The organism is Kribbella koreensis, from assembly GCF_039525325.1.
Classification (GTDB): Bacteria; Actinomycetota; Actinomycetes; order Propionibacteriales; family Kribbellaceae; genus Kribbella; species Kribbella koreensis.
The window spans coordinates 171,612-227,846 of sequence record NZ_BAAAHK010000020.1; the positions used below are offsets into that span (position 1 = coordinate 171,612).

Here is a 56,235-nt window from a genome sequence, read left to right on the forward strand (position 1 = left end):
CAGTGAAGAGCTCGTCGATCTCCTGCTGGCCGTGGGCGTTGCGCCAGGCCCCCAGGACGCTGACGGGCTCGTTGCGAGACCAGAGGGCCCGCCTGGGAGCGGGATCGCCGTTGTGCAGCGCCAGCTCGGCTTCGTACAGCGCGGTCCTGACCCAGGTCAGGAACTCTTCGCGATCAGACATGCCCTCAGAATGCGCCCGGCCACGGCCATTGCGCACTGGTGCCGGTCAGGCGAGACCGTTTTTCTTCATCCGGGCGTTGTACTCCCGCATGCGGGGCGGGTAGCCGACCACGGCGGCGTCGTAGGAGGGGATGCCCAGCTTGTTGGCGAACTGGTGGGCCCATTGGACCGAGGGGACGCGACGGCGGGTCCACTCGCCGTCGATGGCGACCAGGAGCAGCGTGTAGTCCGTCACCGCCGTCCGCGGCTCGACGAACCCCTCGACACCCTGCCGTGTCTGGGCGAACTCCCGCAGGTGCGCTTGGTCGGGGTTGTCCGACTTGCGCATCGTGCCCGGCTTCTGCCGGCGACCGAACCACTTCATGGGAGCTAGTGTCCACCATTCCTGCAAATCCGGCCCGGGAGCGACGCGGACCGCCGACGGTGACAAGATGACGCCCGGGCCGGAACTCCGCGATCCGGGGCCGCCCGCCGACCTTGACGCCCCACGGAGGAACCTCGTGACGAACACGGCAGACAGCAGCACGACGTACGACCTGTTGATCCTCGGCGGAGGTAGTGGTGGCTATGCCGCCGCGCTGCGCGCCGCAGTACTGGGGATGTCGGTCGCACTGGTGGAGAAGGACAAGCTCGGCGGCACCTGCCTGCACCGCGGCTGTATCCCGACCAAGGCCCTGCTGCACGCCGCCGAGGTGGCCGACTCGGCCCGCGAGGGTGAGCAGTTCGGTGTCCGGACGACGCTCGAGGGCGTCGACATGGGCGGCGTGAACAAGTACAAGGACGGCGTCGTCGACCGGCTGTTCAAGGGTCTGCAGGGGCAGATCAAGTCCCGCGGCATCACCGTGATCGAGGGCGAGGGACGACTGACCTCGCCGCGGACGGTCGCCGTCAACGGCACGACGTACACCGGCAAGAACGTCATCATCGCGTCCGGCTCGTACTCCCGCTCGCTGCCCGGGCTGGAGCTCGACGGCAACCGGGTGATCGCGAGTGAGCACGCGCTGACGCTGGACCGGGTGCCCGAGTCCGCGGTGATCCTCGGCGGCGGCGTGATCGGTGTCGAGTTCGCCAGCGCGTGGACCTCGTTCGGCACCAAGGTGACGATCGTCGAGGCGCTGCCCCGGCTGGTACCGGCCGAGGACGCCGACTGCAGCAAGGCACTCGAGCGGGCCTTCCGCAAGCGCAAGATCGCCTTCAAGACGGGTACGCCGTTCGAGTCCGTCGACACCCACGACAACGGGGTCCGGGTCACCGTCGCCGGCGGCGAGGTGATCGAGGCCGAGGTGCTGCTGGTCGCGGTCGGCCGCGGTCCGAACACGGCCGGGATCGGGTACGAGGAGGTCGGCATCGCGCTCGACCGCGGCTTCGTCACCGTCGACGAGAACCTGCAGACCAGCGTGCCGGGCGTCTACGCGGTCGGCGACATCGCGCCCGGCCTGCAGCTCGCGCACCGCGGCTTCCAGCAGGGCATCTTCGTCGTCGAGCACCTGGCCGGGCTGAACCCGGCCCGGATCGACGAGCTCGGCATCCCCCGCGTCACCTACTCCGAGCCCGAGGTCGCCTCCGTCGGGCTGACCGAGGAGCAGGCCAAGGCGAAGTACGGCGAGGTCGAGATCCTCAACTACAACCTCGGCGGCAACGGCAAGAGCCAGATCCTGAAGACCCAGGGCTTCGTCAAGCTGGTCCGGGCCAAGGACGGCGCGGTGGTCGGCCTGCACATGGTCGGCTCCCGGGTCGGCGAGCTGATCGGCGAGGCGCAGCTGATCTACAACTGGGAGGCCTTCCCCGCCGACGTCGCGCCGCTGGTGCACGCCCACCCGACCCAGAACGAGGCCCTCGGCGAGGCGCACATGGCGCTCGCCGGTAAGCCCTTGCACTTCCACGAATAGATTTCGGCTGCTCCTACCGGCGGGTCCGGCTGACCCAGATCCCGCCGGTTCGAGCGGCACCGTAGGCTGAACTCGAACCGAATAGACGAAGGAGCAACGACCGTCATGCCGACCTCTGTATCCCTGCCGGCCCTCGGGGAGAGCGTCACCGAAGGAACCGTCACCCGCTGGCTCAAGCAGGTCGGTGACACGGTTGCCGTCGACGAGCCCCTGCTGGAGGTCTCGACCGACAAGGTCGACACCGAGATCCCCTCCCCCGTGGCCGGCACTCTCCTGGAGATCAAGGCCGCCGAGGACGAAACCGTAGAGGTAGGCGCCGAACTAGCAGTAATCGGCGACGCCGGCGAATCCCCCGCCCCCGACTCCAACGGCCAGGCACCCGCCGCCGAGGCCGCTCCCGCTGAGGCCGCCCCGGCCCAGGAAGCCCCAGCAGCACAGGCCGCCCCGGCCCAGGAGGCCGCGCCTGCCGCCGCTGCGCCGCAGGCCCAAGCTGCTCCGGCCGAGGCCGCGCCGCAGGCGGAGGCCGCTCCGGCTCAGGCCGCCGCTGACAACTCGTCTTCTGCTGCCGCGCCCGCGGCTGGCACATCGGTCACGCTGCCCGCCCTTGGCGAGAGCGTCACCGAGGGCACCGTCACGCGCTGGCTGAAGCAGGTTGGTGATGACGTAGCGGTGGACGAGCCGCTGCTCGAGGTCTCCACCGACAAGGTCGACACCGAGATCCCCTCGCCGGTCGCCGGCAAGCTGCTGGAGATCAAGGTCGCCGAGGACGAAACCGTCGAGGTAGGCGCCGAACTGGCCATCGTCGGCTCCGGCGACGCAGCCCCAGCCGCCTCCGCCCCGGCAACACCCGCCCCCGCCGAGTCCGCCCCGGCCCCCGCAGCCCAGGCCCCGGCCGCTCCGGCCGCCGCACCCGCTGCAGCCCCGGCCCCGCAGGCGGCACCGGCAGCCCAGGCACCCGCTGCTCAGGCGCCGACCACGCAGGCTCCCGCGCCGCAGGCACCTGCCCAGGCTCCGGCAGCACAGGCTGCTCCGCCGGCTCAGCCCGCAGCCCAGGCTCCGGCCCCGCAGGCAGCACCGGCTGCCGCGCCGTCGGCTCCGGCTGCGTCGTCCAACGGGTCTTCGTCAGAGGGTCCGAACTACGTCACCCCCCTCGTCCGCAAGCTGGCGACTGAGCACTCGGTCGACCTGGGCGCGGTCCAGGGCACCGGCGTCGGTGGCCGGATCCGTAAGCAGGACGTGCTCGCCGCCGCCGAGGCCCAGAAGGCCGCGGCCGCCGCAGCTCCGGCAGCAGCCGCCACTCCCGCCTCCGCCGCCGCGGCGAAGACGGCAGCGCCGATCAGCCCGCTGCGCGGTACGACCGAGAAGATGAGCCGGATCCGCAAGGCCATCGCCAGCCACATGGTCAACTCGCTGCACGTCTCGGCGCAGCTGACCACCGTGGTCGAGGTCGACGTCACCGAGATCTCCAAGCTCCGGAACGCGAAGAAGGCCGAGTTCGAGGCCCGCGAGGGCGTCAAGCTGTCCTTCCTGCCGTTCTTCGCGCTCGCCGCGGTGGACGCGCTGAAGCAGTACCCGAAGCTGAACGCCTCGATCAACGACGAGGCCGGTGAGGTCACCTACCACGCCGCCGAGCACCTGGGCATCGCCGTGGACGCCGAGAAGGGCCTGATGGTCCCGGTCGTGCACAACGCCGGTGACCTGAACATCGCCGGCCTGGCCAAGAAGATCGCCGACCTGGCCGCGCGGGTCCGCACCAACAAGGTGCTGCCGGACGAGATGGCGGGCGGCACCTTCACGATCACCAACACCGGTAGCCGGGGCGCGCTGTTCGACACCCCGATCCTGAACCAGCCGCAGGTCGGCATGCTCGGGACCGGCTCGGTCGTCAAGCGCCCGGTGGTCATCACCCACCCGGAGCTCGGCGAGACGATCGCGATCCGGCAGATGGTCTACCTGGCGCTGACCTACGACCACCGCCTGGTCGACGGCGCCGACGCGGCCCGCTACCTGACCGCGGTCAAGCAGCGCCTCGAGGAAGCCCAGTTCGACGTCTGATCCGGCCGGACGCAGGTAGCGTCCGCGATCTGATCCGACGAGATGGAAGTTGCCTGGCCGCCGCTCCGGCCTGACCCGATCGACGAAGGTCAGGCCGGCCGCGGCCTCACCGAGAAGCCGGAGCTGTGACTCGTGAAATATGTGCTCGCCGGTTCGTCCGGCTTCCTCGGTAAGGCGTTGGCGCGGGACCTGCTGGCCGACGGCCACCAGGTCACCCGGCTGGTACGGCGTGAGCCGTCGCAGCCGAGCGAGGTCCGCTGGGATCCCGCGCGAGGACAGCTCGATCCCTCCGCGCTGGACAACGCCGACGTCCTGATCAACCTGGCCGGCGCGAACATCGGCCGGCCGTGGACCCCGAAGTACCGGAACGCGATCCGGGAGAGCCGGGTCACTACGACGGCCACGCTGGCCGAGGCCGCCGCGCAACTGGAGCGGCCGCCGGTGTTCATCACCCAGAGCGGTATCGGCGGCTACGGCAAGGACTGTGGCGACGAGATCCTGACCGAAGAGTCCGAACTCGGCGATGGGTTCCTCGCCGACGTGGTGCGGGTCTGGGAAGGTGCGGCCGACCCGGCGCGCGAAGCTGGTTGCCGGGTGGTTGCGTTGCGTACGGGCGTCGTGCTCGAACGCACGGCTCCGGCGTTTCAGCTGCTCTCGTTGCCGTTCCGGATGGGCGTCGGTGGACGCCTCGGCTCTGGCAAGCAGTACTTCCCGGTCGTCTCGCTGACCGACTGGCTCGGCGCGGTTCGGCACTGCGCCGAGAACGACCAGGTGTCCGGGCCGGTGAACGTCACACTGCCGGAGCCCACCACCAACCAGGAGTTCACGAAGGCCCTCGGTGCCGCGCTGCATCGCCCCACGCTGGTGCCGGTCCCCTCGTTCGTCCTCACCACAGTCCTCGGCGAGTTCGCCTGGGAACTGATCGGCAGCAAGCGCGCACTCCCCAACGCACTGCTCTCCTCCTCCTACACCTTCAAACACCCCACGGCGGAGACCGCCCTCGCGTCCGCCCTCGCCTGACGCAGCTTCGTGCCGGGCGCCCTCGACCGGCGCCCTCCGCGTCACGTCCTCAGCCCTGCGGCTCCGGGGCGTCATGCTTCGGCTATCTCGGAGATGCGCCAGGTGTTGGCGGCTGCCGTCAGGGTGACGCGGCGGGTTGTCGGTTTGCCTGGTGGGAAGGTTGTTCGCCGGCCGGCTGGGGTGACTGCCACGCCTGCGACGAAGCGGTCGACCACGCGTAGCACGACGGTTGTCTTGCCTTGGGTTTCCACGGTCACGGAATGGATCTGGAGGCGGAGTCCTTCGATGTGGAGTTGCTGCTTTCGGTAGGAGGACAGGAGATCGCGGTCGGCGGACCAGGGTGAGCTGCCGGGGACGTAGACGGAGTTCAGCTCGGTGGGGTCGAGCGTGGCGAACGCGTGCGAGCGGCGTACATCCAAAGCCTGCAAGGTCTGCAGCCACTGACCTTCGGTGGCCCGTGTCGGTTGAGCTGGCGGCGTGCTGGGTTTGTCGACGGCGGTGGGGTTGGGGGCTGGTTGGCCGAGGACGCCGGCGGCTGCCAAGCCGATGGCAAGGGTTGTCAGCGCACCCGCTCCGCAGGCCGCGAGGATCCCGTAGGCGGCGCGTTTGGTGCGCAGGAACTTCAGTGCGGATTGCCGGAAGCCTCCGCGTCTTTGGCCTGGAGGCTGAGGTCGCCGCAAGCTGATGGCGGGCGAAGGTGGGGCTGGGGTGGGCTCGGCCTCCTGGGTGAAGTTGAGGGAGATGGGGAGTGGGGTGGCTCGGTGGAGGGTTTGCTGGGCCAGGACGTCTGCGGTGGTGGTGAAGAGGGCTGCGGGGAAGGTTTTGGGGGTGCCGCCGGCCTGGTGGGCGATGGCGCCCAGGGCTGTGAGGTCGGCGGCAGGAGTGCTGGGTGGAGCCAGGGCACGGAGGCCCACGTCGGTGATGACCGGTCGGCCGTCGGCGTCGAACATGATGTCGTTGAGGTCCAGGTGCCCGTGGGTGAGACCGCTTCGGTGCAAGGCGGACAGACCTTGGGCCAGTGGGCTGATCAGGGTGACCAGTTCGCCTGGCGAGAGGGCGCCACGGCGCTCGAGCAGCGACGTGAGCGTGCCGGCTGCGACGTACTGACTGAAGAGGAGCCACTCTCGATCGGACTCTCTGACCTCGAGCAGGCGGGCGAGGTGTGGGTGGTCAATGGTGCGGGCGAGGTCGAGGTCGCCGATGAACTCCTTCGGCGCCATGACAGCGGATTTCGGGATGCGTTTGAGCACAGCGTGCCGCCCGGTGGCCAGGTCCCGGAGCAGCCAGACGGTACCGGCCGAGCCGGACCCGAGCCCACGGCGCAAGCCGTAGCCGGAGATGTCCTCGGATTCCATACCCAAGAGAGTGCCCGGATCGGCGCCGGCGGCCCGGAAGTTATCCACAGCCACCAGCCCGGCCGGGGTCCTGTGGATGGCGGCGAACGGCCGCGGAACGGGCGGCCTACACTCGAAGGCGTGAGGGCTATCAAGTATGTGGAGGCCGGATTCGGCGCCGACGCGGTGGACTACGAGACGGCCTGGGCCGAGCAACGGCGGCTCCACGCGCAGGTTGCCGACGGCACCGGCTCCGACACGGTCATCCTGCTCGAGCACCCGCCGGTCTACACAGCCGGCAAGCGCACCGAGCCACACGAGCGACCAGTCGACGGTACGCCGGTGGTCGACGTCGACCGTGGCGGCAAGATCACCTGGCACGGGCCCGGCCAGCTGGTTGGGTATCCGATCGTGAAGCTCGCCTCACACGTGTACGTCGTGGACTATGTGCGCCGGCTGGAAGAGGCGCTGATCGCGGTCTGCGGTGAGCTCGGCGTACGGACCGGGCGGGTCAAAGGCCGTAGCGGTGTCTGGGTGCCGGCCGATGAGCGCGGGCGGGAGCGGAAGATCGCGGCGATCGGGATCCGGGTGGCGCAGAGCGTCACGATGCACGGATTCGCGCTGAACTGCGACAACGACCTGACCTGGTTCGACCGGATCGTGCCGTGCGGGATCGCCGACGCCGACGTCACCACACTGTCGAAGGAGCTCGGCCGGGACGTGTCCATCGCCGAGGTGCTCGAGCCCGTCCGGCGGCACCTGGACGTGCTGCTGTCCTGGCAGGAGTACGAGCGCACGCCGGACCTCGACCACTCCGACGACCCGGCCCCGTCCGGCATCACGTACGGCCTGACCGTCTGATCCGGACTGCCTCACCGTCTGATCCGGACTGCCTCACCGTCCGAGCCGGACTGCCTCACCGTCTGCCCGCGGCGCCTCGCCATCGGTCGTGCGGCGCCATCGGCGTACGGCCCGTCGGGGCGGAGCGTAAAGATTGAGCGAAGTGTCTGCGCTGTGCGGAGCGTAAACGTCGCTACGGTGGGGATGTGTCCAAATTTCTCGGCTTCCTCCTTGGCATCGCGGTAGCGCTCGTCGGGCCGGCCATGTTCGGCGTCCTCGCGGCGGACGGCGGTATCAAGCTGAACGCGAAGGAGATGGCGCTTGCCTACGGCATCGGTGCGCTGATCTTCTGGGCCGTGGTGTCGTACTTCTCGGGCGCCGCGGCACTCGGGGCGGCGCTGACCTTCGGCGCGATGATCTACACCGTGCACTGGATCCCCAACCGGATGACGAACTTCCTCAACGACGTGCCGGGTGTGACGTCGGGGATGATCGACGGGATCAAGCAGTACACCGGAAACGGCGTGGTGCCGATCCTCGCGGTGATCTCGCTGGTGTTCGGGATCCAGTCGATCGTGCGGTCGGTGCAGCGGCGCCGCCGCGAGCGGGTGGAGGCGGAGCGCCGGCAGCGTGAGCAGGAGGCCGCGGTGCAGGCGCAGCAGATGCCGCAGCCGCCGCAGCCGGTGGGCGCGTATCCGGTTGCCGGGGGCGACTACCAGCCGGACGACCGGTTCGGGAACAACTTCGGGAACAGCAACTACGACGACCTGTTCGAGGAGGAGCCGACGCCGTTCAGGCCGCGCAACCAGGCGGACGAGCAGACGGCGCAGTTCGCCCGCTCCGAGGTGCCGACGGAGTACGACGACGATCGCGACGAGACACGTCTCGTCCCCACGGACGCCGACGAGACCGTGATGGTCCCCACCGGCAACCAAACCGTTGCCGACAGCTACGACGAAGACCCCACCCCGGAGCCCGAAGAAGCGCCGGACGAGGTAGAGACCCAACAGGTAGCGGCTGAGGAACCTGCAACGCAGCAGGTACCCGCGGCAGAGGCTGCAACGCAGCAGGTGCCGGTAGAAGAGCCCGCCGAGGCCGCAACACAGCAGGTGGCTGTGGAAGAACCGGCGAACGCTCCTACGCAGCAGGTGCCGGTGGTAGAGCCCGCGGCGGAGGCTGCCACGCAGCAGGTGCCGGTGGAAGAGTCTGCGCCGGCGGAGGCTGCCACGCAGCAGGTGCCGGTGGAGGAGCCGGTGGCTGAGGAGACTGTTGCTCAGCCGGTTCCGGTGCCGGTGCCTGAGCCGGAGGCTGTCAAGCCTGTTGCGCCGCGAGTCGCGGGTGGCGCTCCTGCCGCCGCGCCTCAGGTCGGCAGTCCACAAAGCAGCGGTTCGCAGGACGATGACGGCGGCGAGGCCACCCAGCCGATGCCTGTTGCACGGCCGGAAGCGCCGAAGGCTCCGCAAGCCCAGCCGCCCCAGGCCGAGGCACCCAAGGCCGAGGCGCCCAAGGCCGCGTTGCGCAAGGAAGAGATGGGCCAGCAGTACCGCGAGCGGATGGACCCGCCGGACGTCGACGACACCGGCGAGTTCTTCGTCGGAGCGTTCGAGAACCCGGCCGAGCAGGCCACCCAGCGGATGGAGCTCCCGGGCCAGTTCCGCAGCTGACAACAAAGCCAAAGAGAAGAGCCTCCACGAAAGTGGAGGCTCTTCGACGTTTCAGGCGACGTGCATCCGCTGATGCTGCCCCCACCGAGCATGCTCGGCGAACGCTTCGTCATAAGCATGGATCGCCATCTGGCACACATCCCCCGCCATCTGCGCCCGCGGAGATTCGGTGCTCCAGGCAAGCATCAACCGCCGGTGGATCGGATCCCCCACCAACGGCCGGGTGGTGACATCGGACGACAACATCCGGTACGACGTAGGCGAAATCAACGCCACGCCCTGCCCACTCGTCACAAACCCCATCAGCACCGAGGTGTCCACCGAGTGATGCTCGATCCGCGGCTGGAACCCCGCCTGCTCACAAGCTCCCCGGAACAACACATGGAACCCGCTGTCATCCGGCGGCTCCCCGATCCACTCCTCATCGGCCAGACTCGCCAGCTCGATCTCCCCACGATGCCGCGTCGCCACGGCCAACGGGTGATCAGCAGCCAGTACTACGTAAGCCGACTCCGACTCAACGATCGTGCAAGCCTCGACCCCGCTGGGCAACCGCAGTTCGAATCCGGGGAACTCCCGCAGCAACGCGAAATCCAGCCGCCCACTCTCCAGCTGCTGCAACAAGACGCTGGTGGCCCACTCGACCTCGATGCTCACCTGCTCGATCTCGCCGTGATCGCGCAGCCGGCTCGCGATCCCCGACATCGGCGCCGTCGGGAACCCACCGAGCCGGACCGCGCTCGACTCCACCGCCGTCATCGCCGACACCGTCGCGGACAGATGATCCACGTCGACGAGGATCGCCCGGGCCCGATCCACGGCGTACCGGCCGAGAGCGGTCGGGGTGACGCCGGTGCGGGAGCGCTCGAACAGCTCGCCGCCGAAGGCCGACTCGATCCGCTTGAGCTGCGCCGTCAGGCTCGGCTGGCTCACCTTCAGCCAGCGGGCGGCCCGGCCGACGGACCCCGCTTCTGCCACCAGGACCACCACCCGCAGGTGGCGCAGCTCGACGTTCATGCGTTGTGACCGTAGTCCACCCAGCGCGCCGGTACACAGTCGCCGCGTGTTGCGGTTTCGTCACAGCCCACTAAATTTCTGTAACGCCGGCCGGACTATCACGATAAGTCAGGACGCCTTCAGCGAGATCGCCTCTCGGTAACCGAGTTTCCGCCCGGTCTGCAGCAGCGTCCGCTCGTACAGGCGGGCCCCGAGCCGGATGATCAGCACGGTCGTCACGAGCAGGATCGCGATCGCGGCCAGCGGCTGCCACACCGGCACGTGCTCGGTCAGCATCCGTCCCGGCATCGACATCGACGAGGCGATCGGGATGAACGAGGCAACGGTCTTGGCCTCGGCGCCGGCGAAAGCGGAGAAGAAGAACGGAATCATCAGGATCATCTGCCCCGGCAACGTCGTCGAGCCGAGATCCTCCTGCCGGGTGGCCAGCGACCCGGCGACCGCCCAGAGCCCCGCCAGCGCGACGAACCCGAGGACGAAGAAGACCACGAACCAGCCCGCGACCGGCGCGATCACCTTGAGGATGTCGGCCTGGCCGGTCACCATCAGCCCGATCAGCGACGCGACCGCGATCACCACGATCTGCCCCAGCGCGAGCACGGTGTTGCCGATCACCTTGCCCCACAGCAGCGCCCGGATCGGGATCGCGGCGGCCAGGATCTCGACCACCCGGCTCTCCTTCTCCTGGACGACGCTCTGCGCGATCATCATCCCGAAGCTCAGCGCGGTGATGTAGAAGATCAGCGCCAGCCCGATGTTGACGAACCCGGCCACGACCTCGGGCAACGGTCCCGGATCGAGCAGCCGCTCCTGCACCTGGGTGCCAGCCCGCAGTTGCTCGGGCGTCATGCCGACACGCCCCGCGTTCGCCTCCATCCCGAGGTTGACGGCCGCTTCCCGCAGGTTGGTCTGCAACTCGCTGTCGACGCGTTGCTTCCCGAGTACTTCGAACCCGTCCTTGCCCGGCAGCAACGCCGCCTTCACATCGCCGTCCCGGACCAGCTTCTCGGCCGACGCGACGTCCGTAGTACGGGTGGCTTCGTAGCTGTCGCCGCCCTTGACCGCGTCCGCGACGGCGACGATCTTTGCGCCGGAATCGTCGAGTACGGCGATCTTGTCCTTGCCGCCCATCCCCGAGATCAGCGCCGGGATGATGGTCGCGGCCAGCACGACGATCAGCATGAACGCTGTCGAGCCGAGGAAGGTCTTGTCGCGGAGCTTGGTACTGATCTCGCGCTGGGCCACCAGCTGCCACGGGTGCCGCAGGGTGTCGTTGTTCATCGGGTCGCCTCCCGGAAGACGTCGCTGAGGGCCTGCCGTTCGGGCGCGAACTCCAGTACCGGCCCACGACTCATCGCCTGCTGCAGAACTTGTTGCACAAGGTCCCCGTCGTCGTCGGACCCGACGTCGAAGAGCGCCGCCGCACCGGCCACGTCCCGCACCGTGATCCCCGGTACGTCCCGCAGCCACCCCGCGTCCCCACCGACGACCAGCCGGTACGTCGTAGTCGGCCCGGCAGCCAATTCGGAAACGGGGCCAGCGGCAACCACCTTGCCCCGGGACAGCACCACCAGGTCGTCACACAGCCGCTCTACTAGCTCCAGCTGATGGCTGGAGAACAGCACCGGTACCTCCGGGGTGACCTCTTCGCGCAGCAGGTCCACCATCGCGTCGACCGCCAGCGGGTCGAGGCCGCTGAACGGCTCGTCCATCACCAACGCGATCGGCTCGTGGATCAGCGCCGCAGCGATCTGCACCCGCTGCTGGTTGCCCAGGGACAGCGTCTCCAGGGTGTCCCCCGCACGCTCGGCCAGCCCGAGCCGGGACAGCAGCTTGTCGGCCCGCTCGTCAGCGCGCGACCCGAGTCCGTGCAGCCGTCCGAAGAAGCCCAGTTGCTCGCGGATCTTCATCTTCGGGTACAGCCCACGCTCCTCGGGCATGTACCCGAAGTCGCGGCGCACCTCGGCCGACAACGGCTGACCGTTCCAGGTGACCGCGCCACCCGTGGGCGCCAGCACCCCCAGGATGATCCGCATCGTCGTCGTCTTGCCGGCCCCGTTCGCCCCGACGAACCCAGTCATCCGACCCGGCCGCACGTCGAAGCTCACGTCATCCAGCGCGAGGTGCTCACCGAACCGCCGGGTCAACCCAGCCACGCTCAGCATCCCGTTCACCGTTCCTCTACTACTCCGGCCCCCAGAACCAGGCATCCACCCGATCCACTCCCATCACCAGGAGTAGCCACCACGCTAACCATCCAGCGCCCGCAGTACGTCGCCCCGCAGTGTGATCACCCGGGTCATCCGCAGGGGGGACCGATCAGCCCGCAGGGCTGACACACGGGAACTCCCCCTGCCGGACCTGGCGCCCCTAGGGTTGGCAGGTGAAGCCAGTTCGTGCGCTCCTGCGAGCCGCCCACCGTGCACTGACCGACGACAACGTCGACCTCTGGCTGCTCACCGCGGCAGCAGCCGTCTTCACGGTGCTCGGCATCGTCGATGTGGCCGATATGAACGTCCTGAGCGCGGCGATCCTGGCACTGCTGGCCGCGTTGGCCTTCGCCCAGATCAAGTCGCGCAGGCTGGTCGCGCAGCTCGCCAAGAACCGGCCTGGAGCCGGCGGCGTGCTGCTGCACAACTACCCGGAAGACCTCGTCCGGCGGCGGGCCGAAGCCGATGACGTCCTCCTGATCGGGGTCTCGATGGCGCGCACCATCCAGGGTCGCCGCGACGACTTCCACAACGCACTGACCCGGGGCGCGTCACTGCGGGTGCTGCTCGTCGATCCGACCGACGAAGGACTGGTCGGACAAGCGGCCTTGCTCCGGCCGGCCGGACCTGCCGCTTTGATGGCCCAGCGGATCAGGTCGACCTTGGAGGAACTGGTCGAGCTCAAGGCCAGCACCAACGGCAGGCTGGAGATCCGGGTCGCACAGTTCATTCCGCCGATCGGGGTGAACCTGCTCCGGCACGCCCGCTCAGCCAGCATCACGGTCCAGTTCCCCGAGCTCCGACCCGTCTCGGGGCCGGGTCCGGTCCTGCACCTCGAGCAGGCCGACGGCGGCTGGTTCAGCTTCTACGAGCAGCAGGCCGAGCGGCTCTGGGCAGCCGGTACGCCGTGGCCGCTGCCCCCGAGCCGGCGGCTGCGGTCGATCGCACGGCCCCAGTTCGTCGAATCGTTCGGGCCCGATCTGATCACTGCGGTCAAGGCGGCCTCGGATCTGTTCATCACCGGCATCACTCGCAACACCTTGCTGAACTCGAACTACCTCGAGTTCGAGAAGTTGCTCCAGCGGGGCTGTCACCTCCGGGTCCTGCTGATCGATCCCGAATCTCCTGCCGCCGACGGAGCGGCCGAGCGCTTCTACTCGGAACGGTCCAAGCAGTCGGTGGTCACCAGGGTCGAGCATTCACTCCGCCTGCTGAGCCAACTGGCGGCAGAGACCCCCGGATCGGTCGAGGTCCGGCTGACATCGTATCTGCTGACATCCGGAATCGTCGCCGTGGACGTACCCACCGAGAATCGCGGCGACTTGTCCGGACTGTTCGTCGAGTACTACACCTTCCAGGCCGATGGCGAGCCGAAGTTCCTGCTGATCCCCGGCGATGCCGGCTTCGACCAGTTCCTGGGCGAGGCGGAGAAGCTGTGGGCCGCCGCCACGCCGGTCTGAAGGCTCAGTGCTCGTCGCCCGGTACGACGAGGCCGCATTCGTAGGCGAAGACGACTGCTTGGACTCGGTCGCGGAGGCCTAGCTTCAACAGGACTCGGGAGACGTGGGTCTTCACCGTGGCTTCGCCCACGAAGAGGGAGGTGGCTATTTCGGTGTTGGTGAGGCCCCGGGCGATGAGGCCTAGGACCTCGCGTTCGCGTTCGGTGAGGTCGGCGACGAGGTCGGGGCGGTAGACGCGTTCGCCGCCGCCGGTGAAGCGTTTGATGACTCGGCGGGTGACCTCGGGGGCCAGCAGGGCGTGGCCGGAGTGGACTACCTGGATGGCTTCGACGAGGTCTTCGGGGGCGGTGTTCTTCAACAAGAAGCCGCTGGCGCCTGCGCCGAGCGACTCGAAGAGGTAGTCGTCGCGGTCGAAGGTGGTCAGGATGATCACCTTGCCGGCGTCGGCGGTGACGATTCGCTGGGTCGCGGCGATGCCGTCGAGGCCGGGCATCTGGACGTCCATCAGGACGACGTCGGGGCGCAGCTCGAGGGCCAGCTCGACCGCCTTCTCACCGTCGGAGGCCTCGCCCACCACCTGGATGCCGGGCTCGACGGACAGGATCATCCGGAAGCCCGCCCGGACCAGGTCCTGGTCGTCGACGAGCAGGACGCGCATCGGCGTACCGGCCTCACTCATGCTTGTGGTTCTCCCTCAGGGATCGTGGGGTTCAGCGGGATCCGGGCGCGGACGCGGAAGCCGCCGACCGGACGCGGACCGATCTCGCTCTCGCCGCCGAGCAGGCTGACCCTCTCACGAATGCCGACGTGGCCGAGCCGGCTGCCGACCGGCGCGTGCTTCGGGCGGCCGTCGTCGATCACCTCGACCTCGACCGCGGTGTCGGCGAGATAGCGCAGCGTCACGTGTGCGCTCCGGGCGGTCGAGTGCCGGCGAACGTTCGTCAGCGCCTCCTGCGCGATCCGGTACACCGACACCGAGACGGTCTCCGGCAACGTCACCGGCTGCCCGATCTGATGGAACCCGACCGACAACCCCTCCCCGTTCGCCGTCGACACCAGTGCGGGCAACCGATCAGCACCCGCCTGCGGAGCCTTCCCAGCCGGTACACCGAGATCGTCGTCCAGGTCCGGATCGGCGGCCCGGAGCATCCCCAGCAACTGACGCATCTCGTTGACCGCGGTCCGGCTGGAGTTCTCGATCACGCTCAACGCGTTCTTGGCCGCATCCGGATCGGAGTCCATCACCCGGCGGGCTCCCCCGGCCTGTACGCCGATGCTGCTGATGTGGTGCGCGACCACATCGTGCAGCTCCCGCGAGATCCGCAGCCGCTCGTCGATCACCGCCCGGCGCGCGTTAGCCTGCTGCTGGGTGGCCAGTTCCTCGGCCTGCTGCTCCAGCTCATGCCGCTGCCGGGCGACGCCCCACGCGGTCCGGCCCCAGAAGTACGCGCCGAAGAAGTAAAGGACGTTCAGCGCGAAGTTCAGCAGGACGAAGGACACGTACGGCGAGAGCATGCCGCCGCCCGGGCCCTTGATCGAGTCGTCGTTCAGCGCCTTGACGAAGCCCCAGCCGAGCCAGCCGAACATGCCCACGAAGACGACGACCATCGTCAGCTTCATCCGGCGCCGGTCCCGCGCCCACGCGACGGCCGCGTAGATCGCCATGAACTGGGTCGCCTGGGTGACCAGGTTGCCGACGAAGGCGAACGTGTTCCACTCGCCGTTGACGAAGAACAGCACCGAGACGACGACCAGCACCGACAGTGGGTAGCGCCGGCGCAGGCAGAGCGGCAACGCGACGGCCGCGCTCAGGACGTACGCCCCGACTCCCCCGAAGCCCATGTCGACCGGGATGCCGGAGGTACTGCGGGCCAGATCGGTCCCGATGACAGCGGCCAGGGCCATCCCGAGCCCGAGGAACACGTCCTGCCGCAGCTGACGCCGGGTGGGACCGGGTCGCCGCCACTCGGTGGTATTCGTCACAGCCGGCGCAGCGGTCGGCAGCGGCTCGGCGGGCTGCGACGTCTCCGCCGTGGCGGAGCGCAGTACCGGCTGCTGCGGCTGCGAGGTGGACATGGTTGCCCAGCCTACGGGTGGGGCCGCCGGGCGTGTCGGAGCGCCGCGTACTCTGGTGGGCGTGACGATCGCCCCAGAAGGACGGAAGCTGCTCAGGCTCGAAGTGCGCAACGCGGAGACCCCGATCGAGCGCAAACCCGAGTGGATCAAGACGCGCGCCAAGATGGGCCCGGAGTACCAGAAGCTGCAGAAACTGGTGAAGTCCGAAGAGCTCCACACGGTCTGCCAGGAAGCCGGCTGCCCGAACATCTTCGAGTGTTGGGAAGACCGCGAAGCGACCTTCCTGATCGGTGGCGACCAGTGCACCCGGCGCTGCGACTTCTGCCAGATCGACACCGGCAAGCCGCTGGACCTGGACCGCGACGAGCCGCGCCGGGTCGCCGAGTCCGTCGTGAAGATGGGCCTGCGCTACGCGACCGTGACCGGTGTCGCCCGCGACGACCTGCCCGACGGCGGCGCCTGGCTGTACGCCGAGACCATCCGCCAGATCCACGCGCTCAACCCCGGGACCGGCGTCGAGATGCTCGCGCCGGACTTCAACGCCGTACCGGAGCAGCTGGCCGAGGTGTTCTCGTCCCGCCCGGAGGTGTTCGCGCACAACGTCGAGACGGTGCCGCGGATCTTCCGCCGGATCCGGCCGGGCTTCCGCTACGAGCGGTCGCTCGACGTGATCACCCAGGCCCGCGACTTCGGTCTCGTCACCAAGTCCAACCTGATCCTCGGCATGGGCGAGACCCGTGAGGAGGTCAGCCAGGCGCTGACCGACCTGCACGACGCCGGCTGCGAGATCATCACCATCACGCAGTACCTGCGCCCCTCGGTGCGGCACCACCCGGTCGAGCGCTGGGTCCGCCCGGAGGAGTTCGTCGAGATGCAGGAGGAGGCCGAGGAGATCGGCTTCGCCGGAGTCATGTCGGGTCCGCTCGTGCGTTCGTCGTACCGGGCCGGTCGGCTGTACCGTCAGGCTGTGGAGTCGCGGATGACCTCCGCCACCCAGGATGCTTAGAACCGACCGCAGAAACCACGGACAAAGGTAGAGATGGCCAAGAACGACGCGCCAGAAGAGAAGACCGGCCGGCTCAAGCAGATCCGGTCGGCGTACCAGCTGACGAAGAAGTCCGACCCACGGATCGGGCTGATCCTGGCCGGGATCTTCCTGGCCGTGGTCGCGGTGTTCGTGGTGGTCGGCATCCTGGTCGGCCCGCTGCTGGTCTGGATCCCGCTGGGCGTCGCGCTCGGCTTCCTGGCCGCCACCATCATCTTCGGCCGCCGGGTCGAGAAGGCGGCGTACAGCCAGATCGAGGGCCAGGCCGGCGCGGCCGCCTCGGCGCTGCAGACGCTGCGCCGCGGCTGGAACGTGACGCCGGCCGTCGCGGTCACCAAGAACGCCGACATCGTGCACCGGGTGGTCGGCCGGCCCGGCATCGTGCTGGTCGGCGAGGGCCAGGCCAGCCGGGTGAAGAACCTGCTCGCCGCCGAAGGCAAGAAGCACCAGCGGGTGGCCGGCGGTGCGCCGGTGACCCAGATCATCGCCGGCAAGGGCGAGGGCGAGATCGACATCCGCAAGCTGACCAAGCACGTGATGAAGCTCCCGCAGGCGCTGCAACCGTCCGAGATCACCGATCTGCTCCAGCGGCTGAAGGCGCTCGACGCCGTCCGGCCGCAGGTGCCGATGCCCAAGGGCCCGCTGCCGACCAGCATGAAGGGCGCCCGGCAGGCGATGAAGGGCCGCTGACCGTAACGCAACAGGCCCCACCGCCGTTTTCCCTGCGTGAGGACTTTCTTGTGCCTCGTGTCGCGCCCTGAGGTCGGTCACCGGCCTTAGGGTGCGACCAGGGACGGGATGAGAAACCAGGGGTAGAGCTGATGACCGATCTGTACACCGCTGTGCACGAGCCGGCGGTGGAGACGTGGCCGTCCCTGGCGGCCCCGCGCTCCAATCCGGTACGCCGGGCCGGCGCGCACGCCGCCTTGCGCTTCATCGCGCGAGACCTGCCGGCCACCATCACGCTCGACAACCGCAGCTACGGCCTCGGTGGCCCGGCGATGCGGGTGCACCGTACGGGCCCGTTCCTGGACCGGCTCGGTCACGACGCGGGCTCCGGTTTCGGCGAGGCGTACCTGGCCGGCGACTGGGACCCGGAGCCTGGCACCGACCTGGCCGATCTGCTGCTGCCGTTCGCGCAGCGGTTCAGCTCCGAACAGGACCGCCACCTGCTGCCGAAGTGGGCGCAGTCGCTGCGCTGGCTGGTGACCCGGTCGCAGCCGTCCGATCAGGAGAACGACCGGGCCGGCGCGCGGGAGAACATCAGCCGCCACTACGACCTGAGCAACGCGATGTTCAGCGAGTTCCTCGATCCGTCACTGACGTACTCCGCGGCGCTGTTCGATCAGCAACCCGAGTCGGACCTGGCGACGGCGTCGCACGACGAACTGTCCAACGCCCAGCTGCGCAAGCTCGACGCGATCCTCGACGCGGCCGGCGTGGTCTCGGGATCGCGGGTGCTCGACATCGGCTGCGGCTGGGCGAGCCTGGCGATCCGCGCGGCCCAGCGCGGCGCCTGGGTGACGGCCATCACGATCGCCTCGCAGCAGGCGCTGCTCGCCCAGCGCCGGATCGCCGACGCCGGGGTGAGCGACCGGGTCCAGGTCGCGTTGCGTGACTACCGCGACCAGATCGGTGTCTTCGACGCGGTCCTGAGCGTGGAGATGATCGAGGCGGTCGGCGAGAAGTACTGGCCGGTGTACTTCGACGCGATCGAGCGGCGGCTGGCGCCGGGGGGCAAGGCCGTCATCCAGGCGATCGTGATGCCGCACGACCGGATGCTCGCCACCCGCAACACCTTCACCTGGGTGCAGAAGTACATCTTCCCCGGCGGCCTGATCCCGTCCGTCGACGTGATCGAGCAGGTGACCGCCCAGCACACCGGCCTGCAGACCGAGGTGCTGCGGCACATGGGCATGGACTACGCCCGCACCCTCCGGATCTGGCGCAACCGCTTCATCGAGCACTGGCCGGCCATCGCCGACCTCGGCTTCGACGCGACCTTCCGCCGGATGTGGGAGTTCTACCTCGCGTACTCCGAGGCGGGCTTCCGGGCCGGCTACCTCGACGACGTACAGATCCTGCTCACCAAGCGCTTCGGCTAGCGCCGGACGACGATCGTGCCGGCGGCCAGGTCGTGCAGGCCGCGGTGGTCCTTGTCGAAGACGACGGCCGGAAGTACCAGGCAGAGCAGGAGAGTGCGGATCGCACCGCCCAGTAGGCCTACCTGGGCGGCGTAGCCCTCGCCGCCCGGCTTGGTACGGATCACTCGCAGGCCGAGCAGGCGGTGGCCGATGGTCGAGCCGGCCAGGCCGACCAGGATCGCTGACATGGCGAAGAAGATCACCAGCTGGGCGGTGTTGAAGTCGTTGCCACCGGCCCAGATGGGTTTGCCGACCACCGCGGAGGCGATCAGGCCGGCCACCAGCCAGTCGGCGAACAGGGCGGCGAGGCGGCGGCCCCAGCCCGCGACGGAGCCCTGACCGGCCTCCGGCAGGCCCAGCCGGTTGCCCGGATATCGGAAATCTCCGGTGGGTCCTGCCCCGGATTGCGCAGATGATGCCATGATGACCAGGCTAGTGCGGCGGTTGAGGATCTCACTCCCCGCCCGCCCCCTACCAGTGGGTCAGCGCGGACACGCTGGGCGTAACATCCGCGAAACACTGGGGTCACGACCGAGTAATCGGCAGGGCCTACGTTCAGATGAATCTCTGAGCCACCCCGAGGAGTATGTATGTTTTCCAGCGCTGAGGAGCTGCTCGCCTACGTCAAGGACGAGGGCGTCGTGTTCATCGATGTCCGGTTCTGTGACCTGCCGGGCATCATGCAGCACTTCACCGTCCCGGTCGGGTCCTTCGGTCCGGAGGTCTTCGAAGACGGCCTCCAGTTCGACGGTTCGTCGATCCGGGGCTTCCAGCAGATCCACGAGTCGGACATGTCCCTGCTGCCCGACCCGACGACGGCGTATCTCGACCCGTTCCGTGCGGACAAGACGCTCATCATCAACTTCTTCGTCCACGACCCGCTGACGGGTGAGGCCTACAGCCGCGACCCGCGCAACATCGCCCGCAAGGCGCAGGAGTACCTGAAGTCGACCGGCATCGCCGACACCGCCTTCTTCGCGCCCGAGGCCGAATTCTACGTCTTCGACGACGTGCGGTTCGAGACCAAGCAGAACGAGAGCTACTACCACATCGACTCCGTCGCCGGCGCCTGGAACACCGGCCGGGTCGAGGAGGGTGGCAACCGCGGCTACAAGGTCCGGTACAAGGGTGGGTACTTCCCCGCGCCGCCGGTCGACCACTTCGCCGACCTGCGCAACGACATCACCAAGCACCTCGAGACCAGCGGGCTGACCGTCGAGCGCGCCCACCACGAGGTCGGCACCGCGGGCCAGGCGGAGATCAACTACCGCTTCGACACGCTGCTCACCGCGGCCGACGACCTGATGAAGTTCAAGTACATCGTCAAGAACACCGCCTGGGAGGCCGGCAAGACCGCGACCTTCATGCCGAAGCCGATCTTCGGCGACAACGGCTCGGGCATGCACTGCCACCAGTCGCTGTGGAGCAACGGCGACCCGCTGTTCTACGACGAGTCCGGCTACGGCGGCCTGTCCGACGTCGCCCGCTGGTACATCGGCGGCATCCTCAAGCACGCGCCGTCGCTGCTGGCCTTCACCAACCCGACGGTGAACTCGTACCACCGCCTGGTGCCGGGCTTCGAGGCGCCGGTCAACCTGGTCTACTCGCAGCGCAACCGCTCGGCCTGCATCCGGATCCCGATCACCGGGTCCAACCCGAAGGCCAAGCGGATCGAGTTCCGCTGCCCCGACCCGTCGTCCAACCCGTACCTGGCCTTCTCGGCCCAGCTGCTGGCCGGTATCGACGGCATCCGCAACAAGATCGAGCCCGCGGACCCGATCGACAAGGACCTGTACGAGCTGCCGCCGGAGGAGCACTCCTCGGTCGCGCAGGTCCCCACCTCGCTGCCGGCCGTGATCGACTCGCTCGAGGCCGACCACGAGTTCCTGCTCGAGGGTGACGTCTTCACCGGCGACCTGATCGAGACCTGGATCGACTTCAAGCGCGAGAACGAGATCGCCCCGATCGCGCTCCGCCCCCACCCGCACGAGTTCGAGCTGTACTACGACGTCTGAGTTCCACCTGATCGACGCTCCGAGCCCACCCGCATCGCGCGGGTGGGCTCGTTGCGTTCTCAGGTCCTGAGACGGCTAAGGGGAGTAAGTTCAGTGAAATAGTCTTGTTTGTATGAGCCTCGAGACGCTGTGGTACATCCCGAATCAGGTGGAGCCCGGGCATCGTGGGGACGATGCGGTGCAGGATCACAACAGTCTGGATCGGCTGACTGAGTTGGCTGAGCTGACTGAGCGGCACGGGTGGGGCGGGGCGTTGCTGGGGACCGGGTGGGGGCGGCCGGATACGTTGACGGTTGCTACTGCGTTGGCGGCTCGGACGTCTACTTTCCAGCCGCTGGTGGCGATTCGGCCGGGGTACTGGCAGCCGGCGCATTTCGCGTCGGCGTCGTCGACGCTGGATGAGTTGTCGGGTGGGCGGCTGCTGGTCAACATCGTGTCGGGGCAGGACAATCTGGCGGCGTACGGGGACAGCGAGGGTGATCAGGCGCAGCGCTACGGGCGTACTCGCGAGTTCTTGCAACTGGTTCGGCGGCTGTGGACGGAGGAGGACGTCACCTTCGCGGGTGAGTACTTCTCGGTCACGGGATCGACGGTCGCCACCAGGCCGGTCGCTCGCGAGGGCCGGCCGCATCCTCGGCTGTACTTCGGTGGCGCATCGCCCGCCGCCGAACGCGTCGCGGCGACCGATGCCGACGTACAACTCTTCTGGGGCGAGCCGTTGGACGGCATCGCCGAGCGCATCGACCGGTTGAGGGGCCTGACCGCCGAGCTGGGCCGGGAGCACGCGCCGCTCGAATTCGGTCTGCGCATCACCACCCTGGTCCGCGACACCACCGACCAGGCGTGGGCCGATGCCGAGGCCAAGGTCGCCAAGATGGCCGAGTCCAGCACCTATCGCGATGAGCGCCGCTTCAAGGCAGTAGGCCAGCAACGCCTCCTCGAGCTGGCGGACCGCGGCGAGGTGCTCGACGACATCCTCTACACGGCCCCCGGCAAGTACGGCGGCGGTGGCGCCGGTACGACGTGGCTCGTCGGCTCCGCCCAGGACGTCGCCAAGGCGCTCCGCAAGTACCAGGACCTCGGCATCACGCACTTCATCCTCAGCGACACGCCCTACCGCGAAGAGATCATCCGAATCGGCGACCAATTGCTTCCACTGCTGTCGAATTGATGCTCGGCGTAAGCCCCACTTGTGATCTCCTAGCCGGGTGTCCCTGACAGTACTGCGAACGCTGGGCGGCGGTCCGTACGCCGAAGTCGGCCGGCCGACTGTTTCCGCGAGCAGCCCGGACGGCGAGCGGGTCGCCATCGCCGGCGAACTCGGTTCGCTCTACTGGCCAGGCGACGCAACCCTCACCGGCACCCGCGGTCACCGTCTCGGCGTCTACCGCGACGGCTCCTGCGAGTGGTTGGTGCAGCCCAGGTGGCCGGTCCGATCGCTGGCGTTCCATCCCGGACTTCCGTTGCTCGCGATCGGCATCGGCAGCTACGACGGCGGCTTCTCCTTCGAAGGCGACCTGCTCCTGCTCGACCTCGGCACCGGCAAGGTGATCGAGGCGCTCGGTCGCAACGGTCGCGAAGTCCGGCAGGTCGAGTGGGCCGACACCCACACCCTGCGCGTGCTGGTCGCGCCACTCGACGACGACGAGCTCGACGAGAAGGCGCACACGCATTCGTATCCGATGGAGATCACCGGCGACGACTGGACGGCGTGGCCGCGGATCGAGTTGCCGCACACGGCCGACTCGATGGTCGAGTACCCGACGCCTCCCCTCGACCAGACGCTGACCGAGTTCGAGTGGAGCGGCCGGACTCACGTCTGGGCGGTCGAATGTCTGGACGACGGGCGGGTGCTGGCCGCGCTCGAGAGCAGGGAGCTCGAGTGCTGGGGCGTCGACGGTGAGCTGGAGTGGGAGATCGCCGAGGGGTCCAGCGGTCGGCAGATCGCACTGTCGGCAGACGGGCTGACCGCTTGGGTGAACTCCGAATGGCCGGACGACTTCGGCACCTCCAGGGACCTCGTACTGCTCGCCACCGGACAGATCATCGAGGAGGTCGAGTTCGACGGCGCGACGACGATGACGAGTTCGCTCGGCTGGATCGCACTGCGCGGTACCGCGCCGAAGCCGGGCCGGCTGACCCTGGTCGACGCGTTCGGAGATGTTGCCGAGGGCCCCGAACTGACCGGGTTCGACCCGGCCAACCATCCGTTCGCGATCCGCCGCGCCACCGAACTCCTTTTCCTGCAAGGCGATGAGGACAAGCCCTGGCGCAACAAGTGGGTCGTCGCTGTCGATCCCTACGCCTTGACGGTCCGCCGTCTGTTCCCGCTCGACTGGCAAGGATCACGACAGCTCTTCGGTGGTCCGGGCGTCATGCTCGAAGACGACCTCGTCCACGCCGGCACGGTCTACGACAGCAGCGGACTCCAGCCCGGTGGGTCGTTCGTCGTACGCCGGGCGCTCGCCGACGGTTCGGCGTACTGGGTGTTCACGACCGACTCCCCCGCCACCGCGATCGGCGAACTCAACGGCGTCCTGTACGTCGGCTACGCCAACGGCGACCTGGTCGCCCTCGACGCAGCCCTCGGCAACGTCCGCTGGCGCACTCGCTTCACCCTCGACGGCCAACCCGCGATACCACTGAGCCTCGCCACCGCAGCACCAAATCGATTGGTTATCGGCACCACCGACGGCCGGATTGCGGACTGCCGGATCAGACGCTGACCGATCGGGCAATGGTGCTCGACTGGGTGGGCGATTGATGGGTAGGTTCCCTGAGGGTTTGAAGCCGGAGTACGGTGGATATCACCGAAAGTAGGGGAACCGCCACTCCCTGTCGCCGGAGGGGTGGGACTCGCACCGCCACATGCTGTAAGGAGTCCCGATGGTCGACTACCTCCCACGCTCTGCGTGGGGTGCCCGAGCGCCCAAACCAGGGCCCGGCAACCTGCTCGCCGCGCGGGTGCGGGGCGTCGCGATCCACTGGCCAGGGACCGGTACTACGACGCCCATCCACAGTCAGGCCTCGGTCGCGTCCGCGTTGCGCGGCTGGCAGGCGTTCCATATGGACGATCGCGGCTGGTCCGACATCGCGTACCAGGTCGCCGTCGATCAATCCGGCCGGGCCTGGACGTTGCGCGGTCTGCGCGAACAATCCGGCGCCAACGGCGACGTCGCCGTCAACCAGCAGTACGGCGCGATCCTGCTGGTGCTGGTCACCGGCGAGCAGCCGACGGCCGCGATGAAGGCGACCACGCGCGCCGTCGTCGCCGACTTCCGCCGGCTCTACCCCCGCGGTACGACGATCGTGCCGCACTCCGCGATCCGCCCCGACCCGACCGACTGCCCAGGACCGGCCGCACGCGCCGCCATCACCCGTGGGGACTTCAACCCCGACGGCTCATCGGAGGACGAGATGACTCCCGCCCAGATGCAGGAACTGAAGAACTTCATCGAGGCCCGCACCCAGGCCTACGCGCTCTGGGTGCAGAAGCAACTGTCCCGCCAGGTCGAGGAGGTGGGCAAGAAGTACGCCCTCGACATCAAGAACTTCGAGCGGCAGACCGACGGCCCCGACGCCGCCCGGGCCGCGGCCGCCGTCTGGGCCACCCAGCCCAAACCCACCGACAACCCCACCGGCCCCACCGACCCGGTCGACCCGACGGACCCCACGGACCCGGTCGACCCGGCGGATCCCAGCGATCCCAGCGACCCGACGGACCCCGCTGACCCGAACGATCCGGGCGGCCCCAAGGACCCGACCGAGCCCGAGGACCCGAAGGACTCGGCCGGGCTCGTGCTCGACCCGTTCCCCCCGTTGCCGCCCCCTACACCGGCCACCCCCACCCCGGAGAACTGACCGTCAAACCCACCACCTGACCGTCAAACCCACCACTTGACGGGCGCACCCACCACTTGACCGTCAAACCCACCACTTGACCGGCGCACCCACCACTTGGTGTTCAAGCCCACCACTGGTGGGCTTGAACACCTTGGCGTGGCCTTGAACACCAATGGGCGACCTTGAACAAGCTATTTCGTGTTCAAGGTCGCCCTTTCGTGTTCAAGGTTGCCCTTCGGTGTTCACGGTCGCCCTTAGGTGTTCAAGGTCGCCCTTCGGTGTTCACGGTCGCCGGTTCTGTACCGGGAGCGGTTCCGGATCTCGGGGTTACTTAGACTGACTCTTGAATTAAGTAGGGAAGTTAGCTTTCCTTAGGGAGCGCAGCGTTTGAATGCGCATTCCCGCCCCCGAAAACTGCATCAGGAGAGTCGATGACTCCAGGAGACGCCCCACTCCGCCTTCCCCCGCGAACCCGCCGGTTCGCCGCGATCGCCGCGGCTCTGGTGGCCGCGGTAGTCGCAACAGGTCTGACCGTTGCCAACTCCAACGACGCCAGCGCCGCCATCTCGCCGACCGGCTGGAACACGGTCGTCAGCAAGAACAGCAGCAAGTGCGTCGATGCCCGGGCAGCCGCCACCGCCAACGGCACGGCGGTGCAGCAGCAGGCCTGCAACAGCAGCACCGCCCAGCAGTGGCAGTTCCAGCCGACGACCAACGGGTACGTCCGGGTCAACGCGCTCAACAACGCGGCCCAGGCGCTCGACGTCACCAACGTCTCCACCGCGGACAGCGCGCCGATCCAGCTGTGGTCGTACAGCAACGGACTCAACCAGCAGTGGCTGCCCGTCGAGGAGTCGGACGGCGCGTACCACCTCGTCAACCGCAACAGCGGCAAGTGCCTCGACGTACCGGGTGCTTCGACCGCTGACGGACTCCAGTTGCAGCAGTACACCTGCAACGGGACCGCTGCCCAATCGTTCAGGATCAACCCCGTGGACGGCACTCCCCCGACCGACCCGCCCGCGGGTCAGCCCGACTTCGGCCCGAACGTGTCGATCTTCGACCCGTCGATGTCGCAGAGCAGCATCCAGAACAAGCTCAACTCGGTCTTCAGCCAGCAGGAGCAGAACCAGTTCGGCGAGCAGCGGGTCGCGCTGCTGTTCAAGCCCGGCACGTACAACGTGAGCGCCAACGTCGGCTTCTACACCCAGGTCGCCGGTCTCGGCCTGACGCCGGACAGCGTCAACATCAACGGCGCGGTGCACGTCGAGGCCGACTGGTTCCCGCCGCAGAACGCGACCCAGAACTTCTGGCGAGGCGCCGAGGGCCTGACCATCACCCCGCCCGGTGGGCTCGACCGCTGGGCCGTTTCGCAGGCAGCGTCGTACCGGCGTAACCACCTCAAGGGCAACCTCGCGCTGGACGACGGCGGCTGGGCCAGCGGCGGCTTCATGGCCGACACGCTGGTCGACGGGCAGGTCCGTTCCGGCAGCCAGCAGCAGTGGATCTCCCGGAACACCAACTGGGGCAGCTGGACCGGACAGAACTGGAACATGGTCTTCGTCGGCGCGCAGAACGCACCGGCCGGGACCTTCCCGGACCCGCCGTACACCAAGGTCGCGCAGACCCCGGTGGTCCGCGAGAAGCCGTACCTGTACGTCGATGCCGCGGGCAACTACCAGGTCTTCGTCCCGGCGCTGAAGTCGAACTCGGCCGGACCCGGCTGGGTCGGCGGCAACCCCGCCGGTCAGTCGCTGCCGATCAGCCAGTTCTACATCGCCAAGCAGGGCGACTCCGCGGCGACGATCAACGCGCAGCTCGCGGCCGGCAAGGATCTCCTGTTCACGCCGGGCGTCTACCGGCTCAGTGACCCCCTGCGGATCAACCGCGCCAACACCGTCGTCCTCGGCCTCGGCCTGGCGACGCTGATGCCGACCAGCGGGACGCAGTCGATCACCATCGCCGATGTCGACGGCGTGAAGGTCGCCGGCCTGCTGATCGACGCGGCGCCGACCAACTCGCCGTTGCTGATGGAGATCGGCCCGACCGGGTCGTCGGCGAACCACTCGGCGAACCCGACCTCGCTGCACGACGTGTACTTCCGGATCGGCGGCGCGGCCGTCGGCAAGGCGACCGAGACGCTGCGGATCAACAGCAACAACGTGATCATCGACCACACCTGGCTGTGGCGCGGTGACCACACGTACGGCGTCGGCTGGAACTCGAACACCGCGGCGACCGGGTTGGTCGTCAACGGCAACGACGTGACGGCGTACGGGTTGTTCGTCGAGCACTACCAGAAGTACCAGACGATCTGGAACGGGAACGGGGGCCGGACGTACTTCTACCAGAACGAGATGCCGTACGACCCGCCGAACCAGGCCGCCTGGATGAACGGCTCGACCCGCGGCTACGCGGCGTACAAGGTGGCCGACTCGGTCACCACCCACGAGGCGTGGGGCCTGGGCAGCTACTGCGTCTTCAACGACGACCCGAGCATCGTGGCCGACCGGGCCTTCGAAGTCCCGAACAAACCCGGCGTCAAGTTCCACTCGATGGTGACCGTCTCGCTCGGCGGCAAGGGCACCATCTCCCACGTCATCAACAACACCGGCGGCCCCTCCAACTCCGCCAACAACAAGGCGCAGGTAACCAGCTACCCCTGACGCCCGACCGGACTAGGGTCCGGCCGCGATCTGCCCCGCGGCCGGCCCCTACCACTCAACGCCCTGCAGCTGTCAGGGGCGGCAGGGCGTTGAGTGTCGGCCCTACCTGCTTGGCTGACCCCGTGGAGATCACCGAGCTGTCCGAGCGGGTAGAGAAGTTGTCAGCCAGGTACGGCGAGCACCTGGGCATCGAACGAGACGGCGACTGGTTCCTGCTGAAACTCCAGGAGGAGGTCGGCGAGCTGACCCAGGCCTACCTGCAGGTCACCGGCCGAGCCCGCACCAAGGGCAGCTCACCCGACGAGATCCGGGCCGCCTTCCAGCTGGAGTTCGCCGACGTCTTCTGCCAGCTACTCCTGCTGGCCCGCCACTGCGATGTCGACGTACCGGCTGCGATCGAGCGCAAGTGGCTCTCGCACGAGTGAGCTGACAGGGTTGCGGGCATGGAGATCACTGCCGGTTTTTTCGCCCTCGGCGGCGTCGCTCTGACCGCTCTGCTCGGCGAGCTTCGCGGGTGGCGCGAGACTCGGGTCAAGCAGACGACCGAGCTGAACACCTTGCGGCGCGAGACGTACATCCGCGCTCTGCACGATGTGGAGGCGGTGTCGGCCAGCATCGGGCTGTGGTCCGGGACGGTGCCGGGGCCCGAGGAGGTCGAGACGGTCAGCGCGGCGCCGTTCTTTGCCGCGCTGACCAAGGCCTACGAGTCGCTCAACGAGGTACGGCTGCTGGGTGGGGATCAGCTGCCGGCGCTGGCGATGATGGACGTACTGCGGACCTTCCGCAATCAGGTCGAGTCGGGCAAGCGCGAAGTACCCAGCGCCGGCGTCCAGCGCAATGCCATGCTCGTCGCCTTCCGCAACGACCTCGGTCTCAGCTAGCCGCTCGGCCGCGGCGGGGTTGGGCGTTTCTGAAGAGCATGGAGATGGTTGCGGTTTGGGTGACGAAGATGATGGTCCAGCCGGTCCATGCCAGCCAGGAGGGCATGTCGTTCGGGATGAAGTGCTCCAGCAGGAAACCGATGAAGGCGTAGCCGAAGGGCCAGATGAGGGTGCCCAGGCACTTCTCGTTGCGGGTCCAGCGGTCGGAGGTCCAGAGCAGCACGACCCCGATCACCCAACCGAACAGGAAGACGAGGCCGCCGAGGGCCAGCAGCAGCAACGCCGTCGCGTCGCGGCGGCGCAGGCGCGGCTCGTCGACCAGGACCAGGCCGTCGGTGGCGGCCAGGACTATTTCTTCCGGGGTGCCGAGCCGGGCGAGCATGTCGCGGATCTCGGGCTCGGTGACGGCGCCCTCGGCGCGGGCCTCGGCGATGTGGGCGGTGACCTCGGCGATCAGGTCGGTACGCCGTGCCTCCGGCAGCGGCTCGGCCTCTTTGGTCAACCGGCGCAGGTAGTCGTCCACCAAGCGGTCCGCGTCGTTCTGCACGTTCATCCCTGTCTCCCTCGCCCCAGTACGGTGTCGACCGAGTTCCGGAACCGCTCCCAGTCGGCGGCGAACGCAGCCAGCGCCAGCCGCCCTTCACCAGTGCTCTTGTAGTACCGCCGCGGCGGCCCGGACCCCGACTCACGCCAGGTGGTCTCCACCAGCCCCTCCCGCCGCAATCGCGCCAGCAGCGGGTAGATGGTCCCTTCGGTGGTGACCAGCCCGTCGACCTCGCCGAGCTCCTTGACCAGCTCGAACCCGTAGCGCTCCTCCCCCTGCAGCAACGCGAGCACGCAGAACTCGAGCGTCCCGCGGCGCAGCTGGGTGAAGACCTTCTCCGCTACCATGCGATACAAGGTACCTGCGTACGCCAGTAACCGCAAAGCGCGGCCGGCGCTCAGTTCTGTTTCGGGGGGATCGCGAAGAGCAGCATGAGAATGATCGCCGGGACGACGATGATCCAGGTGCTGCTGAGCCCGAGCAGCACGGGCGCCAGGCAGATCAGCAGCAAATCGAAGCCGCGCATCGGGGTGGAGAAGAGCCCGGGCGGAATGGCACCCATCGGCGAAGCGACCAGAGGTCCGCTGTACGACGGCGGCCGGGCCGACGCCTGGCGAACCGCACCCGTGAGCATCCCGGCCGCAACAGCAAACGCCACCGCAGGACTCCCCAACGCAGGCTCAGCCAGCGCAGCCCACACCACCGCAAACCCACCCGGTACGAACGCCATGATCACCCGCAACTCGCGCAACTCGAACCCGAGCGCCCGTACCAGCCCAGCGGACCGGCATACCGACCGCAGCCCGTCCATCAACGGCCGCACCGCCCCAAAGCCGGCCAGCCCCGCAGCAATCGGCACCAGTACGTCGTACCCGGTACCGGCGACCGCATAAGGCACCACCAGCAAAGCAAACGCGATCACCAGCCGCCGCGGCCACCGCAGTACCCGCAGGAACTCCCGGTGGATCATGGCGACCGCATTGGCCCCGCGCCCACGCCGGGACTTCAGCCGCCCCTTCAACCGCCAGTGCCGCCCAGCAACCACATCAGCCAGCAAGCTGACGTCCAACGTGATCGCAGCGCCGGCAAGCCCAGCCAGTAGGTCTCCCCCGGCAATCACCGTCTGACGGCTGAGCCGCCCCAGCGTCCGCCCAGCAAGAACCACCAGCACCACCGCGACAACGAGTGCCAACGCACCGATCACCAGCAGCCGCGCGTCCAACGCTGCGGACGAAGACACCTCGTCCGGGCTCAGCACCCCAAGGCCCAGAGTCGGCTGACCTCCAGCCGTTGGCTCTTTGCGGAGCGCCAGCAGGAGCGCAGGGACAGCAGCAACAACTAGTAGCCCATCTGCGATCCAGATGGCCCAGCGAGAGCGCTTGGCCGTCTGCTGTGCCCAGACCGTCGCACAGGTCGTGAAGAGCAGCAGCACCGTCGTCAACACGGCTGCCTCACCCACGGTCGACCAGGCAGCGCCGAAGAGCGCCCACCCGATCACCGCCGCCCCAGCGCCAACAACGGCGGCCACCACAACCACCAGCCGGTACGACGGCCGCAGCAGCGCCCCACGGTCGACAGGTGTCGCCAGCATCCAGAACCCGGTCGCCCGGGACGCCGACACCGGCCCAATGCTCAACAGCACCCGCAGCATCGTCGACACCAGCAACGGCACCAGGATGTAAGGCACGGTGTCGAGCAACCAGGAGCAGGACCCCGACGTACAGGCTGCTGACTTGTCGTTGAGGTTGACCAGGACGTTGCCGCCGGTCGCGCCGAGCATGGCGACGGCGAAGACGATCACGTAGATGTCCTCGAGCTGCTGCCAGACCGTACGGTCCGCCTTGCCCCGGCGGACCTTCCGCATCCACTTGCGCAGCGACCGCGACGACGGGATCGCGCCGAAGTCGGCGGGGTCGAAGACGACCGGGCCGTCCGTCGTGCTCATGCGAGCGGGGTGAGCGTGACGGTCTCGTCGGCGACGGCGTCCACCAGCGCCGCGTCGTGACTGGCGAACAGGATCGACGTACCGCGCTTCTTCTCCGCGAGCAGCATCTCCCCCAGCCAGGCAACGCCCGCCGAGTCCAGCCGCGCCTCCGGCTCGTCGAGCACCAGCAGCTTGCGCGGCCGGACCAGCGCCGTCGCCAGCGCGAGCCGCCGCCGCTGACCCGACGACAGTGAGCCAGGCAACTGGTCGGCAGCACCGAGCAGGCCGACATCATCGAGCACCGTGTCGACCAGGTCCTCCGGCGTCCCGTTGCCGTGCGCCCGGGCCAGCAGGTCCAGGTGCTCGGCGGCGGTCAGGTCCGGGAAGAAGTCGAGGTCGTCGAGCAGCGACGCCACATCCCGGCGTACCACCTCGGCACGCTCGTCGATCGGCGACCCGTCCAGCAGGATCTGCCCAGCTGCGGGCTCGGCCGAGCCGACGATGCACTTGAGTACGGTCGTCTTGCCCGCGCCGTTGGGGCCGACCAGGGCGATCGCCCGGCCGGCCCGCAGGGTGAAGGTGAGGTCCTCGATCACCGGGCGTTCGGCGTACAGGTGCCGAAGGCCCTTGACGGCCAACCGGGGTGCGGCCTTCGTCACCGCTTCCGGACCAGGGTGAGGCCGTCGCCGATGCCGAGGATGACCACGTCGACCCGCTCGTCGGCCGCGATGTGCGCGTTGAACTCCTTGCGGTCGACCGGGTCGTCCTCGCCCGTGTGCTCGCCGACCACCCGGCCACCGGCCAGCGTGTTGTCGAACAGCAGGATCCCGTTGGGCCGGATCTTCGGGACGAGCTGCTCGAAGTAGTCGGTGTAGCCCGGCTTCTCGGCGTCCACGAAGGCCAGGTCGAACTCGCCCTCGAGCTTGGCGGCCGACTCGTGCGCGTCGCCGATCCGCAGGTCGATCTTGTCCGCGACCCCGGCCCGCTCCCAGTACCGGCGCCCGATCGAGGTCCACTCGTCACTCACGTCGAGGCAGATCAGCTCGCCGTCGGCGGGCAGCCCGCGGGAGATCGCCAGCGCCGAGAATCCGGTGAAGGTGCCGATCTCGACCGCGCGCCGCGCCCCCACCAGCCGGGTCAGCGTGGTCAGCAGCCCCGCCTGATCCGGGGTGGTGAGCATCTCCGAGACGCCGCCGAGCGCGTTGGTCTCGGCGACCAGGTCGCTCGCGACCTCGTCCAGCGGCATCCCGTGCGCGACCATGTACTCGTGCAGTTCGTCGGTGACCAGAACCTGACTACCCATCGAAACCCGCCATCCTGAATGTCGTCGTGATCTCGGCTACAGCGCTCGGCTGTAGTCTCTATCGGGTTGCCCAGCCGCCCGACACCACCCCTCCGAGGAGACCTCCGTATGCGTATCGCCGTCGCCGGATCGATCGCGACCGACATCCTGATGACGTTCCCCGGACGCTTCAAGGACCAGTTCCTCGAAGAGCAGATGCACAAGGTATCGCTGTCGTTCCTGGTCGATGAGCTGGTGGTGCACCGCGGTGGGGTGGCCGCCAACATCTGCTACGGGATGGCCCAGCTCGGCCAGCCCTCGCTGCTGGTCGGCTCGGTCGGCGCGGACTTCACGGAGTACGGCGAAGCACTGGCCCAGGCCGGCGTGGACATCTCGCACGTCCGGATCTGCCAGAACGTGCACACCGCGCGCTTCACCTGTACTACGGACCTGGACGCCAACCAGATCGCGTCCTTCTACACGGGCGCGATGGCCGAGTCCCGGGAGATCGACCTGGCCGCGATCCATGCCGCGACCGGTGGCGTCGACCTGGTCCTGATCGGCGCCGACGACCCGGACGGCATGCTGCGGCACACCAAGCTGGCCAAGGCGAACGGGATCGACGTCGCCGCCGACCCCTCGCAGCAGCTGGCCCGGATGGACGGCGAGCAGATCCGCGAGCTGATCGACGGCGCGACGTACCTGTTCAGCAACGAGTACGAGTCGGGCCTGATGGTCCAGAAGACCGGCTGGAGCCACGACGAGATCCTGTCCCGGGTGGGTGTCCGGGTCACCACGCACGGCGGCGACGGCGTCGTGATCGAGAACTCCGGCGGCATCCTGGCCAAGGTCCCCGCCGTCCCCGCGCCCGGCCTGGTCGACCCGACCGGCGGCGGCGACGCCTTCCGGGCCGGCTACCTGACCGGTCGCACGACCGGCCTCGACCACGAAGCTGCCGCCCAGATCGGCTGCACCCTGGCCACCACGGTCCTCGAGACGGTCGGCACCCAGGAGTACACCCTGGACCGCCCCGCCTTCCTCGCCCGCCTCGCCTCGGCGTACGGCGAAGAAGCCGCCGCCACCGCGGCAAGCACCCTCAAACTCGGCTGAGCCGCTCCAAACCACCGGTCTGCGCCAGCAACGCGAACCGGTCCGGGCATCCCCAGTGCTCGACGATGAGGCCGTTCTCGATGCGGGCGACCTCGAAGAGCGGGATGTCGATCGGGGCGTTGCTGGGCGGCCCGAAGAAGCCACCGGTGGCGGTTCCACGCGCCCGCCCGCGTAGCCACACCTTGTCGCCGGCGACGATCGAGTCCTCCACCGTGTAGACGATGTCCGGCATCATCGCGTGCACGTCCCGGATCGCGGCCTTCACGTGCTCCCGCGCCTCCTCGCCGCGCCCGGCCAGGCCGAACTGGTGCTCGACCAGGTCCGGCGAACACACCTCGTCGACGACGTCCGGATTCCCCGCCGCGAACCCCTCGTGCAGGATCCGCTCCAGCGCCTCGAAACCTGTCATGACTCCCCCTTGGTTGATTGCACTTATCGTGCACTCGATGCAGTGTCACTGCACTGAACACATTGATAGTGTGCCCACATGGCCGAATCCGTCAAGACCTATCGCCAGGAGCAGGCGGAGCTGACCCGCGTCCGGATCGCCGAGGCGGCCCGCAAACTGTTCGCGGACGCCGGGTACGGCGCGACGAGCATCGACGCGATCGCCAAGGAGGCCGGGGTGGCCACCCGGACCGTCTACTCGGCCTTCGGCACCAAGCGGGAGATCCTGTCGCTCATCTGTGACCGCTGGCTCGAGCAGGCCGGCGCCCGGCAGCTGGCCGGCGAGGTGCTGCAGGAGACCGAACCAGCTGCCAAACTGCGCAAAGCCGCGCACTGGTTGACGAATCTGTACTCCGCCGGCTTCGACGTCGTGCTGATCTTCGAGGCCGCGACCGACGAGAGCGCCGAGACCCGGGCCCTGCTGCGCGCGAAGCTGGCCGGGCGCAACGAGGTGATGGACGCGATCATCGCGTCACTGGAGTCCAGCCTGGCGATCCCGCTGAAGCAGGCCCAGGCCGTCTATCGCGCACTGGCCGCGCCAGGCGTCTATCGGGAGCTGGTCGACGAGTCCGGCTGGACCGAGGCCGAGTTCGAGCAGTGGGTGAGCGAATCTCTGCAGCGCCAGCTCCTTGCGTGACGCCGACCCCGCGCTAGGGTGAACTGTACGTTCAGTTCACTTAGGAGATTGATCATGACCGAAGCAGTCGCAGCGGCGTCCGGTGAGTTCACGATCGGCGGCGACCTGACCGTTCGCCGGCTCGGATACGGCACCATGCAGCTCCCCGGCCCCGGAGTCTGGGGCGAGTCGCGCGATCCCGACGAGGCCGTGCGGGTACTACGCCGCGCGGTCGAGCTCGGCGTCAACTTCATCGACACCGCCGACGCGTACGGCCCGTTCACCGCGGACCTGCTGCTCAAGAAGGCCCTCCACCCGTACGCCGATGACCTGGTGATCGCCACCAAGGCCGGGTTCACCCGCCAGGGCCCCGGCGTCTGGTCGCCCGTCGGTCGTCCGGCGTACCTGCGCCAGGCCGTCGAGCTGAGCCTGCGCCACCTCGGGCTCGAGCGGATCGACCTGCTCCAGCTGCACCGGATCGACCCAGAGGTCCCGGTCGCGGACCAGGTCGGCGAGCTGGCCGCCCTGCAGTCCGAGGGCAAGATCCGGCACATCGGCCTGTCCCAGGTCAGCGTCGACGAGCTGGAGGAAGCCGCCAAGACGGCGACCATCGTGTCCGTACAGAACCTGTACAACCTCAGCCAGCGCGACGACGAGCCGGTGCTGGAGTACGCCGAGAAGAACAACCTCGCGTTCATCCCGTGGTTCCCGCTGGCCACCGGCGAGCTCGCCAAGCCGGGCGGCCCGCTCGACGCGATCGCCAAGCAGCACCAGGCGAGCCCGTCGCAGCTCGCGCTGGCCTGGCTGCTCAAGCGCTCGCCCGTAGTACTGCCGATCCCGGGCACCTCATCGGTCGCGCACCTCGAGGACAACGTCGCCGCCGCCAAGCTCGAGCTGACCGACGAGGAGTTCGCGAAGCTGACGGCAGCGGTCTGATGAGCGTCTGGTTCGTCACCGGCGCGTCGCGCGGATTCGGCGCCGAGCTGGTCAAGGAAGCAGTTGCGCGAGGCAATCAAGTGGTTGCCACCGCGCGGCGCCCGGACGATATCCCTGACCAGCAAGGGGTTCTGCGGCTCACGCTCGACGTGACCGACGAGGCGCAGGCTCGGGCCGCGGTCGACGCCGCAGTACAGGAGTTCGGCCGGATCGATGTCGTCGTCAACAACGCCGGCCGTGGGTTGCTCGGTGCTGTCGAGGAGGCGAGCGACGAGGCCGCGCGGGCGGTCTTCGACACCAACGTCTTCGGCGTGCCGGGCTTGTTCCGGACCGACTTCCTGGATGGGTCGAGCCTGCATCGCGCAGACGGCGAGATCGCCGACTATGCGGAGACGGCCGGCGCGATGCGTAAGATCGCCACCGAACGGAACCACGCCCAGCCGGGCGATCCGGCCAAGGCGGCGGCCGCGATCGTCGCCCTGACCGAGGCGGCCGACCCGCCGCTGCGGATCCAGCTCGGCGCCGACTCGGTCGGGCGGGTCGAGGCCAAGCTCGATCAGGTCCGGTCGGAGCTGGAGCAGTGGCGCAAGGTTTCGGTCGGTACGGATCACGACGATGCCTGAGCAGTCGTCGCACCCGCGCAGTCTGCGGGCGATGGATTCGGTGCTCGGGGCAACTACTGAGCTGCTCTCCGAGGGTGGGTTGCCGGCGGCGACGGTCGATGCGATCAGCGCCCGGTCCGGGGTGAGCAAAGCGACCATCTACAAGCACTGGCCGTGCCGGACGGCGATCGCGGCGGAGGCGTTCGGCAAGCAGATGGCGGCGGCGATCCCCCTTCCGGACAAGGGGGATGCGGCTTCGGATCTGGCTGAGCAGGTTCGCCGGGTGAGCTCGTTCTACGCCGGGCCGCAGGGGACGATCTTCGCTCAGTTGCTTGCGGCGTCGGTTGCTGATCCTGCTGCCTCGCCGTACTTCCGGGAGTACTTCCTGGACAAGCGGCGGGAGGCCGTCGCCGAGCTGTGGCAGCGGGCGCTCGACCGCGGCGAAGTCAAGCCGGAGATCAGCGCGGAGACCGCGACCGACGTACTGTTCGGCCCGCTGATCTTCCGCTTGATGACCGGCCATCCCCCGCTCACCACCGAGGAGGCCGACAAGATCTCGTCGGCCGCCCTCGGCGGGTTGCTCGCGGACTGACAAGCTCCCTCGGCTCTGGTGGCTCACGCGGGTGCCAGGGCCGAGGGCCTCCGGTCGACCGCTTTCCGAGCGGTGTCAGAGTCGCGGGTCGACGGGTTCGGATTCGAGGGCGAGGACGGCGAAGACGCATTCGTGGATGCGCCAGAGCGGCTCGCCCCGGGCGGCTCGTTCCAGCGCCTCCAGACCGACGGCGTACTCGCGGAGCGCGAGCGACCGCTTGTGCCCGAGCTTGCGGTCGCGCAGCCGGCTGAAGTTCTCCGGCTCGGTGTAGTCCGGCCCATAGATGATCCGCAGGTACTCCTGCCCACGAACCTTCAACCCCGGCTGCGCCAGCCCCTTGGCCGTCCGCACGAGGTTGGCCGCGGGCTTCACCACCATGCCCTCGCCACCGGCTCCGGTCAGCTCCTCCCACCACTTGATCCCCGCATCCCACGACTCGAGATCGACGAACAGCCGTCGAGTCGCGGTGATGAGAGAGGGGCCTGCGGCAACCATCCGGTCGGCCAGCGCGAAATGCCACGCATGCGGCTTGTCCTGGTACGTCGCTCCTTCGGACGCCAGCAACTGGAACGGCGCCAACCGGACGCCATCCAGCCCCTCAGTCGGCCAGCAGTAGCGTCGGTACGCCTCGGTGAAGCGGTCCGCGTTCGCCGTACGACGCTTGGTCCGTTCGAGCATCTCCCTCACGTCGAGCCCTGCTGCAGCAGCCGATTCGAGCGCGGCCGTTGCGGCGGGCAACGACGATCGAGCGGCCGCGCCGACTGCGGCGTACTGGTTGCGCAGGAGGTCGCCCGCCTTGGCGCTCCATGGCAGCAGCTCAGCATCGAGTAGCAGCCAGGAGGTGTCCAGCTCCTCGAAAAGGCCGGCCGCTTCGGCGACCTCGCGCAACCTGCCGAGCAGGTCGTCGGTGAGGGTTGGGTCGAAGAAGGAGCGGCCGGTTCGGGTGTGCACGGCGCCGCGTCCGGCGAGACCGAAGCGCTTCTCGGCGACGTCGTCGTCGCGAGTCAGCAGGACGACGGCACGCGAGCCCATGTGCTTCTCCTCGCACACCAACTCGGTGACGCCCTGGCCTTTGTACGCCTCGAAGGCCTGGGCCGGGTGCTCCAGCAGGCCGGGCACGGGTGAGGTCGCGACCGGGCTCATCGTCGGCGGCAGGTAGAGCAGGAAGCGCGGGTCGATCGCGAACCGGCTCATCACCTCCAGCGCGGCACCGGCCTGCTCGGCGCGGACGCTGATCCGGCCGTGGGTCGCGGTCTCGATCACTCTGCGGCCGACGACGTCGGTGATGTCGAGGACGTCGGGCTCGCGCTCAGGGGCGGACGGTACGTGGAGCGGTTTTGCGGGTTTGTAGTACTGCTCGGCCGCTTCGATCTGGACGAGGTCGCGCTCGGGGTAGCGCAGGGCGGTCAGTGAGCCGCCGAACACGCAGCCGGTGTCGAGGCAGATCGTGTTGTTGATCCACTCCGGCTCCGGGGTCGGCGTGTGGCCGTAGACGACCATGGCACGGCCGCGGTACTCGTTGGCCCAGGGGTAGCGGATCGGCAGGCCGAATTCGTCGGTCTCGCCGGTCGTTTCGCCGTACAGGCAGAAGGAACGGACGCGGCCGGAGGTTCTGCCGTGCATCCGCTCGATCAGGCCGGCGTGCGAGACGACGAGGTTGCCGGCGTCGAAGACGTAGTGCGAGATGAGGCCGTCCATGAAGGTGGCGACCTCGGCGCGGAACTCCTCGGACTCCTCGGCGAGCTGCTCCAGCGACTCGGCGAGGCCGTGGTTGACACGGACCTTCTTGCCCTGCATCGAGCGGAGCAGCTTGGCCTCGTGGTTGCCCGTCACGCAGTACGCATGGCCGGTTCTGACCATGCCCATGACGAGTCGCAGTACGCCGGGGGTGTCCGGGCCGCGGTCGACGAGATCGCCGACGAAGATCGCTTTTCTGGTGGGGTGGCTCGCGTCGACTGGGCGGCCTTCGGGGTCGCGGGTGATCGTGTAGCCGAGGGTGGTGAGCAACTGCTCCAGCTCGGCGCGGCAGCCGTGGATGTCGCCGACGATGTCGAACGGGCCGGTCTGGTCGGTGAGGTCGTTGAAGAGCCTGGTGCGTTCGATGCTGACGGCATCGATCTCCTCGACGCTCGACAGCGTGTGGACGGTCCGGAATCCCTCGCGCTTAAGGCTTTTCAGCCCACGGCGGAGCTGCGACCGCTGCCGCTCGACGACCTTCTTGCCGAACTGACGGTCGGGCCTCTGCTCGTTGCGCGCAACACAAACCTGCTCCGGCGGATCGAGCACGATCGCCACCGGCAACACGTCATGCTCCTTCGCGAGCGCGATCAGCTCCTTCCGCGCCTCAGGCTGCACGTTCGTCGCGTCGATCACCGTCAACCGCCCCGCCGCGAGCCTCTTCCCCGCAATGAAATGCAACACCTCGAAGGCGTCCTTGGTCGCCGCCTGGTCATTCTCATCATCCGAAACCAGACCCCGGCAGACATCACTGGAGATGACTTCAGTCCCGAGGAAGTGCTTCCGGGCAAACGTCGACTTCCCCGACCCGCTGGCCCCCACCAGCACCACAAGACTCAACGCCGGCACCGCGATGCTCACCATCACACCTCCTCCTTCTTCCGGAAAACCGCCAGCTGAGTAGGCGCCCCGAGCACGTCATCCACCGGCCCCACCGGCCGGAACTCAACCCCATACCCGTACGCCGCACAAACCCCCGCGGCCCACTCCCCAAACTCCTCGCGAGTCCACTCGAACCGATGGTCCGGATGCCGGAACGCTCCCGCCCTCAATTTCTCGAACCGCACGTTGTACTCCGCATTAGGCGTAGTAACCACCACAGCCTGAGGTTTCGCGGCTCCGAAAACAGCCTGAGCCAAGGCCGGCAGCCGAGGCGGATCCACATGCTCGACCACCTCCATCAGCACCGCGGCATCCAATCCCGTCAGCCGCTCATCGGCATACGTCACCGAAGACTGGAACAACCGCAACCGCTCCCGCTGCCGATCCGACATCTCCCCCACCCGCAACCGCTTCTCCGCAAACCCCAACGCCCGCGAGGAGACGTCAGTCGCCACCACCAGGTCATACCTGCCGTCCTTCAGCAGTTCACCGACGAGCACCCCCTCACCACACCCAAGATCACCAACCCGGTGCCCGCCGATCTCCCGCAGCACCTCCAACACCGTCGCCCGCCGCTGCACAGCAAGCGACGGAGTAGAGGCAGAGCCGCCACCGAATAGCGCGCTGCTGCCGGAAGCAGCGGCGAATGGCGCGCTGCTGCCCGACGCGGCGGCGAGTGCTGATGGCGGCGAGGCGGGGAGGTTGTCGCCGTGTTCGGCGGCGGACTCGTCCGGTAGGAGTTCGCCGTCGGCTTCGGTGAGGCGTTCCAGGGCGGTGTCGGTGAGGGTTCGGCTGTGGGCTAGGTAGCGACGGGAGATCAGGTCCTTGTCGGGGTGGGAGCTGAGCCAGCCTTCGCCGGCTCGGAGGAGTTTTTCGATTTCTTCGGTGTCTACCCAGTAGTGCTTGGCGTCGTCGAGGACCGGCATGAGGACGTAGAGGTGGTTCAGGGCGTCGGCTAGACGGACAGTGCCGGTCAGGTGGAGGTTTATGTAGCGGGAGTCGCCCCAGGCGGGGATTGCCGGGTCCAGGGGGATGGGGCGGGCGTCTACCGTCCAGCCGAGAGGGGTGAAGAAGCGTTCGGCCAGTGGGGCGCCGCCTCGGCAGGGGAGGGCGGGGATGTGGATTTCGAGCGGGATGGCGCTGGCAGCCAGCGACGGGCGGGCGTCGCAGCGGCCGTTCATGGCGGTGCGGAAGAGTTTGCCGAGAGCGACCGCGAGCAGGCTCGACGCGGCGTACGGGCGGTCGTTGACGTACTGGCCGAGGGTGAAGCCCTCCGTCGACCGGCCGCGGCCGGAGCGCACCAGAGCGATCGGGTCCACCTCCAGCAGTACCGCCGCGGTGCAGCGCTCCGCCGTCGCCTCCGGGTACAGCACATGCGCCGTCCCACCGGCGACCTCCAAGGACTGAGGTCGCGCCGGATTCTTGTGCAACAGGAATCCGAGATCGGTCGCGGGAACTTCGGGCGCCGGGGAACGCAGAGCGATGGTCAGGAACACCTCCGCATTCGATCACGCCGCACGGCCATCAATCGCCTGAATTGTTGACCGAACAGGATCGAAGAATGAGACACGCCCACTGACCACTGGCGTGTCCGGGCGGTTGGTTCTACCTTGAATTCCAGTAGATGAGTCGCTACAGACCGTCCTTCCCCGCTGACGTTCAGTACTGGTCCCCCGGTTTGTGGCGAATGCCCAGAACCACGCCGACCCGGGGAAAGGACCATGGCAACTCCCTCAGCTCGCCCCAGCCAAAGATCCAGCCAAAGATCCAGCCGAAATTCCAGCGACAGACCCAGCAGCAGTCAGCGGACCGCACCCGCGACCAGGACCGACGAGGTCCGCCGGTGAAACCCCAGACGTTCGAACTCGTCAGGTACGCCGACATCAGCGGTGTCTCCGGCACCGGAACGGTCGCCGAAGGATGCGTCTTCACCGACGGATCGGTGGCGCTGCGCTGGCACGGCCAGAACCCGTCGACCGCGGTCTGGCCGGATCTCGACTCCATCCTCGCCGTCCACGGCCACTGCGGCGCGACCGTCGTCCGCTGGCTCGACGTCTCCGAGATGGAACCGGTCCCCGGCACCGACCTGCTGCCCGGGGAGGTCGCGCACATCCTGGCGACCGGCCGCCACACCCATCACCACCAGGCGGTGGCCTCAGCCTGACCCGTACGCCGGTACGCCGCGCACCCGGCGTTCCCACCAGCCCCATGTCCGGGGCCGGGGCGAACTCAGGTCGCCGACGAGATGCCGGTGAGTGCGAAGAACTCCTGGCGTGAGCTGGGGCTGTCGCGGAGCATGCCGTGCAGCGCCGAGGTGACCGTCTTGGAGCCGATCGCGCGCACGCCACGCAACGACATGCACTGGTGCTCGGCCTCGATCACCACGCCCACCCCCTTGGGCGCCAGCTGATCCTGCAACCAGTCGGCCACCTGCTTGGTCAACCGCTCCTGCACCTGCAGGTCCCGCGCGAACAACTCCACCACCCGCGCCAACTTCGACAGCCCGAGGATCCGCTCCCCCGGCAGATACCCGACATGCGCCACTCCCTGGAACGGCAGCATGTGATGCTCACACAACGACTGCACCGGAATGTTCCGCGCCAGCACCAGCTCGTCGTACCCCTCGTCGTTCGGGAACGTCGTCAGCTCGAACTCCCGCGGCGTCAGCATCTCCGCATACGCACTCGCCACCCGCCGCGGCGTCTCCGCCAGATGTGCGCTGTGCGGATCCCGTCCCAGCGCCACCAGCAGGTCCGCGACCGCACGCTCGGCCGCCACCAGGTCGATCTCCGGCCGGCCACCGACGACGTGCAACGGCACGGGTCGCAGGAGGTCCTCGGCCTCGTCGAGCCCGGCGGGATCGAGCTCTGTACGAATCGTGGTCATCTGACGCCTCCTGCAGATAGATCGATCGACCTTAAAAGCCACCGTACTATTTCGTCAACGGGAGTTGGCGATAGAATCATTCCGTGGACCAGCCGACGGACGCGAGCATCCAGGCGGTCGCCGCGCTCGACGAACCGACCCGACGACGGCTCTACGACCACGTCATCGCCGAGCCCCGGCCGGTCAGTCGCGAAGACGCCGCCACAGCGCTCGGAGTACCGCGAACCACCGCCGCCTTCCATCTCGACAAGCTCGTCGAGGAAGGCCTGCTCAGCGTCGTCTTCGAGCGGCGTACGGGCCGTACCGGACCAGGCGCGGGCCGACCGGCCAAGCTCTACCGCCGCTCGGACCGTGAGATCGGCGTCTCCTTCCCAGAGCGCCAGTACGACGTCGCTGGGCGACTCCTGGCCGCCGCGATGGAGGACGCCGAGACCTCGGGCGGCTCGCCCCGGAAGGCGCTGGAGCGACGAGCCCGCGAGTACGGCGAATCCGCCGGCCGCGCTGCCCGCGCACATCCCGGTACGCCTCTCGCCGAAGTACTGCAAGCGCACGGATTCGAGCCCCGCCGTAACGGCACGGCCATCGACCTCGCCAACTGCCCGTTCAAGGCGCTGGCCGCGGAGCACACCAACCTCGTCTGCAACATGACCCTGCACCTGCTCGCCGGCTTGCTCGACGGTCTCGGCGGCACCGGGCTGCAGGCCGTCCTCGAGCCCCAACCCGCCCACTGCTGCGTGCGCCTGACCCCGGCGCCGAAGTCGTAGGCTGCCCCCGTGGCGAAAAGTAAGAACAGCCAGGGCACGCCCGCGACGGTCGCGCTGACGAAGGCCGGGATGACGTTCACGACGCATGCCTACGAGCACGATCCGGCCGCCAAGTCGTACGGACTGGAGGCCGCGGAGGCGCTCGGGCTGCAGCCGGAGCAGGTGTTCAAGACGCTGCTCGTCGAGGTCGACGGCAAGCTGTCGGTCGGCGTCGTACCGGTCGACAAGCAGCTCGACCTGAAGGCGGTCGCCGCCGCCCTCAACGGCAAGAAGGCGGCGATGGCCGACCCGGCCGCGGCCGAGCGGATCACCGGGTACGTCGTCGGCGGGATCAGCCCGATCGGCCAGAAGCGGCTGCTGCCGACCGTCGTCGACGCGAGCGCCACCGACCACGAGACCGTCTACGTCTCCGGCGGGCGAAGAGGCCTCGACCTGGGCCTGTCCCCCGCCGACCTGATCAAACTCACCGCGGCCCGGACGGCGTCCATCGCGCGCTAGGTCTACCGCAGGTTGTGGAAGAAGGCCGCGATGTCGTCGGCGAGCAACTCCGGCTCCTCCCAGGCGGCGAAGTGGCCGCCGCGCGGCATCGCCGTGTACCTGGTGACGTTGTACGTCCGGGCCGCCCAGCTGCGCGGCGGGCGGACGAGATCCTCGGGGAAGACGGCGATCGCGGTCGGCACGGTCACCGAGGTCACCCGCTCGCGCAGTCCGCGGTGGAACTCGTAGTACGGGCGGAACGAGGTCGAGATCGTGTTCGTGAACCAGTACAGCGACGCCTGGGTCAGCACGAAGTCGTCACTGAACCGGGTGCTGAGGTCGTCGTCACAGTCGGTCCAGGCCCGGTACTTCTCCAGCAGCCACGCGAGTAGTCCCGCCGGCGAGTCGGACAGCCCGGCGCTGAGCGTCAGCGGACGGGTCATCTGCTCGTGCTCGTAGCCGCCCTCCTCGGCGTACCACTCGGCCTCGGACGCGAGGTAGGCCTGCTCTTCCGGCGTCACCTCGTCCGGGTCGTAGCCAGCCGGATTCGCGACAGCGAGCACGTGGATGCCGACGACCGACTCGGGATAGGTCTGGCCGAGCAACGCGCTGATCCCGGCGCCGAGATCGCCGCCGTGCGCGGCGTACCGGTCGAAGCCCAGCTCGTCGTGCATCAATCGATGCCACAGTTCATGCGTGGACGTTGCCGGTGGCAACGATGGTCGTTGCGGCGAGAACGCGAAGCCGGGCAGCGACGGCACGATCACGGTGAAGGAGTCCAGCGCCGATCCCCCGTACTCCGAGGGCGTGGCGAGCCGGTGAGCCAACTCGGTCAGCTCGAGCACTGAGCTCGGCCAGCCGTGCGTCAACACGATCGGCAGCGCAGCCGGGTGTTCACCGTCGTACCGGAGGTAGTGCACCGGCACGCCGTCCAGGTCGGCGAAGTGTGACGGCAGCGCATTGAGCGCGGCCTCCTGCTTGCGCCAGTCGAAACCGGTTGCCCAGTAGTCGACCAATCTGCGGAGTTCAGCGCCGTCGGTCCCGGCCTCCCACCCGGTCCCCGGCCAGCTCGTCCCCCACCGCGTCCGCCGCAGTCGCGTCCGCAGATCGTCCAGCTCGTCCTCAGCAACAGCAAGCACATCCACGCGAACGATCCCTCCCCAAAATCGCCCCGAACATCCCCCACCTTGGCTTATGTTGCGTTCAACTACCAGGGGTGAGGTGCAAGTGCTGGAAGATTCCCGTCCCGCGGAACACGTTGAGGCCGAACTGGCCGGCGGATTGCTCGGTGTCGGTGGCATCGATCATCAGGGTGCCGTCGACCCAGACCTCGATAGCCGTACTAGCTGCAGTGAGCTTGAAGTGATAGATGCGACCGCGCTCGATCGCCAGCGGGTGGGTGGCTATGTCGCGGCCTGGTCGCCAGAGCTTGACGACGCCCGCGTCCGCGTCGATGTTGGCGGTGTAGTGACGGCTTGCATCCTTGTTGGCACGGAAGGTGAGCGCCGCCGCCGTGCCGCTGACCAGCTTGACGTCGCCCTCGAGGGTGAAATCTGAGCCGCTCGCCTTGCTCAGGTAGAACGCGTCGCCGCCGGCCTGCCCTTGCTTGCCTCCGGCAACATCCGTCCAGTTGCCGGAGGCCGGATACCATTGGCCGGCGATGTCGGTGCTCAGCGTTGACTGGCCCGATGTCTTCCAGATGGAGCCCAGCTCGTGCAGTGTCAGCGATTCGACGTGCACCTTGCCGTCGACGAAGAACTCGAGTCCGTTGCCTCCGGGCAGGCTGTCGAAGTTGACGTTGTGGCTCTGGTAGACCTCGCCGTCGTTGCCGAACACCTCCAGCTGGCCGCGATCCACGAGCAGCCTGAGCTTGACCTTGCCGTGGTCGGGTTTCAGCGCGGTACCGTCGAGCGTTCGAGCCTTGGCGTCGTAGACGACGTCGCGATCGAACCAGCCGTCCGGACTGGTATGCAGGCGGAACCCGAACCGCTCGGCATCCCGTACGTCGACCGTCGCCTCCAGTTCGTACGTGTCGGCCTCGACCCCCGCGAGGAGTTGCTTCGCACTCCGCGCGTCGAGCGTGCGGTCCTTCCACGTCCGGGTCGAGGTCCGCGCCGTCGCGATCTCGGGGATCGGGGCGCTCACGACACGCGGGCCGTCAGGCGTCCGCTTCAGCCGCTGATCGACCGGAAAGGTCGCGTTGCCGGTCCAGATCGTGCCCTGGTTCTCGCCCTGCCAGGCCATCGAGACCACGCGGTCCTTGACCGGGAGGTTGGCGAAGGTCAGCGCGGCGTAGTACCCGCCGCCGGCGTGGGTGTCGGTCTGGTTGATCTTCTGCTGCGTCCGGTTGAGCGGATGGAAGGTCGTACCGTCGAAGTCGCCGACGACGTATTCGCCGCTGCCGTCGCTCAGCACCCACTTGTAGCCGCCCTCGAACGGCATCCGGACCATGTCCGGGCACTCGAACAGCCAGTCGGCCTGGTACCGCGAGCCGAAGGTCCAGTCGAGCAGGTTCTCCGATGTGTAGAAGTCGGCGCCGTTGCCGCCCTCGTCGGACCAGACGACCATCCCCCAGTGCTTCGCGATCGGATCCCAGAAGACCTTCGGATCGCGGCTGGTCCGGGCGTTCGGCTTCACCACCTTCTTGCCGTCGGCAAACGTCTTGAAGGTGTTGCCACCGTCGAGGCTGTAGAAGACCTGGACGCCGTTGGTCCCGGAGAAGACGACGATCGGGTCGTCGTCACCGTTCTTCAGGCCGGTGACGTTGCCGGCGTCGACGACTCCGCCGCCGGACCAGAGGTCACCCGGATGGATGCCTGGGTCGAGGGCGATCGGCTTCTGTTGCCAATGGACCAGATCGGTGCTGGTCGCGTGGCCCCAGTGCATGGTGTCCCAGACGAGACTGTTCGGGGCGTGCTGGTAGTAGAGGTGGTAGACGCCGCGGTAGTACAGCGGCGCGTTGACGTCGTTCATCCAGCCGCCACGCGAGCTGAAGTGGAACTGCCCGCGGTTGTCCTCCTGGTAGTTCGTCACCGGGTAGGGGAAGCTCGGATACTCAACAGCTGCCGTGTCGTGCACGCCCAACACTCCAACCAGTGTCCCGTAAGCGATGTAGCTCGAACGATAGCGGTGTCCAGGTGCGTGCATCGTGGTGCTTGAGCAGTGGCCTCGATGCGGAGCATCGTGGGCGCTGGGCAAGTGCCGCGAGGTGCGTGCCTGGGCGCCGATAGCGTCGAGCTACATCGCTTACGGGACACTAAGGTCAACGCCATCACCAGTGATCTGATCATCGGAGCTGCTCCGCTGCAAGATTCGGCGGCGCGCCTTCGTCGCCCGGTTGCAGGGCGCCGGTCATCAGTGAGACCACCTGACTCATCGACGCGTCGGCCGGGTCGACGACAGCCGCTCGCCGGCCGAGCCGGTGGACATGGATGCGGTCGGCCAGCTCGAACACCTGTGGCATGTCGTGGCTGATCAGTACTACGGGAAGCCCGCGATCCCGGATCCGCCGGATCAGGTCGATGACGAGCCGGGACTCCTTGACGCCGAGCGCGGCGGTCGGCTCGTCCATGATCACTAGCCTGCTGCCGAACATGGCTGCCCTTGCTACTGCGACCGCTTGGCGCTGACCACCCGACAGGGTCTCGACGATCTGGCCGATGTGCTGCACGGTTTCGATGCCCAGGGCATCCAGTTGCTCCTGGGCTTGGCGGCGCATCGTCTTGCGGTCGAGCAGCCTGAGGACCGAGCCGATCGGGCCGGATCGGCGGAGTTCGCGGCCGAGGAAGAGGTTGGTGGCGATGTCCATCGCCGGGGCGAGGGCGAGGGTTTGGTGGACGGTCTCGATGCCTGCCTGGCGGGCTTCGAGGGGTGAGTGGAAGCGGGTTTCCTTGCCGTCGAGGAGGATGGTGCCTTCGTCGGGGACGAGGGCTCCGGACAGCGCCTTGATCAGGCTGGATTTGCCGGCGCCGTTGTCGCCGACGACGGCCAGCACCTCCCCGGCGTACAGGTCGAAGTCGGCGCCGTCGATGGCGGTCACGCGGCCGTAGCGTTTGACGAGGCCGCGGGCCTGGAGGGCTGGGGTGATCATCGGGACCTCCGGCGGGCTAGCTGATCGAAGGCGACGGCGGCGATGACGAGTACGCCGGTGGCGACGTCTTGGTAGAGGCTGTCGATGCCGGCCTGGGTCAGGCCGCTGCGGAGTACGGCGACGATCAGCGCGCCGACGACCGTACCGAGCACGCTGCCGCGGCCGCCGAACAGGCTGGTACCGCCGATGACGACGGCGGTGATGCTGTCGAGGTTGCCGGTCTGGAAGGCGTTCGGGTCCGCGTTGGGGATCCGTCCGAGCGCTTGCCAGGCGGCGAAGGCGTAGATGACGCCGGCGATGAGGTAGACGCTGAACCGCGTCCGCCCGACGTGGATGCCGGTCAGCCGGGCCGCCTCAGGATCGTTGCCCAAGGCATACACATGCTTCCCCCAGGCAGTCTTGGTCAGCGCGTACCAGGCGACCGCGAACATGACCACGGCCAACGTCATCCCGTGCGTGACTTTGAGCTGCCCGAAGAGATAGCCGCCCTTCCCGAGCACACCCAGCACGTCGTCGGTGACCGGGTAGGAGTTGCCCTCGGAGTACAACCGCCCGATGGCCAGCACCACCGTCAGCATCCCCAGCGTCACGATGAACGGCGGCAGACTCAGCCAGGTCACCAATCCACCCGACACCGCCCCCAGCACCGCACAAACCACGAACCCCACCACCAACGCCACCCCCGGCGCCGTCCCCCCGATCACCAGCCGGGCGAACAGCATCGTCCCCAGCACCATGATCGCCGCATTCGCGAGATCGATCCCCCCGGTCAACACGATCAACGTCTGCCCCAGCCCCAACGTCGCCACCACCAGCGCCTGCTGCACCACCAACGACAGATTGTCGACGGTGAAGAACGTGCTGGTGGTCACCGCGAAGACGATGACGGCAAGGAGCAACGCGCCGAGTGGACCCAGTGCGGGGTTGTGAAGGACGGCCTCGGACGCCCAGCCATTTCCTGCGCCGCCCGCCGCCCTCCGGGTGGCGGGCGGCGCGGAGTCGGAGGGGTCGGTGGGCGGGGTTTTTGGGGTGCTCATCTCAGGCCCAGCAGTTTTCTGCGCCCCAGGTGGTGTCCTTGGAGTCGAGGCCTGGGAGGGGTTTGTCGGTGATCAGCTGGGCGCCGGTGTCTTGGAAGCCTGAGGGTTTGGTGCCGTCCTTGGTGAAGGTGACTACGGCGTTGACGCCTTGTTCGGCCATCTTCTTCGGGAACTGCATGACGGTGACCAGGTACTTGCCGGCTTTGACGTCGGCTACGCCCTGGCAGCCGCCGTCGATGGAGCCGACTGCGACCTTGCCGGCCAGGCCTTTGGCAGTGAGGGCGGCTACCGCGCCCCGGGCGGCGGGTTCGTTCAGGGTGTAGACGGCGTTGACGGAGGCGTCGCGTTGGAGGAGGTTCTCCATCGCGGCCTGGGCTTTGTTCTGGTCGCCGTTGGTGGGGGCGGCGCCGAGGATGGCTGGGTCGCCGTCCTTCAGGCCCATCCCTTGCAGGAAGCCGCGGTGGCGTTGCTCGTCCACGGTGCCGCCGGGTGAGCCGTCCATCAGGATGAGCTTCGGCGGCGTCGCGCCGAGGGTCGCCTTGATGTACTTGCCCTCCAGCACTCCCGCCTGCTCGTTGTTGGTCGCGTAGGTGGCGTCGACCGCGTCCTTCGGGTCGGTCTCGGTGTCGAGGGCAATCACCAGAATGCCCTTGTCCTTGGCCTGTTTCAGCGCGCCGAGAATGCCGGTCGAGTTGCTCGGCGTGATCAGGATGCCCTTCACGCCTTGCTGGACCAGGTTCTCGATCGCGCTCACCTGCCCCTCGTTGTCGCCGTCGAACTTGCCGGCCACCGCGATCAGCGTCGCGCCGTTGGCCTCGGCCGCCGCCTTCGCCGATTCGCGCAGCTTCACGAAGTACGGATTGGTGTCGGTCTTGGTGACCAGGCCGATCTTCACCGGTCCGCTGCTGCCCGCGTCGTCACCACCACCCGATTTCGTCTGGGTGCACGCGGTCGTCGCGGCCAGGCACAACGCCAGTACGCCGACCGGCAGCCGCCGCGCGACCGTAGTACGGGCTGTGGACGAGAAGTCGAATGCCACGGATCTGCCCTCCGGGGTCCGGGCGCCCGGGAACCAGAACCCGGGCGGAGGTTCTCGAGCGGTACGACCCGCTCGTTTGAGCGAAGTTAGGCCTGCCCCGCGGCACGCCGCAGCCTTTGCGCAAAGGGTTGCGCAAAGCACGCTGAGCGACGACCATTCGACGGATGGTCACGATGACCGAGGTCGCCCGCAGCGCCGGCGTATCGGTGAGCACGGTCTCGCATGTCGTCAACGGCACCCGCCTGGTCGCCACCGCCACCCGCGAGAAGGTACTCCGGGCGATGCTGCTGCTCGGCTACGAGCACCGCCCGATCGCGCGGTCGCTGTCGGCCGGCTCGAACCAGACGATCGGCCTCGCCCTGACCGCCGCCTCGAATCCGTACTGGGTCGATCTCGTCCAGGGCATCGACGGCGAGGCGACTCGGGCCGGCCTCAACCTGATCATCGTCGACACCCGCGACGACGCCCGCCACGAGGCCGCCGCGGTCGCCAACTTGCTTGCCCACCACATCGAAGGCCTCGTCATCGCCCCGGCCGACGGCTGGCGCGACCTCACCCTGCCGCTGCTGCGCGACCACCCGGTCCCCTACGTGATCGTCGACCGGATCGACCCGGACCTGCGCGCCGACCAGGTCGGCGTCGAGAACGAGGCATCGACGGCAGCCGTGATCGACCACCTGATCTCAGCCGGCCACACCCGGATCGGCATGATCGCCGGTATCTCCGGCCTGGCGACGAGCGCCGAGCGCCTGCGTGGTTTCCGTCTGGCCCACCATCGCGCGGAGCTGACCGTCGACCCCGACCTCGTCGTCGACGGCGCCTCCACCAGCGAAGGCGGCCGCCGCGCCGCCCTCGCCCTCCTCGACCTGCCCGATCCACCGACCGCGATCTTCGCCGCCAACAACGACATGACCATCGGCGCCATGGCCGCCTTCAAGGCCGCCGGCATCCGGATCCCCCGTGACCTGGCCATCGTCCACTTCGACGACTTCGCCTGGGCCGACCTCTTCACCCCCGGCATGACCGCCATCGCCCAGCCATCAGCCGCCATCGGCGCCCGGGCAGTCCAGCTCCTCCTCCGCCGAATGACCGACCACGAAGCCCCACCCCAGACAATCCGCCTCCCCGCAGAAATCATGCACCGAGAATCCTGCGGCTGCTCCCCCGCTGCCTGATCCTCAACCCTGCAAGACGATCCCGGCGCCTCAGTGCAGCAGGACGATTTTGCCGCGGGCGTGCCGGGTTTCGCTCAGCTCGTGCGCGGCCGCAGCTTCCTCCAGCGGAAAGGCAGCGGCGACCGGCACGTGCAACCTTCCCTCGGCAGCCAGACCGACAGCCGTCTCGAGTCCATGGAAGGCCAGCGAGTCGGCGCCCGCACCGAGCGATGCTCCCGTCTCTTCAGCGGGGGCGCTGTGGGACATGTGTACGCCGTGGGCCGCCGCGTCGAAGTCGGCGATTGTCACGACCCGCGCCGCGTCCCCCGCGATGGCGATGAGATCGGGCAGCGAGCCGCCCGCGCAGTCGAAGACGGCATCCACACCGCCGGGCACCAATGCGCGGACCCGGTCGATGAGTCCTTCGCCGTAGCTGGCCGGCTCGGCGCCGAGTTCGCGCAAGAAGTCGTGGTTGCGTTCGCTCGCAGTACCGATCACCCTCGCGCCTCGGGCCGCCGCCAGCTGGATCGCGACGGTGCCGACGGCGCCGGCCGCGCCTTGGATGAGGACGGTTTGGCCTTCCTTGACGGCGAGTCGGTCGAGGACACGGGTGCTGGTCTCGACGCTGCCGGCGGCGCCACCTGCTTCCTCCCAGGTCCAGGTGGGTGGCTTCGGCGCCCAGCCGGTCAACACCGCGAAGTCGGCGTTGGCTGCGCGGGCGGTCGTGCTTGTCATGCCGAAGACCTCATCACCAACCCGTACGCCGGTAACGCCACCCCCAACCTGATCCACCACCCCGGCCGCGTCGAACCCGGTCCGGTACGGAAACGTCACCGGCACCAGCTCACGTAGCCGTCCCGAGCGGATGTAGGTCTCACCCGGCGAGATCCCGGACGCGCGGACGGCGATCCGGATCTCCCCCGGACCGGCTTGCGGCTCCTCCACCTCGGCGACGTGCAGGACGCTGGGCGGACCGTATTCGCTGAACTCGATTGCTCTCATGCGGCCGAACGTAACGGAGCACCCCGTCCGGTTGGCTAAAGTGAGAGCGGTGACGGCACAAGTGGGAACGAAGCTCCGTTCGGACGCCCGCGACAACCGCGATCGCATCCTGGTGGTGGCACGGGTGGCGTTCGCCGCCGACGGTCTCGACGTACCGATCCGGGAGATCGCCCGGCGGGCGGAGGTCGGAGTCGCGACCGTGTACCGGCACTTCGGGACCAAGGAAGAGTTGCTGACCGAGGCGTTCGCGCAGCAGGTGCAGATGTGCTCGGCGATTGCCGAGGAAGGGCTGGCGGCCGAGGATCCGTGGCAGGGCTTCAGCCATGTGATCGAGAAGGTCTTCGAGATGCATGCGCTCGATCGTGGGTTCGCGCGGGCTTTCACCTCGCAGCTTCCGCGGACCGAAGGCTTCGCCGCCGAACGCGATCGCTCGCTGAAGACGCTGCTCGAGCTGATCCGCCGGGCGAAGAAGGCCGGCAGTCTGCGCGAAGACCTTGTCCTGGAGGACGTCGCCCTCGCGTTGATGGCCAACGAAGGCATCCGCGCGGAGTCCCCGCAGTTGAGGGTGGCGGCGTCGCGGCGGTTCGCTGCTTTGATCCTGCAGTCCTTCCAGGCAAGCCCGACCGCGACGCCACTCCCTCCGGCAGTACGGCTGCCGCTCAGCCGGTGATGCTCGGGGCGCCGGTCTCCACGTGGCCGCTCAGCCGGCGACGGAAGGTGGCGTCTTCGGCGGTGGTGACTTCCAGGTCGTACCAGCCCCGGTCGGTCGGCCAGGTGAGTGACCGAGTCTGCTTGCCGCGGACGTCCTGGTTGATCGTCCGGCTGCCGTAGCCACGGGCCTTGAGCTTCACGGTGAGCGGCTTGGTGCCGGTGTTCTGCAACTCGACGTGCAGTTCGCCGCGGTACATGCTGATCCGTACGTCGAGGCCGGCCGCAGCCCCGTCGGAGGTACCGGCCAGCTCGGCCCAGAACCGGTTCGGGCCCTGCACGGCGAGTTCGTACGGACCGCTGACCGCGATGTCCTGCTCGAACTCACCCGCGACGTCGACATGCGCCGGCGCGGGCAGCTCGCCGCCGTACGGGTAGATCGCGAAGTGGGCGGCCTGGTCACCTTCGTTGCCCAGGGCCAGCTTCAACTTGCCCTTGGCAACGAAGCCGGAAGCCGCCGGCTGGTAAGGCAAGGCGCGAGCCGGCCGACGACCAGGCTCCTGCAGCGGCAACGCCTGGTTGACCGGAGGTGTCGGCTTCCAGCGCGAGATCGGCGCCGGTACCGGACCGGGCGCGTCGGTCGTCGGCTGCTTGTGCGAGCGCTTGAAGTCGAAGGCCGAGGTGAGATCGCCACACGCGGTCCGCCGCCACGAGCTGATGTTCGGCTCCTTGACGCCGGTCCACCTCTCGAGGAACTGGATCACCGACGTGTGGTCGGACACCTGCGAGTTCACGTGGCCGCCGACCGACCAGGGCGAGATGACCGTCATCGGGACGCGCGGTCCGAGGCCGATCGGGCGGCCGGCGTACCAGTCGTCGCCCTCACCCGACGCGGGCCGCGGCGCGACCGGCGGCGGGACGTGGTCGAAGTACCCGTCGTTCTCGTCGAAGTTGATCAGCAGCACGGTCTTGGACCAGGTCTCCGGGTCCGAAGCGATCGCATCGAGCAGGTCGTAGACGAGGTTCGCGCTACCGACCGGCGTCGACGATCCGGGGTGCTCGGAGTCGACCGCCGACGGGACCAGCCAGCTGACGGCGGGCAGCTTGCCGGCCTTGATGTCGGCGCGTACGCGCGGCACCAACGACTCGGGCTCACTGCGGTACATCGCCTTGTAGAACAGCTTCTGGTCAGCCGCGGGCTGCTTGGCCACCGCGTCCTTGAGCAACTGGAGCGCGGCGGCCTGCTCGGCCGGATTCTTCTCGAAGAGCTTGTCGTAGAACTCCTCGGTGGTGCGGTACCCCGGCACGTCGGCCAGGATCCGGTGGCCGAGTTCCTTGAACGTCTTGAAGTACTCGACCGCGTTGTCGGTGAAGTTGTCCCACTCCTGGTAGATCTGCCAGGAGACGCCGGCGGCTTCCAGGCGTTCCGGATACGCCGTCCAGTCATAGCCCTTGTGGTCGTAGGAGTACGCCGCGTTGGTGACCGCGCGTTGCGTCGTACCGGGCTCGAACCCGGTCGTACCGGACCAGAGGTAGTTGCGGTTCGGGTTGGTGGAGCCGTTCACCGAGCAGTGGTAGGCGTCGAGGATGGTGAAGGTCTCGGCCAGCTCGTACTGCAGCGGGATGTCGCGCCGGTCGTAGTGCGTCATCGTCGCGGCGGTCTTGGCCTGCACCCAGTCGTCGTTCCAGCCGTTGCCCCAGGCCTGGGTCGCGTCGGTGTAGCCGTGCGCGAGCGCGCCGAGGTACTGGATGTCGTCCGGGTTCCGGCCGGCGTCGGCGGCCGCCTTGCGGATCGAGAACGGCAGCACCTCGCCGCCACCGATGACCGGCTGGTGGAACACCGACTTGCCGTTGCGCAGCCGCAGGGGCAGGCGGTCGCCGTACCCGCGGACGCCGCGCAGCATGCCGAAGTAGTGGTCGAAGGAGCGGTTCTCCTGCATCAGCACGATCACGTGCTCGATGGCGTCGAGGCCACCGGGGCGGATGGGCTGCGCCATCGCCGCGTGCAGCGACGGCGGGAGCAGCGAGAGCGCTACCCCACCGGCCGCGGAGCCGAGAACAGTGCGGCGGGAAATCTCAGTCATGCCCCGGACAGTAGGTCAGGACCTAGCCGTCCGGGGATGCCCCGGAGTGTTCCTTCTTCAGAAGTTCACGCGCCCGTACGACGCTTGATCGCGGCGTCGCGCAGCCCCTCCAGCACCGTCTCGGTGGTCTCCCAGCTCATGCACGCGTCGGTGATCGACTGTCCGTACACGAGCGGCTTCGTCGGGTCGAGGTCTTGCCGTCCCTCGACCAGGAACGACTCCAGCATCACGCCGACGATCGCCTGGTTCCCGTCGGCGACCTGCCCGCCGATCTCGGCCGCGACGACCGGCTGCCGGTGGTGGTCCTTGCGGCTGTTGCCGTGGCTGGCGTCGACGACGACGCGCTCGGCCAGGCCGCCCTTGCGCAGCAGTTCGGTGGCGCCGGCGATCGAGTCGGCGTCGTAGTTCGGGCCGGCGTCGGAGCCGCGGAGGACGAGGTGGCAGTCGGGGTTGCCGCGGGTGTGCAGGATCGCGGGTGCGCCGTCGTGGTCGATGCCGGTGAAGACGTGCGGGACGGCGGCGGCCTTGATCGCGTCGACCGCGGTCGCGATGCTGCCGTCGGGGCGGTTCTTCATCCCGATCGGCATCGACAGGCCGGACGAGAGCTGGCGGTGCACCTGGCTCTCGACGGTCCGCGCGCCGATCGCGCCCCAGCCGACGGTGTCCGCGATGTACTGCGGGGTGATCGGGTCGAGGAACTCACAACCGACCGGCAGGCCCTTGGCCAGTACTTCGAGCAGCAACGCGCGGGCGGTCCGCAGACCGGTGTTCACGTCGCCGGAGCCGTCGAGGCCGGGGTCGTTGATCAGGCCCTTCCAGCCGAGGGTCGAGCGGGGCTTCTCGAAGTACACCCGCATCACCACGAGCAGGCCGTCGGAGAGTCGCTCGGCGATCGGGGCGAGGCGTTCGGCGTACTCGAGGGCGGCCTTCGCGTCGTGCACGGAACAGGGGCCGACGACAACGAGCAGGCGGTCGTCATCTCCGTTGAGGACGTCGGTGACCGCTTGGCGTCCGGCCACGACCGTCTCGGCCAGTTGTTGCGTCAGCGGCAACTCTTCGTGCAGGGCGAGCGGGGTGATCAACGGGACGGTCTTCTCGATCCGCCGGTCGACGACGGCGCCCTCGGAGATCGGTCTGGCCTGGGGCTGGGTGTTCATGGTGGGAACCTTTCCGCCGGTACTCCGCGGGTGGTCCCGAGGTCAGCGCCGGCTGGGAATGAGAAAAGGCAAGGACGAGTGTCCTTGCCTCGAGAGCCGGCTGCTGGTTCTTGATCAGGCGTCAGCGATCAGCTGAGCTGCCCGGCACCACAGCCGGCCACTCAAAAAATCGCCAATAGCAACGCTTCACGTCGATGACGATATCACCCACCGCAACCAGCCCGCCAAAATCCCCTCGCCCTGGACCGGCCGGCCATGGTTGCCTCTGGCCATGACCGACACCACCATCCGCCTGGCCCGGGCGGACGAACTACCGCTGCTGCGCTCGATCGAGAAGGCGGCCGGCGTCCTGTTCCGCGAGATCGGGATGGCCGACGTCGCCGATCATCCGCCACCGTCGCTCGAGGCCTTCGAGGCGTACCAGCGGGCCGGGCTGGCCTGGACGGCCGCGGATGCTTCTGACCTTGCGGTTGGCTTCGTGCTGGTGAAGCTCGTGGACGGGTGTGCGCATATCGAGCAGGTGAGCGTTCATCCGGCGCATGGGCGGCAGGGCATCGGGCGGGCGCTGATCGACGAGGTCGGGCGCTGGGCCGCCGAGCAGGGTTTGCCGGCGTTGACGCTGAGTACGTTCCGGAATGTGGCCTTCAACGGGCCGTACTACGCGCGGCTGGGATTTCGTGAGTTGGAAGTGCTCACGCCGGGGCTGGTGGAGATTCAGCGGCAGGAAGCCGCGATGGGGCTGGACCCGGCGGAACGGGTGTTCATGCGGCGGGAGTAACCGGGGGTGGGCGTGCGTCGTTGAGGGTCGCAACAGGTTGAGGCTTTCTGAGGGATTCTCAAAGGGGTGTGTCGGTGAGGCCGCGGACTTTCGAGTTGGTTCGTTATC

At 68.3% G+C, this 56,235-nt stretch carries 54 protein-coding genes (2 of these 54 running past the window's edge); 28 read left to right on the plus strand and 26 right to left on the minus strand.

Annotated features, from left to right (window positions below; translation table 11 throughout):
- A protein-coding gene (locus ABD116_RS35900) for a nuclear transport factor 2 family protein (protein ID WP_343981117.1) crosses the window boundary here: on the minus strand, window positions 1-181 show its beginning. Its footprint begins 218 nt before the window's first position; the window shows 181 of its 399 coding nt (coding positions 1-181); it begins with the start codon at window positions 179-181; its stop codon lies off the left edge, out of view.
- 45 nt (window positions 182-226) lie between these two features.
- Window positions 227-544 (minus strand): hypothetical protein, encoded by a 318-nt coding sequence (locus tag ABD116_RS35905; protein WP_343981120.1) that lies wholly within the window; start codon window positions 542-544, stop codon window positions 227-229.
- 136 nt (window positions 545-680) lie between these two features.
- Between ABD116_RS35905 and lpdA the strand changes: the two genes are divergently transcribed.
- From lpdA to ABD116_RS35920, 3 genes are all read left to right on the plus strand, one after another.
- Window positions 681-2,069 carry a dihydrolipoyl dehydrogenase gene (gene lpdA, locus ABD116_RS35910; RefSeq protein WP_343981123.1) on the plus strand — a complete coding sequence of 463 codons (1,389 nt, stop codon included), beginning with the start codon at window positions 681-683 and terminating at the stop codon, window positions 2,067-2,069.
- 105 nt (window positions 2,070-2,174) lie between these two features.
- Window positions 2,175-4,124, plus strand: coding sequence for a 2-oxoglutarate dehydrogenase, E2 component, dihydrolipoamide succinyltransferase (gene sucB / locus ABD116_RS35915; protein WP_343981126.1), 1,950 nt, complete (start codon window positions 2,175-2,177; stop codon window positions 4,122-4,124).
- 132 nt (window positions 4,125-4,256) lie between these two features.
- Window positions 4,257-5,144: a TIGR01777 family oxidoreductase gene (locus ABD116_RS35920; protein WP_343981129.1), complete on the plus strand. Its 888-nt coding sequence runs from the start codon at window positions 4,257-4,259 to the stop codon at window positions 5,142-5,144.
- Window positions 5,145-5,215: 71 nt separating this feature from the next.
- Here the strand turns inward: ABD116_RS35920 and ABD116_RS35925 are convergent, their stop codons facing one another.
- Window positions 5,216-6,499 (minus strand): protein kinase domain-containing protein, encoded by a 1,284-nt coding sequence (locus ABD116_RS35925; protein ID WP_343981132.1) that lies wholly within the window; start codon window positions 6,497-6,499, stop codon window positions 5,216-5,218.
- Window positions 6,500-6,619: 120 nt separating this feature from the next.
- Here ABD116_RS35925 and lipB point away from each other — a divergent pair, with 120 nt between their 5' ends.
- Together lipB and ABD116_RS35935 are read left to right on the plus strand one after the other, a co-directional pair.
- Complete coding sequence (lipB, locus tag ABD116_RS35930; protein WP_343981135.1) at window positions 6,620-7,339, plus strand: lipoyl(octanoyl) transferase LipB; 720 nt, start codon at window positions 6,620-6,622, stop codon at window positions 7,337-7,339.
- A gap of 185 nt (window positions 7,340-7,524) precedes the next feature.
- Window positions 7,525-8,982, plus strand: a complete 1,458-nt coding sequence (locus ABD116_RS35935; protein ID WP_343981138.1) for a hypothetical protein — start codon at window positions 7,525-7,527, stop codon at window positions 8,980-8,982.
- Window positions 8,983-9,033: 51 nt separating this feature from the next.
- Here the strand turns inward: ABD116_RS35935 and ABD116_RS35940 are convergent, their stop codons facing one another.
- The 3 genes from ABD116_RS35940 to ABD116_RS35950 form a co-directional block, all read right to left on the minus strand.
- Window positions 9,034-9,999, minus strand: coding sequence for a LysR family transcriptional regulator (locus ABD116_RS35940; protein ID WP_343981141.1), 966 nt, complete (start codon window positions 9,997-9,999; stop codon window positions 9,034-9,036).
- A 108-nt stretch (window positions 10,000-10,107) separates the two neighbouring features.
- Complete coding sequence (locus tag ABD116_RS35945) at window positions 10,108-11,280, minus strand: ABC transporter permease (RefSeq protein WP_343981144.1); 1,173 nt, start codon at window positions 11,278-11,280, stop codon at window positions 10,108-10,110.
- Complete coding sequence (locus tag ABD116_RS35950; protein ID WP_425552224.1) at window positions 11,277-12,209, minus strand: ABC transporter ATP-binding protein; 933 nt, start codon at window positions 12,207-12,209, stop codon at window positions 11,277-11,279. Before ABD116_RS35950 ends, ABD116_RS35945 begins: the two co-directional genes overlap by 4 nt.
- A gap of 173 nt (window positions 12,210-12,382) precedes the next feature.
- On the opposite strand from ABD116_RS35950, the gene ABD116_RS35955 reads away from it, so the two are divergent.
- Complete coding sequence (locus ABD116_RS35955) at window positions 12,383-13,669, plus strand: hypothetical protein (RefSeq protein ID WP_343981147.1); 1,287 nt, start codon at window positions 12,383-12,385, stop codon at window positions 13,667-13,669.
- A 4-nt stretch (window positions 13,670-13,673) separates the two neighbouring features.
- On the opposite strand, the gene ABD116_RS35960 is transcribed toward ABD116_RS35955, so the two are convergent.
- Complete coding sequence (locus tag ABD116_RS35960; protein WP_343981150.1) at window positions 13,674-14,348, minus strand: response regulator; 675 nt, start codon at window positions 14,346-14,348, stop codon at window positions 13,674-13,676.
- On the minus strand, window positions 14,345-15,745 hold the full coding sequence (locus ABD116_RS35965) for a sensor histidine kinase (protein WP_343981153.1): 1,401 nt from the start codon (window positions 15,743-15,745) through the stop codon (window positions 14,345-14,347). Before ABD116_RS35965 ends, ABD116_RS35960 begins: the two co-directional genes overlap by 4 nt.
- A gap of 61 nt (window positions 15,746-15,806) precedes the next feature.
- On the opposite strand from ABD116_RS35965, the gene lipA reads away from it, so the two are divergent.
- From lipA to ABD116_RS35980, 3 genes are all read left to right on the plus strand, one after another.
- Window positions 15,807-16,751 (plus strand): lipoyl synthase, encoded by a 945-nt coding sequence (gene lipA, locus ABD116_RS35970; protein WP_343981157.1) that lies wholly within the window; start codon window positions 15,807-15,809, stop codon window positions 16,749-16,751.
- A gap of 33 nt (window positions 16,752-16,784) precedes the next feature.
- Complete coding sequence (locus ABD116_RS35975) at window positions 16,785-17,480, plus strand: DUF4191 domain-containing protein (RefSeq protein WP_343981161.1); 696 nt, start codon at window positions 16,785-16,787, stop codon at window positions 17,478-17,480.
- A gap of 131 nt (window positions 17,481-17,611) precedes the next feature.
- Window positions 17,612-18,895, plus strand: a complete 1,284-nt coding sequence (locus ABD116_RS35980) for a class I SAM-dependent methyltransferase (protein ID WP_343981164.1) — start codon at window positions 17,612-17,614, stop codon at window positions 18,893-18,895.
- Here the strand turns inward: ABD116_RS35980 and ABD116_RS35985 are convergent.
- Window positions 18,892-19,356 carry an RDD family protein gene (locus tag ABD116_RS35985; RefSeq protein ID WP_343981167.1) on the minus strand — a complete coding sequence of 155 codons (465 nt, stop codon included), beginning with the start codon at window positions 19,354-19,356 and terminating at the stop codon, window positions 18,892-18,894. The two genes, ABD116_RS35980 and ABD116_RS35985, sit on opposite strands and share 4 nt — an antisense overlap.
- A 168-nt stretch (window positions 19,357-19,524) precedes the next feature.
- On the opposite strand from ABD116_RS35985, the gene glnA reads away from it, so the two are divergent.
- From glnA to ABD116_RS36020, 7 genes are all read left to right on the plus strand, one after another.
- The gene (gene glnA, locus ABD116_RS35990) at window positions 19,525-20,949 is read left to right on the plus strand and encodes a type I glutamate--ammonia ligase (protein WP_343981169.1); all 1,425 of its coding nucleotides are present in this window, start codon (window positions 19,525-19,527) and stop codon (window positions 20,947-20,949) included.
- 112 nt (window positions 20,950-21,061) lie between these two features.
- The gene (locus ABD116_RS35995; RefSeq protein WP_343981172.1) at window positions 21,062-22,120 is read left to right on the plus strand and encodes an LLM class flavin-dependent oxidoreductase; all 1,059 of its coding nucleotides are present in this window, start codon (window positions 21,062-21,064) and stop codon (window positions 22,118-22,120) included.
- A gap of 37 nt (window positions 22,121-22,157) precedes the next feature.
- Window positions 22,158-23,675 (plus strand): hypothetical protein, encoded by a 1,518-nt coding sequence (locus tag ABD116_RS36000; RefSeq protein WP_343981174.1) that lies wholly within the window; start codon window positions 22,158-22,160, stop codon window positions 23,673-23,675.
- Window positions 23,676-23,835: 160 nt separating this feature from the next.
- Window positions 23,836-24,810, plus strand: coding sequence for a peptidoglycan recognition protein family protein (locus tag ABD116_RS36005; protein ID WP_343981177.1), 975 nt, complete (start codon window positions 23,836-23,838; stop codon window positions 24,808-24,810).
- Between the two features lie 413 nt (window positions 24,811-25,223).
- The gene (locus tag ABD116_RS36010; protein ID WP_343981180.1) at window positions 25,224-27,458 is read left to right on the plus strand and encodes an RICIN domain-containing protein; all 2,235 of its coding nucleotides are present in this window, start codon (window positions 25,224-25,226) and stop codon (window positions 27,456-27,458) included.
- A 122-nt stretch (window positions 27,459-27,580) separates the two neighbouring features.
- Window positions 27,581-27,883, plus strand: coding sequence for a nucleoside triphosphate pyrophosphohydrolase family protein (locus ABD116_RS36015; RefSeq protein WP_343981183.1), 303 nt, complete (start codon window positions 27,581-27,583; stop codon window positions 27,881-27,883).
- 18 nt (window positions 27,884-27,901) lie between these two features.
- Window positions 27,902-28,339 (plus strand): hypothetical protein, encoded by a 438-nt coding sequence (locus tag ABD116_RS36020; RefSeq protein WP_343981186.1) that lies wholly within the window; start codon window positions 27,902-27,904, stop codon window positions 28,337-28,339.
- On the opposite strand, the gene ABD116_RS36025 is transcribed toward ABD116_RS36020, so the two are convergent.
- Genes ABD116_RS36025 through ABD116_RS36045 form a run of 5 tightly spaced genes read right to left on the minus strand, consistent with a single transcriptional unit; the run spans window position 28,332 to window position 32,110 of the window.
- Window positions 28,332-28,892, minus strand: coding sequence for an HAAS signaling domain-containing protein (locus ABD116_RS36025; RefSeq protein ID WP_343981188.1), 561 nt, complete (start codon window positions 28,890-28,892; stop codon window positions 28,332-28,334). The two genes, ABD116_RS36020 and ABD116_RS36025, sit on opposite strands and share 8 nt — an antisense overlap.
- Window positions 28,889-29,230, minus strand: coding sequence for a PadR family transcriptional regulator (locus tag ABD116_RS36030; protein ID WP_343981191.1), 342 nt, complete (start codon window positions 29,228-29,230; stop codon window positions 28,889-28,891). Before ABD116_RS36030 ends, ABD116_RS36025 begins: the two co-directional genes overlap by 4 nt.
- A 50-nt stretch (window positions 29,231-29,280) precedes the next feature.
- Window positions 29,281-30,828: a DUF6297 family protein gene (locus ABD116_RS36035; RefSeq protein WP_343981194.1), complete on the minus strand. Its 1,548-nt coding sequence runs from the start codon at window positions 30,826-30,828 to the stop codon at window positions 29,281-29,283.
- Window positions 30,825-31,466: an ABC transporter ATP-binding protein gene (locus ABD116_RS36040; RefSeq protein WP_343981197.1), complete on the minus strand. Its 642-nt coding sequence runs from the start codon at window positions 31,464-31,466 to the stop codon at window positions 30,825-30,827. The genes ABD116_RS36035 and ABD116_RS36040 overlap by 4 nt, the downstream gene beginning before the upstream one ends.
- The gene (locus ABD116_RS36045) at window positions 31,463-32,110 is read right to left on the minus strand and encodes an O-methyltransferase (RefSeq protein WP_343981200.1); all 648 of its coding nucleotides are present in this window, start codon (window positions 32,108-32,110) and stop codon (window positions 31,463-31,465) included. The genes ABD116_RS36040 and ABD116_RS36045 overlap by 4 nt, the downstream gene beginning before the upstream one ends.
- 108 nt (window positions 32,111-32,218) lie before the next feature.
- Between ABD116_RS36045 and ABD116_RS36050 the strand changes: the two genes are divergently transcribed.
- Window positions 32,219-33,199 carry a carbohydrate kinase family protein gene (locus tag ABD116_RS36050; RefSeq protein WP_343981204.1) on the plus strand — a complete coding sequence of 327 codons (981 nt, stop codon included), beginning with the start codon at window positions 32,219-32,221 and terminating at the stop codon, window positions 33,197-33,199.
- On the opposite strand, the gene ABD116_RS36055 is transcribed toward ABD116_RS36050, so the two are convergent.
- A complete protein-coding gene (locus tag ABD116_RS36055; protein ID WP_343981207.1) occupies window positions 33,186-33,608 on the minus strand; it encodes an ester cyclase in 423 nt (140 codons plus the stop codon). The two genes, ABD116_RS36050 and ABD116_RS36055, sit on opposite strands and share 14 nt — an antisense overlap.
- Window positions 33,609-33,686: 78 nt before the next feature.
- On the opposite strand from ABD116_RS36055, the gene ABD116_RS36060 reads away from it, so the two are divergent.
- The 4 genes from ABD116_RS36060 to ABD116_RS36075 are packed head-to-tail and all read left to right on the plus strand — an operon-like array spanning window position 33,687 to window position 36,392.
- The gene (locus tag ABD116_RS36060) at window positions 33,687-34,283 is read left to right on the plus strand and encodes a TetR/AcrR family transcriptional regulator (protein ID WP_343981210.1); all 597 of its coding nucleotides are present in this window, start codon (window positions 33,687-33,689) and stop codon (window positions 34,281-34,283) included.
- A 54-nt stretch (window positions 34,284-34,337) separates the two neighbouring features.
- Window positions 34,338-35,198, plus strand: a complete 861-nt coding sequence (locus ABD116_RS36065) for an aldo/keto reductase (protein ID WP_343981213.1) — start codon at window positions 34,338-34,340, stop codon at window positions 35,196-35,198.
- Window positions 35,198-35,821 (plus strand): SDR family NAD(P)-dependent oxidoreductase, encoded by a 624-nt coding sequence (locus ABD116_RS36070; protein ID WP_343981216.1) that lies wholly within the window; start codon window positions 35,198-35,200, stop codon window positions 35,819-35,821. The genes ABD116_RS36065 and ABD116_RS36070 overlap by 1 nt, the downstream gene beginning before the upstream one ends.
- Window positions 35,814-36,392: a TetR/AcrR family transcriptional regulator gene (locus ABD116_RS36075; RefSeq protein WP_343981220.1), complete on the plus strand. Its 579-nt coding sequence runs from the start codon at window positions 35,814-35,816 to the stop codon at window positions 36,390-36,392. The genes ABD116_RS36070 and ABD116_RS36075 overlap by 8 nt, the downstream gene beginning before the upstream one ends.
- A gap of 75 nt (window positions 36,393-36,467) precedes the next feature.
- Here the strand turns inward: ABD116_RS36075 and ABD116_RS36080 are convergent, their stop codons facing one another.
- Together ABD116_RS36080 and ABD116_RS36085 are read right to left on the minus strand one after the other, a co-directional pair.
- The gene (locus ABD116_RS36080; RefSeq protein ID WP_343981223.1) at window positions 36,468-38,993 is read right to left on the minus strand and encodes a polynucleotide kinase-phosphatase; all 2,526 of its coding nucleotides are present in this window, start codon (window positions 38,991-38,993) and stop codon (window positions 36,468-36,470) included.
- A complete protein-coding gene (locus tag ABD116_RS36085; RefSeq protein WP_343981226.1) occupies window positions 38,993-40,507 on the minus strand; it encodes a 3' terminal RNA ribose 2'-O-methyltransferase Hen1 in 1,515 nt (504 codons plus the stop codon). The genes ABD116_RS36080 and ABD116_RS36085 overlap by 1 nt, the downstream gene beginning before the upstream one ends.
- 347 nt (window positions 40,508-40,854) lie before the next feature.
- Here ABD116_RS36085 and ABD116_RS36090 point away from each other — a divergent pair, with 347 nt between their 5' ends.
- Window positions 40,855-41,175, plus strand: coding sequence for a hypothetical protein (locus ABD116_RS36090; RefSeq protein WP_343981229.1), 321 nt, complete (start codon window positions 40,855-40,857; stop codon window positions 41,173-41,175).
- Window positions 41,176-41,240: 65 nt separating this feature from the next.
- Here ABD116_RS36090 and folE read toward each other — a convergent pair whose 3' ends face one another.
- Window positions 41,241-41,897 carry a GTP cyclohydrolase I FolE gene (folE, locus tag ABD116_RS36095; RefSeq protein ID WP_343981232.1) on the minus strand — a complete coding sequence of 219 codons (657 nt, stop codon included), beginning with the start codon at window positions 41,895-41,897 and terminating at the stop codon, window positions 41,241-41,243.
- 83 nt (window positions 41,898-41,980) lie between these two features.
- On the opposite strand from folE, the gene ABD116_RS36100 reads away from it, so the two are divergent.
- A complete protein-coding gene (locus tag ABD116_RS36100) occupies window positions 41,981-42,661 on the plus strand; it encodes a helix-turn-helix transcriptional regulator (RefSeq protein ID WP_343981235.1) in 681 nt (226 codons plus the stop codon).
- Window positions 42,662-42,670: 9 nt separating this feature from the next.
- Window positions 42,671-43,159 (plus strand): Cys-tRNA(Pro) deacylase, encoded by a 489-nt coding sequence (ybaK, locus tag ABD116_RS36105; RefSeq protein WP_343981238.1) that lies wholly within the window; start codon window positions 42,671-42,673, stop codon window positions 43,157-43,159.
- Window positions 43,160-43,161: 2 nt separating this feature from the next.
- Here the strand turns inward: ybaK and ABD116_RS36110 are convergent, their stop codons facing one another.
- The 5 genes from ABD116_RS36110 to ABD116_RS36130 form a co-directional block, all read right to left on the minus strand.
- Window positions 43,162-44,283 carry an epoxide hydrolase family protein gene (locus ABD116_RS36110; protein WP_343981241.1) on the minus strand — a complete coding sequence of 374 codons (1,122 nt, stop codon included), beginning with the start codon at window positions 44,281-44,283 and terminating at the stop codon, window positions 43,162-43,164.
- Window positions 44,284-44,341: 58 nt separating this feature from the next.
- A complete protein-coding gene (locus ABD116_RS36115) occupies window positions 44,342-46,216 on the minus strand; it encodes a glycoside hydrolase family 32 protein (protein ID WP_343981244.1) in 1,875 nt (624 codons plus the stop codon).
- A 208-nt stretch (window positions 46,217-46,424) separates the two neighbouring features.
- Window positions 46,425-47,228 (minus strand): ATP-binding cassette domain-containing protein, encoded by an 804-nt coding sequence (locus ABD116_RS36120; protein ID WP_343981247.1) that lies wholly within the window; start codon window positions 47,226-47,228, stop codon window positions 46,425-46,427.
- Window positions 47,225-48,265, minus strand: a complete 1,041-nt coding sequence (locus ABD116_RS36125) for an ABC transporter permease (protein ID WP_343981249.1) — start codon at window positions 48,263-48,265, stop codon at window positions 47,225-47,227. Before ABD116_RS36125 ends, ABD116_RS36120 begins: the two co-directional genes overlap by 4 nt.
- Before the next feature lies 1 nt (window position 48,266).
- Entirely contained in the window at window positions 48,267-49,304 is a 1,038-nt protein-coding gene (locus ABD116_RS36130) for a substrate-binding domain-containing protein (RefSeq protein WP_343981252.1), read from the minus strand.
- Window positions 49,305-49,468: 164 nt separating this feature from the next.
- Between ABD116_RS36130 and ABD116_RS36135 the strand changes: the two genes are divergently transcribed.
- Window positions 49,469-50,479 (plus strand): LacI family DNA-binding transcriptional regulator, encoded by a 1,011-nt coding sequence (locus ABD116_RS36135; protein ID WP_343981255.1) that lies wholly within the window; start codon window positions 49,469-49,471, stop codon window positions 50,477-50,479.
- A 30-nt stretch (window positions 50,480-50,509) separates the two neighbouring features.
- Here ABD116_RS36135 and ABD116_RS36140 read toward each other — a convergent pair whose 3' ends face one another.
- On the minus strand, window positions 50,510-51,460 hold the full coding sequence (locus ABD116_RS36140) for an NADP-dependent oxidoreductase (RefSeq protein WP_343981258.1): 951 nt from the start codon (window positions 51,458-51,460) through the stop codon (window positions 50,510-50,512).
- Between the two features lie 49 nt (window positions 51,461-51,509).
- Here ABD116_RS36140 and ABD116_RS36145 point away from each other — a divergent pair, with 49 nt between their 5' ends.
- Complete coding sequence (locus ABD116_RS36145) at window positions 51,510-52,130, plus strand: TetR/AcrR family transcriptional regulator (protein WP_343981261.1); 621 nt, start codon at window positions 51,510-51,512, stop codon at window positions 52,128-52,130.
- Here ABD116_RS36145 and ABD116_RS36150 read toward each other — a convergent pair.
- Both ABD116_RS36150 and ABD116_RS36155 read right to left on the minus strand, forming a co-directional pair.
- Window positions 52,120-54,192: a phosphocholine-specific phospholipase C gene (locus ABD116_RS36150; RefSeq protein ID WP_343981263.1), complete on the minus strand. Its 2,073-nt coding sequence runs from the start codon at window positions 54,190-54,192 to the stop codon at window positions 52,120-52,122. The genes ABD116_RS36145 and ABD116_RS36150 overlap by 11 nt on opposite strands.
- Window positions 54,193-54,257: 65 nt before the next feature.
- Window positions 54,258-55,349: a 3-deoxy-7-phosphoheptulonate synthase gene (locus ABD116_RS36155; protein ID WP_343981266.1), complete on the minus strand. Its 1,092-nt coding sequence runs from the start codon at window positions 55,347-55,349 to the stop codon at window positions 54,258-54,260.
- A gap of 271 nt (window positions 55,350-55,620) precedes the next feature.
- Between ABD116_RS36155 and ABD116_RS36160 the strand changes: the two genes are divergently transcribed.
- Complete coding sequence (locus ABD116_RS36160) at window positions 55,621-56,127, plus strand: GNAT family N-acetyltransferase (RefSeq protein WP_343981269.1); 507 nt, start codon at window positions 55,621-55,623, stop codon at window positions 56,125-56,127.
- Window positions 56,128-56,201: 74 nt separating this feature from the next.
- On the plus strand, window positions 56,202-56,235 hold the start of the coding sequence (locus ABD116_RS36165; RefSeq protein ID WP_343981271.1) for a hypothetical protein. The gene runs 326 nt beyond the window's last position; 34 of the gene's 360 nt are visible here — the first part of the coding sequence; it begins with the start codon at window positions 56,202-56,204; its stop codon lies beyond the right edge, outside the window.

Bases quoted from the DNA above. Each gene is read 5' to 3' on its own strand.
- ABD116_RS36030 (WP_343981191.1), bottom strand. From the start codon at position 29,230: ATGGTAGCGGAGAAGGTCTTCACCCAGCTGCGCCGCGGGACGCTCGAG.
- ABD116_RS36005 (WP_343981177.1), top strand. From the start codon at position 23,836: ATGGTCGACTACCTCCCACGCTCTGCGTGGGGTGCCCGAGCGCCCAAA.
- ABD116_RS36050 (WP_343981204.1), top strand. From the start codon at position 32,219: ATGCGTATCGCCGTCGCCGGATCGATCGCGACCGACATCCTGATGACG.
- ABD116_RS36075 (WP_343981220.1), top strand. From the start codon at position 35,814: ATGCCTGAGCAGTCGTCGCACCCGCGCAGTCTGCGGGCGATGGATTCG.
- ABD116_RS35965 (WP_343981153.1), bottom strand. From the start codon at position 15,745: ATGTCCACCTCGCAGCCGCAGCAGCCGGTACTGCGCTCCGCCACGGCG.
- ABD116_RS36060 (WP_343981210.1), top strand. From the start codon at position 33,687: ATGGCCGAATCCGTCAAGACCTATCGCCAGGAGCAGGCGGAGCTGACC.
- ABD116_RS35905 (WP_343981120.1), bottom strand. From the start codon at position 544: ATGAAGTGGTTCGGTCGCCGGCAGAAGCCGGGCACGATGCGCAAGTCG.
- ABD116_RS35985 (WP_343981167.1), bottom strand. From the start codon at position 19,356: ATGGCATCATCTGCGCAATCCGGGGCAGGACCCACCGGAGATTTCCGA.
- ABD116_RS36155 (WP_343981266.1), bottom strand. From the start codon at position 55,349: ATGAACACCCAGCCCCAGGCCAGACCGATCTCCGAGGGCGCCGTCGTC.
- ABD116_RS36125 (WP_343981249.1), bottom strand. From the start codon at position 48,265: ATGAGCACCCCAAAAACCCCGCCCACCGACCCCTCCGACTCCGCGCCG.
- ABD116_RS35960 (WP_343981150.1), bottom strand. From the start codon at position 14,348: ATGAGTGAGGCCGGTACGCCGATGCGCGTCCTGCTCGTCGACGACCAG.
- ABD116_RS35980 (WP_343981164.1), top strand. From the start codon at position 17,612: ATGACCGATCTGTACACCGCTGTGCACGAGCCGGCGGTGGAGACGTGG.
- ABD116_RS35940 (WP_343981141.1), bottom strand. From the start codon at position 9,999: ATGAACGTCGAGCTGCGCCACCTGCGGGTGGTGGTCCTGGTGGCAGAA.
- ABD116_RS35975 (WP_343981161.1), top strand. From the start codon at position 16,785: ATGGCCAAGAACGACGCGCCAGAAGAGAAGACCGGCCGGCTCAAGCAG.
- ABD116_RS36160 (WP_343981269.1), top strand. From the start codon at position 55,621: ATGACCGACACCACCATCCGCCTGGCCCGGGCGGACGAACTACCGCTG.
- ABD116_RS35945 (WP_343981144.1), bottom strand. From the start codon at position 11,280: ATGAACAACGACACCCTGCGGCACCCGTGGCAGCTGGTGGCCCAGCGC.
- glnA (WP_343981169.1), top strand. From the start codon at position 19,525: ATGTTTTCCAGCGCTGAGGAGCTGCTCGCCTACGTCAAGGACGAGGGC.
- ABD116_RS36120 (WP_343981247.1), bottom strand. From the start codon at position 47,228: ATGATCACCCCAGCCCTCCAGGCCCGCGGCCTCGTCAAACGCTACGGC.
- ABD116_RS36140 (WP_343981258.1), bottom strand. From the start codon at position 51,460: ATGAGAGCAATCGAGTTCAGCGAATACGGTCCGCCCAGCGTCCTGCAC.
- ABD116_RS36020 (WP_343981186.1), top strand. From the start codon at position 27,902: ATGGAGATCACTGCCGGTTTTTTCGCCCTCGGCGGCGTCGCTCTGACC.
- ABD116_RS36055 (WP_343981207.1), bottom strand. From the start codon at position 33,608: ATGACAGGTTTCGAGGCGCTGGAGCGGATCCTGCACGAGGGGTTCGCG.
- ABD116_RS36025 (WP_343981188.1), bottom strand. From the start codon at position 28,892: ATGAACGTGCAGAACGACGCGGACCGCTTGGTGGACGACTACCTGCGC.
- ABD116_RS36065 (WP_343981213.1), top strand. From the start codon at position 34,338: ATGACCGAAGCAGTCGCAGCGGCGTCCGGTGAGTTCACGATCGGCGGC.
- ABD116_RS36070 (WP_343981216.1), top strand. From the start codon at position 35,198: ATGAGCGTCTGGTTCGTCACCGGCGCGTCGCGCGGATTCGGCGCCGAG.
- ABD116_RS36135 (WP_343981255.1), top strand. From the start codon at position 49,469: ATGGTCACGATGACCGAGGTCGCCCGCAGCGCCGGCGTATCGGTGAGC.
- sucB (WP_343981126.1), top strand. From the start codon at position 2,175: ATGCCGACCTCTGTATCCCTGCCGGCCCTCGGGGAGAGCGTCACCGAA.
- ABD116_RS36150 (WP_343981263.1), bottom strand. From the start codon at position 54,192: ATGACTGAGATTTCCCGCCGCACTGTTCTCGGCTCCGCGGCCGGTGGG.
- ABD116_RS36035 (WP_343981194.1), bottom strand. From the start codon at position 30,828: ATGAGCACGACGGACGGCCCGGTCGTCTTCGACCCCGCCGACTTCGGC.
- ABD116_RS35950 (WP_425552224.1), bottom strand. From the start codon at position 12,209: ATGCCTGGTTCTGGGGGCCGGAGTAGTAGAGGAACGGTGAACGGGATG.
- ABD116_RS36045 (WP_343981200.1), bottom strand. From the start codon at position 32,110: ATGGGTAGTCAGGTTCTGGTCACCGACGAACTGCACGAGTACATGGTC.
- ABD116_RS36080 (WP_343981223.1), bottom strand. From the start codon at position 38,993: ATGGTGAGCATCGCGGTGCCGGCGTTGAGTCTTGTGGTGCTGGTGGGG.
- folE (WP_343981232.1), bottom strand. From the start codon at position 41,897: ATGACCACGATTCGTACAGAGCTCGATCCCGCCGGGCTCGACGAGGCC.
- ABD116_RS36010 (WP_343981180.1), top strand. From the start codon at position 25,224: ATGACTCCAGGAGACGCCCCACTCCGCCTTCCCCCGCGAACCCGCCGG.
- ABD116_RS35995 (WP_343981172.1), top strand. From the start codon at position 21,062: ATGAGCCTCGAGACGCTGTGGTACATCCCGAATCAGGTGGAGCCCGGG.
- ABD116_RS35925 (WP_343981132.1), bottom strand. From the start codon at position 6,499: ATGGAATCCGAGGACATCTCCGGCTACGGCTTGCGCCGTGGGCTCGGG.